The sequence below is a fragment of the Brevibacillus sp. HB1.1 genome (assembly GCF_013332445.1).
Taxonomy (GTDB): domain Bacteria; phylum Bacillota; class Bacilli; order Brevibacillales; family Brevibacillaceae; genus Brevibacillus; species Brevibacillus porteri.
The window spans coordinates 1-54,515 of sequence record NZ_JABMIV010000018.1; the positions used below are offsets into that span (position 1 = coordinate 1).

Below are 54,515 nucleotides of genomic sequence, written 5' to 3' on the forward strand. Positions count from 1 at the left end.
AGACTCATTAACGCTTTCGCTGTTCAGTTTTCAAGGAGCAATTTCCTGTCCTCAATGTTCATCGTTATTTGTGATGGCGTCTTAAGGACAAGAATTAATCTATCACGTTACCTATCTTTGAGTCAATATGTTTTTTAAAAAAGTTTTTAAGTATAATTCTCTTCCCCGAGTTTTCTGCGTCTGACATACTTAGATAACTCATTGGGAGAGGCGATTCTTGCATACATGCGAAACATGATGGAGTATCTCTCCTCCATAGCCCGCTTCACTAGATGATCAATTCGTTTATCACTAAAATCAAGGAGCATCTCTTCCAGCTCACGTTTTAACAAGTATTCTAGTTCCTGTACTTCTTTTGTATTAAACAAAAACCCTAGCAACGATATCGCCCTCCGCCTTACGAGTCTCTCCTCTATCCTTTCCATCAAAATTCAGCCCTATTCAAAATAAAAAGCCCTCCGTTTAGGAAGGCTTCAATTTGTTGGCAAATCTGAATTATTTCAGTAAGTTCAATTGCTGTAGTTGTTGGCCCACGATTTCCTTGAGAATGGTTGGCGTAATCGTACTCTCTACAATAGCAGCAACGAACAACAGAACGATCACAGTAAGAACCGCTACTGGAAATTGCTTGAGCGTATCATACCAATCATTTTTCAATTGTGCCATCTTGTGTGGTTGGATTAGAACCCCCACTGAGCGTAAACTTAGCACTCCTAGACGAATACCAACTCCCGCTGCAAACAGGATAGCTGGGAGCTCAAAAATTCCATGTGGCAAAATACCTGCACTAAAAATAACCCATGGACTTACTCCCACTGCACTGTATTTGAAAAGGATAAATCCAAGCAGTACTCCATTCGTGAGCAATCCAATTATGGGAAAGAATGCAAACAATATTCCCAGCGCCATCATCATCAAAGCACTGAAAACATTATTGGAAAAAATCATCCAGAACACCGCTAAAGGTCCGCCGCCGTTATCTTTTATCCGTTCAGCAATTTCCTTTAATTGGCCCATCATTTTATCGACCATATCTTCGACAACCGGTGCTTGAAAATAACCAATCAAGGCACCACCAAAAAATAATAAGCATGCGGCGAAGAAATATTTTCGGTTATCAAGCCATAAATGCCGCAATCGATTGCCCATGCACCACACCCCTTTACTGCCTCTTCATTCACTATATGCATTGTACCTCAACAATAGCCAACAGGCCAAAGAATATCCTTGTCTTCCCTGCATAAACTGTTATCGGACAAAGGAGGTGCTTATCCATGAAATTCATTTATGTGATCAGCGCGAAACGATTAAAGCAAATCTTAATTATCGTCACGGCCATCGTACTCACAGCTGGAATTGGTTATGCGGAACGCGATTCAATTGCTGCCTTTGCGGAAGGTGCCAGCACACAAGCCCCCCAAGCTATTTATAAGGTCGACACCAAAGAAAAGAAAATCGCCCTTACCTTTGACATTAGCTGGGGAGAGACACGAGCATTACCTATACTGGATCTGCTGAAAGAAAAAAAGGTAAACAAAGCGACTTTTTTCCTCTCCTCGCCTTGGAGTCAACGACATCCGGACATCTTGAAACGCATCAAGGAAGATGGCTTAGAGATTGGTTCGCACGGTCACAAGCACGATAACTACACCAAATACTCCGATGAAGAAATTCGCTCCCAAATGGCCAAAGCCGACTCCATCCTAACCGAAATGACTGGAAAGAAACCGACACTCATTCGGATGCCAAATGGTGATTTTGACAAACGAGTGCTGGAAATCGCGAATCGCATGGGTTATTCCGTCATTCAATGGGATACGGACTCAAAAGATTGGACAAATCCGGGAACTGATGTGATCATCAATAATGTATTATCGAAAGCTCATCCAGGAGACATCATCCTGATGCACGCGAGCGATTCTGCAAAAGATACACATCTTGCCCTCCCTGTGATCATTGATAAACTTCGCAAGGATGGTTATGAATTCGTTACGGTATCAGAACTCATTTCGGGTACAAGTGTAGACAGCAAAGAAATTCACTAAAACAAAAAAAGCTGACCTTCATTGGGTCAGCTTTCTCTTTTTACCAAACGGTGCAATTGCATGACTTGCCAGACGTTACAAAACAATAGTGGAACGAGCATGGACAGAGTGGCACGCACATTATCTTCCTTCAATGCTGGAATCCATTCCAGTGCCGTCACGACAAACATAAAGAACATCGTCGGTATCCATGCAGATTTATTGGTCAGACTCACTTTTCCATATGCGGTAACAATAGCGACAATCAATAATAGCGTTGGCTCAATAAAGTACGTACCAAATCCTTTTCCTTCACCGAAGGACGTATAGCGAAGATAAATCATATCGAAAAAGACAAACAAAATAAGAAATACTTGGACGCTTTTCCACAGGGAAGCCGTTTTAAATATCGTTTTAGCGAAATAATTAATCGTCATATACGCAAAAAAACCCATCTGAGCCACAATACTAATGGTCATTCCATACAGTAGATACATAAACAAGCCGACAAAAAAGTTACCGGTGCTTCCTACGAGCAGCTTGTCCAAATCAAAGATAAGGGCAACCAGGATGCCACCTAATCCCCCGAGCAAGAGCGTGGTAATAAAAAGCCAGCCATACTTACGCAAACTCACCAAGTATTCCCTCCCATCCACATCGAATATGATTGTACCAATGGATACAAGAAAATACTAGCGTAAGAACAAAACAAAATGCACACGTTACTTGTAGGCAGAGTAAAGAAGGAGGTGTCCACCCCATGAGAAAAAAGACGATGTCTTTTTGGTTAACCGCTCTTGTCTGTCTGGTGCTAACCAGTTGCGGGGGTGGCGGACAAGCGCAAAGTTCGTCTCAACCTGATTATAAAAGCGTCAAAGACATGGTGCTGGACATATTACAGACGGACGAAGCGAAGCAATCTGTTAGCAAGATGATGAAGGATGATAAGTTTAAGCAAAACCTGATGATCGACGAGTCAACAGTGCGGACAACCTTGATTCAAAGCATGACGAACCCAAATAGTACGCACATCAAAGAAGCATTTAAAGACCCGAAGTTCGCAAGCGCCATGGCGAAGTCCATGAAAAACGAGCAAAAAACGCTCATGAAAGACCTGATGAAGGACCCTGAATACCAAAAAGAGCTCATAAGCGTAATGAAAGACCCTGAGTTTGAGAAAAATTTGATGGACCTGATGAAAAGCTCTGCTTATCGACAACAAACCATGCAAGTGATGAAGGATTCCTTACAAAGTCCCTTGTTCCAGGCTGAACTCATGAAAATCATGACCAAAGTATCCGAGGACATGACAAAGCCTAAGGAACTAAAGTCAAAGAAAAAAGGAAAGGGAAAAGAAGGTGGCGGAGGCGGCAGCAAATCCGGTGGCGGAAACCCTTCTTCCTAAAACACAAAGGTGAGCTCTATTGCAGAGCCCACCTTTTTCATCTTCTTGGATATTATTGTTTGACAGCTTCCCCGCATTTTTCTATGACACGTTTGGCCATATCGATGTAAAGCTGACCAATTTCCGTCTTTTCTCCATAGATGGATGGGGAATAATCAGGTTCAGATGGATGATTATCCGGTTGGCCCAGCGGAATTTGAGCGAGCAGCTCACATGCCAATGTCTCGGCAAGCTTAGCTCCTCCACCACGCCCGAATACGTATTCTTTCGAACCATCTTTTGCTTCGTACCACGCCATGTTTTCCACAATACCGAGGATTTCATGACCAGTCCGCTTTGCCATAGCACCTGCGCGAGCCGCAACAAACGCTGCAGTAGCATGAGGAGTGGTTACCACAATCTCCATGCTTTGCGGAATCATGGTGTGTACGTCGAGGGCCATATCTCCCGTTCCTGGAGGCAAGTCCAGCAAGAGGTAGTCCAATTCTTCGCCCCAGTGTACTTCCGTGAAAAAGTTACGCAGCATTTTCCCCAACATCGGGCCACGCCAAATGATCGGAGAGTTGTCTTCCACAAAAAAGCCCATGGACATAACCTTTACGTTTTGCTTTTCAACAGGCAGAATGGTTTCACCAATCACGGTTGGACGTTGTTCAATATTCATCATATCGGGCACACTAAAGCCGTAAATGTCTGCGTCGATTATGCCCACTTTTTTTCCTAAACGCGCGAGTGCAACAGCCAGGTTCACTGTCACCGTCGATTTTCCGACGCCGCCTTTTCCGGAAGTGACCGCGATAAAGGTCGTATTCGAATCCTTTGCCAAGATCGGGTTCAAAAGAGGAGCTTGTCCCGGTGTCATGTTATGTGTTTGCCCACCTTGGTTATTGCGAAGCTGGGCAGACAGAGCCGCACGTTCCTCGTCTGTCATCGAACCGAATTGCAGACGTACTTCTTCGGCTCCTAGCGCTTTCACAGCTGCGATAACATCGTCCTCGATCTTGGCTTTGAGTGGACAGCCCGAAATCGTCAGAACGACCGTGAGGCTTACTGTCTTGCCTTCAATATGGATATCCCGAATCATGTTGAGCTCGACCAAGCTACGATTAATTTCAGGGTCTTTTACATCACGTAGTGCTTCGAGAACCTGTTCTCTGGTCAACATTCTGGTTCACCTCATCTATGATCTTTTCAAACATTTTCATGCTGGTATAACGACAGCGTATGCGCGTTCATTATAGCATATTCGGGCGGTTGGGACACGACCACCGCCCTCTCAAGGTGTAATTGGCGCTTTTTCTCCCGAATACTGACGCAATATCCCCTGATAAATAGCATTCGCCATTGCCTTTTGGTATTCAACGCTCTGAAGTCGCTTTGCCTCCTCCGTATTGCTGACAAAGCCTACTTCTACCAAAACGGACGGGCAGTTAACCTCCCGAATCAAGAATACATTGTTCGTCTTACTCGGAACCCGATCTGTATGACCGATCACCCGTTTGATTTCATCTTGTATCAGGTAAGAAACTTCTGCGCTCTTTTTGAAGGTGGGGGAATAGAAAGTCTGCGCTCCCGACCATTTCGGAGAAGGGATAGAATTCACATGAATGCTGACCAAAAAATCTGGTGTACTGTCATTGACCAGCTTCACCCGGTTTCGGATATCCTCAGATTTTCGTTTACGTGCCTGCGCTGCATCTGGACTAGCCAAATCCTTGTCTTCTTCCCTTGTCATAACCACAAATGCACCCGACTGCTGGAGGAAATCCCGCAAGTACATGCTAATGGCCAAGGTCACTTCCTTTTCAACCACATTACCGGCTTTGGAAACAGCGCCGCCGTCTAGTCCCCCATGCCCTGGGTCAATGGCTATAACCGTTCCCGTCAGTGGCAGCGACCATGCCTGCCAGGAAGAGCGATCAGGCGCTTCGTAGGTGAACAACAGCATGAGTACCGCAAAAGCCAATATCCAGCCTACTCCTTTTCGTGTCACAGTGTATCGTCCCCTTTGTCCCATTCTCGTTCCATCTTATGGACAAACATGGACAAATATACCCGTTTGTGAAAAGGAAAAACCCCCTGCCTGCGAACAGACAAGGGGTTTGTATCGAACAGCAATTAGCGCTTGGAGAATTGAGGTGCGCGACGAGCTGCTTTCAAGCCGTATTTCTTACGTTCTTTCATACGAGGATCGCGAGTCAGGAAGCCAGCGCGTTTCAGAGCGCCGCGCAGTTCCGGATCTGCTTTCAGCAGAGCGCGAGCAACGCCGTGACGGATTGCACCAGCTTGACCAGTGGTTCCGCCGCCGTTTACGTTAACCAATACATCGTAACGACCAAGAGTTTCAGTCAAAACGAGTGGTTGTTTTACGATCAATTTCAGTGTTTCCAAACCAAAGTAAGTATCCATTTCACGCTTGTTGATCACGATGCGACCTTCACCTGGAACCAGGCGAACGCGTGCTACGGAGTGCTTACGACGACCTGTACCGTAGTATTGTACTTGTGCCACGTATATTTCCTCCCTTTACCTTAACCGCGAATTTGCCAAACTTCTGGTTTTTGTGCTGCGTGTGGATGCTCAGTTCCAGCGTATACTTTCAGCTTGGTGAACATTTGACGTCCCAGGCTGTTTTTAGGCAGCATGCCTTTTACCGCCAGTTCGAACATACGATCTGGTCTCTTGTTCAGCATTGCGCCCGCAGTGGTCTTTTTCAAACCACCTGGATACAGGGAGTGAGTGTAGTAAATTTTGTCATTCAGTTTGTTACCAGTCAATTTCACTTTGTCAGCGTTGAGTACGATTACGAAATCGCCAGCGTCAACGTGAGGAGTGAATTCTGGTTTCAATTTTCCGCGCAGGATAGAAGCTACTTCGCTCGCCAGACGACCCAGCGTTTGGCCTTCAGCGTCTACGATGTACCATTTGCGCTCAACTTCGAGCGGTTTCGCCATATATGTGGTACGCATTTTTGTCCCTCCTAAATATCTTACCTAACACACTTATAACCAAAACAACCGAAACTTGCAATGGAAGATAATTGCTGTTACGGGTGAGCAACTCTTCCAGGTGTTCCATGTAATCACGATCTTGTCTTTCAATCCCGGGGCTAGAGTGGGGCTAGGCGGGGTTAAAATACCAAGGAATATCGTACTACATAGACGCCCCATAGTCAAGTGCTGCTCGTTCGTCTAATAGTTGGAAATCTGAGAACTAGTAGACAACTTCCCACATGATCAGACCCTTGGCTGGTGCTGTCTTACCTGCCTTTTCCCGATCACATGCGGCGAGGATTTCCCTCAGTTCAGCAGGGTTTCTTTTTCCTTGCCCTACTTCAACCAAAGTCCCCACAATAATTCGAACCATGTTGTACAAAAAACCGTTGCCTCGGCATGTCACCCATACCTCGTCTCCGCTTTTTTCTACGGTGACCCCGTACACAGTCCGAACCTTGTCCTCCACGTATGTCTTTGCTGAGCAAAAGGAAGTAAAATCATGTTCACCCACCAAGTAATGAGCAGCCTGCTGCATCGCGTCCACATCTAACGGAAACCGGACATGATCGGCGTATCGATGTCGAAATACATCTGCCACTGGAGTGTTGTCGATACAATATCGATATTCTTTTACTTGCACGTCAAAACGCGCATGAAAAGAGGCATCGACCTCTTCGACTGTCCGAATGACAATTGAATCAGGCAACTGATTGTTCAACACAAATCGCCATTTATCCATCGGAATGTTACTCGACGTGTCAAAGTGAATCACTTGACCACGCGCATGAACACCCGCATCTGTCCGGCCCGAACCGAAGATTTGGATATCCTCTCCGGTAACCCGATTCAAAGCGGCTTCAATTTCACCCTGGACCGTTACTTGATCTGGCTGTACCTGAAAACCGCTAAAGTCAGTTCCGTCATATGCCAATACACATCGCAGTCGCTTCATGTACGCCACCATCCAATCACGATTACCAAGATCACACTCGCAACAGCTACGATTCCATCACGCCAAGTGAACGTCAGCTTATTCAGCCGCGTTCTCCCCACTCCCCCGCGATAGCCACGTGCTTCCATCGCCAAAGCCAGCTCTTCCGCACGCCGAAACGCACTAACGAACAATGGGATCGCGATCGGAATCAGGTTCTTGGCTCTGCGTACGAGACTTCCACTGGTGAAATTGGCTCCTCTGGCGGTCTGCGCCTTGATGATTTTATCCGTTTCTTCCATCAGGGTCGGAATGAACCGGAGTGCAATTGACATCATCAGGGCTATATCATGAACCGGTATGCCGATCTTCCCTAGTGGTCCTAGTAAACGCTCCAAACCCTCCGTCAAATCGATTGGAGAAGTGGTCAGTGTTAGCAAGGAACTAATGAGAATCAAAAGTCCCAAGCGCAAAGAAATGAAGATCGCCTGGCGAACCCCTTCCTCCTCTACTGTAAACCATCCCCACTGAAAGTAGACCGTTCCGCCTTTTGTAATAAAAATATGCAAGACAACGGTAAACAAAATCAGGATCCAGACTGGCTTTAAGCTTTTTAATATATAGGACAACGAAAGCCTAGAAAGAAGTGCAGCATACAGGGTAAAACCAATCAGTATGGCGTACGTTACCGTATTGTTAGCCAGAAAAATCAAGGTAGCAAAAAGGATGATGAAGAGAAGCTTGCTTCGCGGATCTGCACGATGTAAAAAAGATTGCCCTGGTACGTATTGACCAATTGCGATATTCTGCAGCATGCCTAGCCCTCCTTTGGTACGGACAGTCGTTCCAGCAGATGGGCAATCAGCTCTTCTTCCCGATAAAGGGAGCTCGGCAGACTAGCCTTGTCCGGCAGCAATTGATTCATTTGCGATACGAGAGCCACCGTTTCCGGTACATCCAAAGACAGCTCTCGGAGACGATCCACATGCATGAATACTTCCTCCGGCTTCCCCTGCAAAGCTACTTGGCCTTGTGCCATCACAAGCAAATAGTCTGCATAACGGGCTGCCTCTTCCATGCTGTGCGTGACCAATAGTGTCGTGAGGTTTTGTTCCCGATGAATCCGGTAGATTCCTTCCAGAATCGTTACTCGTCCCGCAGGATCAAGACCCGCAGTTGGTTCATCCAATACCAGAACCTTCGGCTGCATGGCAAGAACACCAGCCAAAGCAACACGTCGCATTTGCCCGCCACTCAAATGAAACGGCGAGCGATCCTTGATCGTGGCATAATCCAGGCCGACAATTTCAAGGGACTCCTTTACGCGCGCTTCCACCATTTCCGTTGGCAAGTCAAAATTGAGCGGTCCAAAAGCAACATCCTTATCAACCGTTTCTTCAAACAACTGATGTTCAGGATATTGAAAGACGAGCCCAATATCGCGCCTTTGAGCATGGGGTAATCGCCGCTTTGGAGTAATGACCGCATCACCCAGGGTGATTTGCCCTGTACTAGGCATCAGTAACCCGTTCAAGTGCTGAATCAGCGTTGACTTACCCGAGCCTGTGTGGCCAATAATTCCGACAAACGAACCGGATGGAATCGTCAGCGAAATATTGTGTAAGGCAACTCGTTCGAACGGTGTTCCCTTTGCGTAGATATGGCTTACTTGGTCAAAAGTAATTTGCATACGTGCTCCACCAGCTCCTCTTGATGCAGGACAAACGGTAAATCAATCCCTTTGGAATGAAGTGCGTGTCGCAGTCGAACGGCAAATGGCACATCCAGTCCCACCTGTTTCAAACGATCTACCTCATTAAACACTTCACTCGGCTTACCTTCCATCAGGACTTCACCTGCATTCATGACGATGACCTTATCCGAATAAATGGCTTCTTCCGGAAAATGGGTAATGTTAATGATTGTGAGTCCCTCGTCACGGTTCAGTTGACGAGCCAGATTCAGCACTTCCATTCTCCCTTGTGGATCAAGCATCGCTGTCGCTTCATCCAAGATGATGACAGAAGGACGCATCGCCATAATTCCGGCGATCGCCACGCGTTGCTTTTGACCCCCAGACAGACGATGTGGTTGTGCCTGTAAATAAGACTCCATCCCTACCGAAACGAGCGCCTCATCAATACGATCGCGCATCTCTTTGGGGTCCACACCCATGTTTTCTAGGCCAAAGGCGACATCATCTTCCACAGTAGCCCCAACAATCTGATTGTCCGGGTTTTGAAAGACCATGCCAACATGTCGTCGGATCTCCCAAAGCAGCTCCCCATCTTTCGTATCCATTCCACTGATAAGTACTGTGCCGCCTTCTGGGAGCAGCAGAGCATTCATCAGCTTTGCCATTGTTGATTTGCCGGAACCGTTGTGACCCAATACGGATACAAAAGAACCTTTTTGAATGGTAAGGTCAACACCTTGTAATACCGGAACCCGTTGGCCATCCTCACCATCGTAGGTATAAGAAACATCACGCAATGCCAGCAGGTTATCTTCATTCATGAGGCATTCACAACCTCCCCAGCCTTCACAGGGAACTGACTAGCAGGATTTCGATGAGAAAGGAAAAAAGGGTTGAATCAGAGTCCAGCCTATGACCAGATCTGCCCCCACCCTTTTCGCGGTAATCTACCAGGCCGAAACCTGAGTAAACGACCAGTTTACATGTATTAAACGAATTCGATGTACGCCATTGGAGCAGCGTCGCCACGGCGAGGGCCGGTTTTCAGGATACGAGTGTATCCACCGTTGCGCTCTTTGAAGCGAGGAGCGATTTCATCGAACAGTTTTTGAACAGCATCGCGGCCTTCAGCATTCGCAACTTCTTTGCGAACGAAAGCAGCAACTTGACGGCGAGCATGCAGATCGCCACGTTTCGCGAGCGTGATCATTTTTTCAGCGATTGGGCGCAGTTCTTTCGCCTTCATCTCTGTAGTTTCGATGCGCTCGTTGATGATCAGGTCTGTTACCAAGTCGCGGAACAGCGCTTTACGAGCTGAGCTACGACGACCCAATTTACGTTGTGCCATGTGGTTTACCTCCCTCTTAATCGAGAGAACAAAAGTTTGCTTCTTGGTTTGCTATTCTAATCGTCGCTGCGCAGGGACAGGCCCAGTTCAGCTAACTTTTCTTGAACTTCTTCAAGAGATTTGCGCCCCAGATTGCGTACTTTCATCATGTCCTCTTCTGTCTTCTGCGTCAGCTCTTGCACGGTATTAATACCGGCACGCTTCAAGCAGTTGTAGGAACGAACGGAAAGATCGAGCTCTTCGATAGTCATCTCCAAGACTTTCTCTTTCTTGTCCTCTTCCTTCTCTACCATGATTTCTGCATCCTTCGCCTCGTCAGTCAGACCGACGAACAGGTTCAAGTGCTCCGTCATGATTTTTGCGCCGAGACTTACGGCTTCTTCCGGACTGATGCTACCGTTAGTCCAAACCTCAAGTGTTAACTTGTCATAGTTGGTCATTTGCCCTACACGGGTATTTTCCACTTGATAGTTAACGCGCTTGATCGGCGTGTAGATCGAATCAATCGGAATCACACCAATAGGCAGATCCTCAGATTTGTTTCCGTCAGATTGAACATAACCACGACCACGTCCAGCTGTCATGCGGATATGCAGACGACCGCCATTGGCCAACGTTGCAATATGAAGATCAGGGTTTAAGACCTCCACATCACTGTCAGCACGGATATCTCCCGCTTTGACAACGCCTTCGCCTTCTGCATCGATCTCGATTACTTTTTCTTCATCGGAATGGATCTTCAGCGCCAAGCCTTTGATGTTCAGGATGATCTCGGTTACATCTTCAACGACGCCTTCAATCGTGGAGAATTCGTGAAGAACCCCATCGATTTGAACAGTACGAACTGCCGCGCCTGGCAAGGACGAAAGAAGAATTCGTCTCAGCGAGTTGCCAAGGGTAGTTCCGTATCCGCGCTCTAGAGGTTCTACAACAAACTTTCCATACGAGTTGTCGTCGCTAACTTCCACAACCTCGATTTTTGGTTTTTCTATTTCTATCATTAAACAAACCCTCCTTCAAAACGTCGAAATCCTGGGGTGGGCCGCATACGTGCCCACTCAGGAATTTCCCCGGCGGTTTACCGTTTGCGTGCATGACAAGCTATAAATCAGAATTTACCATTCTAGTATGGACATGTTCTGAACGATATAAACCAGTTACACGCGGCGACGTTTTGGTGGACGGCAACCGTTATGCGGAATTGGCGTCACGTCTTTAATCATGTTCACTTCAAGACCAGTAGCTTGCAGGGAACGGATCGCAGCTTCACGACCAGCACCTGGGCCTTTTACTGATACTTCAAGGGAACGCATGCCGTGTTCCATTGCAACGCGTGCAGCCGCTTCAGCAGCCATTTGCGCAGCAAATGGAGTGCTTTTACGGGAGCCTTTGAAGCCGAGGGAACCAGCACTGGACCAAGAGATCGCGTTACCGTGTGGATCCGTGATAGTGACGATCGTATTGTTGAAAGTAGAACGGATGTGTGCTACGCCGACTTCAACATTCTTACGGTCACGACGACGGGTACGAGTTGCTGTAGCTTGTTTTCTTTTCGCCATGTCAGATTACCCTCCTTTACTTCTTCTTGTTTGCTACTGTACGGCGTGGACCTTTACGCGTACGAGCATTTGTTTTAGAACGTTGACCGCGAACTGGAAGTCCACGACGATGACGGATGCCACGGAAGCAACCGATTTCCATCAGACGCTTGATGTTGAGGGAGATCTCACGACGGAGGTCACCTTCCACCTTCACAGTTTTGTCGATGTACTCACGAAGTTTGTTTACTTCGTCTTCTGTCAGATCGCGAACACGAGTGTTAGCGTCTACTCCAGTAGAGGACAGAATTTTTTGAGACGTGGGGCGGCCAATACCAAAAATGTAGGTAAGAGCAACTTCAACGCGTTTTTCGCGCGGCAAGTCTACGCCTGCAATACGTGCCATGTGTCAAAAGCACCTCCTTGTTTACCCTTGTTTTTGCTTATGCTTCGGATTTTCACAAATAACCATTACGTTACCTTTGCGACGGATAACCTTGCATTTCTCGCAGATCGGTTTAACCGAAGGTCTCACTTTCATGGTTCTTGCCTCCCTTTTCTAGGGGTTTTGCTTACTATTTATAGCGGTACGTAATACGTCCGCGGGTTAAGTCGTACGGCGACAGTTCAACAGTTACTTTATCCCCCGGCAGGATACGGATAAAGTGCATGCGGATTTTTCCTGAGACGTGAGCGAGGACTTTATGTCCATTCTCTAATTCTACTCGAAACATAGCATTTGGCAAAGGTTCGATTACCGTACCTTCCACCTCAATTACATCATCTTTTGCCATGGTAAACTCTCCTTTCTTCTGCTCTTCAGTCGGACCATGAGTTTTGCGAAATGATCACACAACGAACTTATCGTCGACACGTTGGACGACAATCCCGAATCATTCGGAACTACCGTTTTTATGTCCGTGTAAAAATCTCATAGCCATCTTCCGTAATCGCGATGGTGTGTTCAAAATGAGCACAAGTTTTCCGATCCACTGTTACTACCGTCCAATTGTCCTCCAATGTGCGGACATAACGTTCGCCGGCATTTACCATTGGCTCAATTGCCAACACCATGCCTGGTTTTAACCGCGGTCCTCGATCAGGAGGGCCGTAGTTAGGAACCTGTGGATCTTCGTGCAAGTTTTGCCCGATCCCATGCCCCACATACTCGCGAACGAGTGTGAAGTCGGCAGCTTCTGCATGAACCTGAATCGCATGAGAGATATCGGATAAGCGTCCACCCGGAACAGCTTTTTCAAGCCCCTTGTACAACGACTCTTCCGTTACTCTGAGCAGCTTCTGGTTTTCTGTTGAAATCTTACCGACCGGATACGTCCAAGCGGAGTCGCCATGGTAACCCTGAAACTGGGCACCAATGTCGATACTGATAATGTCTCCTTCTTGCAACGCCCGTTTACCTGGGATCCCGTGTACGAGTTCTTCATTGACTGAAGCACAGATACTTCCTGGAAAGCCACCATAGCCTTTAAACGATGGAATTGCTCCCATGCTTCGAATAAAGGTCTCGGCAATTTCGTCTAGCTGCTTCGTCGTGACACCAGGCTTGATCGCCTTGGCCAGTTCTTGATGGGTGAGTGCGACGATACGACCAGCTTCGCGCATAACCTCAAGTTCTGCTTTCGACTTTAGGATAATCATTCGCAATTACCCTCGCAACAAAGACTTAATTTCCGCAAACACTACCTGGATATCTTGTTCTCCATCGATATCTCGCAGAAGTTCCTGTGCGGAGTAGTAGTCGATAAGTGGCTGTGTTTGAGCGATATTTACGTCAAGGCGTTGTGTTACCACTTCGATCTTGTCGTCTTCACGCTGATACAGCTTACCACCATCTTTATCACATACGCCAGCCTCTTTTGGAGGATTGAACATCGTGTGATAGCTAGCACCGCAAACAGGGCAGATCCAGCGACCGGTCAGACGTTCAATCAATTGCTCGCGTTGAACGTTGATGTTAATTACATGGTCAATTTCGCGTCCCAGCTCTTTTACTGTAGCTGTCAACGCTTCCGCCTGAGGAACTGTGCGCGGAAAACCATCTAAGAGGAATCCCTTTGCGCAGTCTTCCATCGAAAGGCGCTCCCGCACAATACCAATGACGACCTCGTCTGGGACGAGATGACCTTTATCCATGTAGGATTTAGCCTCTAGTCCGAGCGGCGTTTCGTTTTTGACCGCAGCTCGGAACATGTCGCCAGTCGAAATGTGCGGGATGTCAAACTCTTCTACGATACGTTCTGCCTGTGTCCCTTTACCGGCTCCAGGCAGTCCCATCAGAATTATATTCACGTCCATTCCCTCCGTCCCATCAAAAAAGCTACAGAAGCTTTTCTGTAAACATCTAAGTCATTACTTGATAAACCCTTGGTAGTGGCGTTTGATCATCTGGCTTTCAATCTGCTTCATTGTATCCAAGCATACCCCAACCACGATCAACAGCGATGTACCACCGATGTAAATGGATTGCGGCAAGTTTGCAATACTACCGAAGAAGAATGGCAAAATCGCAATAAGCATCAAGAACAAAGCGCCCGCCAATGTTAACCGGTTTAATGTACGAGTAATGAATACCTCAGTGTTTTTACCAGGTCGGATACCAGGAATGTAACCGCCATTTTTTCTCATGTTATCTGCCATTTGTACAGGGTTGATCTGTACGAATGTGTAGAAGTAGGTGAATCCGAGAATCAAGATAGCGTAGAGCGTCATTCCTAATGGTTTGTTGACTTGGAAGTTCTGATAAATCCAGTTAGCAAATCCTTGTCCAGATGCATCCACCCAGAACTGAGCAATCGTTGACGGGAACATTACCAGCGATACCGCAAAGATAACAGGAATAACACCAGCAGAGTTGATTTTCAGCGGAATGTGGGTAGATTGACCACCGTACATTTTGCGTCCAACCACTCGTTTCGCATATTGCACTGGAATCTTACGAAGACCTTGCTGCATAAAGATAACCCCGACAATAATGGCGAGGACCACCAATAGGATAAGCAGAACCTTGACGATGCTGAAAAAGATATTTACAGATGGATCACCAAACATCGTGGTGTAAATCGTCGTAGCTGCATTAGGCAATCCAGCAACGATCCCGGCAACGATCAGGATCGAAATCCCGTTACCGATACCCTTTTCCGTAATCTGTTCCCCCATCCACATCATGAATGCGGTCCCAGCTGTCAAAGTCAACGCAATGAGTGCATAGCTACTAACCGACGTGTCGTTTAGCAATCCAGGCGCCATATTGTTGAATCCAATTGTCATCCCTACAGACTGAATCAAACCAAGGATGATGGTAGCGTAACGGGTAACGGTGGCAATCTTGCGACGGCCAACTTCCCCTTCACGTGCCCATTGCGTAAGCTTAGGCACAACATCCATGGACATCAGCTGCATGATAATCGATGCCGTAATGTACGGCATGATACCCATGGCAAAAATCGAGAAGTTATGCAGTGCTCCACCTGAGAAGGTGTTCAACAAGCCCAGTAATTGGTTTGTATTCTGCTGAAACAACTCGACATTTACGTTAGGAACTGGCACATAGCTTCCGATCCGGAAAACAACCAGCATCATGAGCGTAAAAAGGATCTTGCGACGAAGGTCGCTAATTTTAAAAATGTTAGTTAAGGACGCTAACATTAGATCACCTCGGTTGTTCCACCGACTTGAGCGATCTTCTCAGCAGCTGCTCCGGAGAACTTGTGAGCTTTTACAGTCAGCTTCACAGTCAGTTCACCGTTAGCAAGAACCTTAACACCGTCGCGCAGCGCGCTGATAACACCTGTTTCTTTCAACAGCTCAGGTGTTACTACAGTGCCCTCTTCGAAACGGTTCAGCGCGTCCAAGCTAACAATCGCAAATTCTTTGCGGCTGATGTTAGTGAAACCACGCTTAGGCAGACGACGGTACAATGGGTTTTGACCACCCTCGAATCCTGGGCGAACACCTCCGCCGGAACGAGCGTTTTGACCTTTGTGACCTTTACCAGCAGTTTTGCCAGTACCGCTACCAATACCGCGACCGATGCGCTTACGAGTGTGACGGGATCCTTCTGCAGGTTGCAGTTCATGCAATTTCATACGTTGCACCTCCTAACTAATTGAGATGTTCAATTAAGCTTCTACTTCTTTCACTTCAACCAAGTGCTTCACTTTGAAAACCATTCCACGAATTGCAGCGTTATCTTCCTTCACTACAGTGGAGTTGATTTTGCGAAGACCCAGAGCTTTTACAGTATCTTGTTGGTCAACAGTGCGACCAATCAAGCTGCGTTTGAGGGTGATTTGCAATTTTGCCATTTTCATTCCCTCCTTATTAACCCAACAACTCGTCAACAGTCTTACCGCGCAATTTCGCGACATCTTCCGCTGTTTTCAGACGGCCGAGGCCTTCCAGCGTAGCGTTGACCATGTTGATAGGATTGTTGGAACCAAGAGACTTACTCAAAATATCGCCTACACCAGCCAGTTCGAGTACGGCACGAACAGGTCCACCAGCGATAACACCTGTACCAGGGGCAGCAGGCTTGATGAGAACCTTACCAGCGCCGAATTGGCACAGTACTTGGTGCGGAACAGTTGTTCCTCTCATCGGTACACGGATCAATTTTTTCTTAGCATCGTCAATCGCTTTGCGAATGGCGTCTGGAACTTCTTGAGCTTTACCCATACCAGCACCTACGTGGCCGTTACGGTCTCCCACAACAACCAAGGCGCTGAAGCTCATACGACGTCCACCTTTAACCGTTTTTGCTACACGGTTAACTGCGACTACTTTTTCTTCGAGCTCTAATTTGCTAGGGTCGATACGCATTCCTTACCCTCCTTGTTGTTAGAATTGCAGACCAGCTTCACGAGCTGCTTCTGCCAGTGCTTTAATACGTCCATGATAGATGTAACCACCGCGGTCAAAAATCACTTCAGTCGCACCTTTTTCTTGTGCACGCTTAGCGATCAGTGTGCCAACAGCTGTAGCAGCTTCCACGTTAGCGCCATTATTCAGGCCCAGCTCTTTATCCAAAGAAGATGCGGATACCAGTGTTACGCCAGTTGCATCGTCGATCAATTGAGCGTAGATGTGCTTAGAAGAACGGAATACGTTCAGACGCGGGCGAATGGTAGAACCAATCACGCGTTTGCGGATTCGCAGATGACGTTTTTTCCGAGCTTTGTTTTTATCAGCTTTCGTAAACATTAAGCGGCCTCCTTTCTCATGAAGCTAGAAGCTTATTTACCTTTTTTACCTTCTTTACGACGAACCACTTCATTGCTGTACTTGATACCTTTACCTTTGTATGGCTCAGGTTTGCGCAGGGAACGAATCTCAGCAGCAACTTGGCCTACACGCTCTTTATTGATACCTTTAACAATCAGAGTCGTTTGGTTAGGTACATCGATTTCGATACCCGCTTCTGGAGTAACTTCCACTGGGTGGGAGAAACCAAGAGAGAGAGTAACACCGTTGCCAGACTTGGCAGCACGGTAACCTACACCGACCAGTTCCAGGGTACGAGTGAAGCCTTCAGATACGCCAGTTACCATGTTGGATACCAGCGCACGAGTCGTACCATGCAGGGAACGGTGAAGTTTGTTATCGCTTGGACGCTCTACTACTACTTCGTTTTCAGCGATGTTGATTTTGATATCTTCATGGAAGCTACGAACGAGTTGACCCTTAGGGCCTTTTACCGTCAGCTCAGTACCGTTCAGAGTGAGGGTAACGCCTGCAGGGACCACGATCGGTTTTCTACCGACACGAGACATGTGGTGCACCTCCTGTGCTATTTACGATCTATTAATTACCAAATGTATGCGAGAACCTCTCCACCAACATGTGCTTGACGAGCTTGCTTGTCAGTCATTACACCAGTGGATGTAGAGATGATCGCGCAACCGAGACCACCCAAAACCTTAGGTACTTCATTGTTCTTTGCATAAACACGAAGTCCTGGCTTGGAGATACGTTTCAGACCTGTGATGACGCGCTCGTTGCTCGCACCATATTTCAGGAATACGCGGATGATTCCTTGTTTGTTGTCTTCAACAAATTCCGCATCGCGGATGAAGCCTTCTTCTTTCAGAATGCGCGCGATTTCCTTCTTGATGGTGGACGCCGGGATTTCCACTTTCTCGTGGCGAACCATGTTGGCGTTACGAATACGTGTCAACATATCTGCGATTGGATCAGTCATAACCATGAGAGAAAACCTCCTTCCCGTTTCAAATTACCAGCTTGCTTTTTTCACGCCTGGAATTTGACCTTTATAAGCAAGTTCACGGAAGCAAATACGGCAGAGTTTGAATTTGCGCAATACGGAGTGAGGACGTCCGCAACGCTCGCAACGAGTGTACGCGCGTACTGCAAACTTCGGCTGCCGCTGTTGCTTGATGATCATTGATTTCTTTGCCACATTCTTCCCTCCTTACGAGTGGGTTTATTTACGGAATGGCATACCCATTTGAGTCAGCAACTCACGAGCTTCCTCATCCGTTTTCGCGGAAGTAACAATAACGATGTCCATACCACGAACTTTATCAATTTTATCGTACTCGATCTCAGGGAAGATCAGTTGTTCCTTCAGACCGAGTGTGTAGTTACCGCGACCGTCAAAAGCCTTGGAAGAAATTCCACGGAAGTCACGAACACGCGGGAGAGATACGTTCATCAATTTGTCGAGGAAGTGGTACATACGCTCGCCGCGCAGAGTAACCTTTGCACCGATCGGCATACCTTCACGCAATTTGAAACCCGCGATGGATTTCTTAGCCTTTGTTACTACAGGCTTTTGACCAGCGATGATTTGCAGGTCTTCAATTGCAGTATCCAAGGACTTAGCGTTAGCTACCGCTTCGCCTACACCCATATTGATGATGATCTTTTCTACTTTCGGCACTTGCATGATGGAAGTGTAGTTGAACTTGCTCATCAAGCCAGGCACGATTTCGCTCGTATACTTTTCTTTCAATCTTGTTGCCATCTAGGATATCCTCCTTTCCAACCTGACTACTTGTCGAGTACTTCGCCAGACTTTTTCGCGTACCGAACTTTCTTGCCGCTATCCAATACTTTGTAACCGATGCGAGTAGCTTTTCCGGACTTCGGATCGATCAAAGATACGTTGGATACGTGAATAGCTGCTTCTTGAGTCACAATGCCACCTTGCGGGTTAGCTTGGGACGGACGGCTGTGTTTCTTCACGAGGTTGATACCTTCAACCAGAACGCGTTCTTTCTTCGGATAAGCAGCGAGAACGCGACCTTTTTTGCCTTTATCTTTGCCCGCATTTACGATAACAGTGTCGCCTTTTTTAACGTGCATCGCTTGGTGCACCTCCTATCGAACAAACTGCCTGAGTTTTGCCGTTCAATTAGATAACCTCTGGAGCCAGAGAGATGATCTTCATGAAATCCTTATCGCGGAGCTCACGAGCCACAGGTCCAAAGATACGAGTACCACGAGGGGATTGATCGTCTTTGATAACTACAGCTGCATTCTCATCGAACTTGATGTAAGAACCATCGTTACGACGAACGCCACTTGCTGTGCGTACTACAACCGCTTTAACTACTTGACCTTTCTTGACAACGCCGCCGGGTGTAGCGGATTTTACGGAGCACACGATAACATCCCCGATGTTCGCCGTTTTGCGACCGGAACCACCCAGAACCTTGATGCACATGAGTTCCTTAGCACCGGAGTTGTCAGCAACAGCCAATCTCGTTTGAGTTTGGATCATTTACTGTTCCTCCTTTCGGATTTATCTATCCGAAAATCTGACTTATACGATTACTGCCTCTTCAACGATACGTACCATACGGAAACGCTTGTCTTTAGACAATGGGCGAGTTTCCATGATTTCTACGATGTCGCCAACTTTTGCTGCGTTGTTCTCATCGTGAGCCTTGAACTTTTTGGAGAATTTCATGCGTTTACCGTACAATGGGTGTGTCTTGTAAGTTTCAACAAGAACAACAATGGTTTTATCCATCTTGTCGGAAACGACGCGACCTACAACGGTTCGACGCATATTGCGATCTGCGGTCATCGTTCAAACCTCCTTCCTATAATTAGCCGATTCCCAATTCTCTCTGGCGCAGGACGGTTTTCGCACGAGCAATATCCTTACGCACTTGTTTGATACGAGATGTGGTTTCGAGTTGACCGGTAGCCAACTGGAAACGAAGGTTGAACAACTCTTCTTTCAAAGAAGTAACGTTTTGTTCGAGCTCGGCAGTGGTCAAATTACGGTACTCATTAGCCTTCATGTGCGTCACCACCCACTTCTTCACGCTTCACGAACTTGCACTTGATAGGCAGTTTGTGCATAGCCAGACGCATAGCTTCGCGAGCGACTTCTTCAGGAACACCAGCAAGTTCAAACATGATCTTGCCTGGCTTCACTACCGCTACCCATTTCTCAGGAGAACCTTTACCGGAACCCATCCGTACTTCGAGCGGTTTTTGTGTAACTGGTTTGTCAGGGAAAATTTTAATCCAGACTTTACCACCACGTTTAATGTAACGGGTCATTGCAATACGGGCAGCCTCGATTTGACGGTTGGTTACCCAAGATGGTTCCATTGCTTGCAATCCGTATTCACCGAACGCAACAGTGGTACCGCCTTTTGCGTTACCTGCCATTTTCCCGCGGTGTTGTTTACGGTGTTTCACGCGTTTTGGCGTCAACATGATTACTTGCCTCCTTCCTCAGTAGCGACGTTCTTTCTCGCTGGAAGGACTTCTCCACGATAGATCCACACTTTAACACCGATGCGACCATAAGTGGTATGTGCTTCAGCAGTACCGTAGTCGATGTCAGCGCGCAATGTGTGAAGCGGAACAGTACCTTCGCTATAACCTTCAGAACGTGCGATGTCCGCGCCGCCAAGACGACCGCTTACCAAGGTTTTGATACCTTTAGCACCAGAGCGCAGCGAACGAGTGATCGATTGCTTTTGCGCACGGCGGAAAGAAATGCGGTTTTCCAATTGGCGTGCAATATTTTCAGCTACAAGAGTAGCATCCAGATCCGGACGTTTTACTTCGTTGATGTTGATATGAACGCGTTTGCCAGTCAGTTCGGTCAAAGTTTTGCGCAGAGTTTCAACCTCTGAACCACCTTTACCAATTACCATACCAGGCTTAGCGGTGTGAATCGTAACGTTCACGCGATTAGCTGCGCGTTCGATTTCGATCGTGGATACAGCAGCATCCTTCAGACGCCCTTTTACATACTTACGGATTTTCAAGTCTTCGTGCAACAGAGTTGCGAAGTCCTTGTCAGCGTACCATTTGGACTCCCAGTCACGAATGACACCGATCCGAAGACCTACCGGGCTTACCTTTTGACCCACACGTAATCCCTCCTTATTTCTCGTTTAGTACCACTGTGATGTGGCTCGTGCGTTTATGGATGCGGCTAGCGCGACCCATAGCGCGCGGACGGAAACGCTTCAACGTAGGACCTTGGTCTACGAAGATTTTGCCTACTACCAAGCTATTTGGATCCAGCTCATAGTTGTGCTCAGCGTTTGCAATAGCCGACTTCAGGAGCTTTTCAACAACTGGAGAAGCTGCCTTTGGCGTGTGTTTCAAGATCGCCAAAGCTTCACCTACTTGCTTGCCTCTGATCAAGTCAACCACCAGGCGGACTTTACGAGACGCGATGCGAATATTCCGTGCAACTGCTTTTGCTTCCATCTTTGTACCTCCTCTCTGTCAAGAGAAAATTAGCGCTTCTTGGACTTCTTGTCGTTGTCGACGTGACCCTTGAAGGTACGAGTTGGTGCGAATTCACCCAATTTATGACCAACCATGTCTTCCGATACGTATACAGGTACATGTTTGCGGCCATCGTAAACTGCAAACGTGTGTCCTACGAAATCAGGGAAGATGGTGGAACGGCGAGACCATGTTTTGATCACGCGTTTCTCGTTCTTTTCATTTTGCTCGTCAACTTTTTTCATCAAGTGGTCATCCACGAAAGGACCCTTTTTTAAGCTACGTCCCATTAGTGAACCTCCCTTCGCCATAGGCGTTCGGTTATAGTATCAGCCTACCTTACTTTTTACGGCGGCGGATGATGTACTGGTCGGACTTGTTCTTCTTCTTACGAGTCTTGAGACCCAGGGTTGGTTTACCCCAAGGAGTAACAGGAGCCTTACGACCGATTGGAGCGCGACCTTCACCACCACCGTGTGGGTGATCGTTAGGGTTCATTACGCTACCGCGAACTGTCGGGCGAATACCCAACCAGCGGGAACGTCCTGCTTTACCGATGTTCAGCAATTCGTGATCTTGGTTACCTACTTGACCGATGGTAGCGCGGCATACGTTATGAATGCGGCGAGTTTCACCGGAAGACAGGCGTACGATTACGAATTCACCATCACGACCAAGCAATTGAGCAGAAGTACCAGCAGCGCGAACCAATTGGCCACCCTTACCAGGTTTCAGCTCGATGTTGTGGATGGTAGTACCTACCGGGATTTTCTCCATTGGCAGTGCGTTACCGATTTTGATGTCGGCATCTGCTCCGGATACAATCTGGTCGCCCACTTTCAGGTTTTGTGGAGCGATAATGTAACGCTTTTCACCGTCAGCATAGTTGATCAGCGCGATGTTAGCGGAACGGTTTGGATCGTATTCAATGGTTGCTACGCGACCAATGATACCATCTTTGTTACGTTTGAAGTCGATAATACGGTATTTACGTTTGTGACCGCCACCTTGATGACGAACGGTAATTCTACCTTGGTTGTTGCGACCAGCTTTTTTGCTGAGAGGCGCCAACAAGGATTTTTCGGGAGTCGACGTGGTGATCTCCTCGAAAGTAGAAACCGTCATTTGGCGACGACCAGGAGAAGTCGGTTTAAACTTTTTGATACCCATGTTAATACCCTCCTTTTCGGTAGTCGTCGAGGTTATACTCCCTCGTAGAAGGCCAATTCTTTGCTGTCATCAGTCAGCTTAACGATTGCTTTCTTCCACTCGGATGTGTAACCGGAGTATTTTCCGTAGCGTTTTGGTTTCGCAGGTACACGAACTGTGTTAACTGCTTCTACTTTTACGCCAAATACTTTTTCAACAGCTTGTTTGATTTCTGTCTTGTTGGCTTTGAGAGGTACTTCGAATACGTACTTTTTCTCAGCCATCATGTCAGTGGTGCGCTCGGTAATGACAGGGCGTTTAAGGACATCATGAAGGCTCTTCATTAGGCGAGCACCTCCTCTACTTTCGCAATCGCTTCTTTCGTCACGATTACTTTGTCATGCGCTACCAGATCAAGAACGTTAATGCCTGCAGCATCTACGATTTTTGCACCTGGAATATTGCGGGAAGCAAGAGCTACGTTTTGGTCGTACTCGGAAGTAACGATCAGAACTTTGCGATCTGCTTTCAAGTTGTTCAGAACAACTGTCATTTCTTTAGTTTTAGGAGCTGCAATGTTCAGAGCATCCAAAACCAACATTTCATTGCTTTGTACTTTTGCGGAGAGTGCGGATTTCAGTGCCAAACGGCGAACTTTACGGTTCAGTTTGTAACCGTATTTGCGCGGAGTTGGACCGAATACAACACCGCCACCTTTCCATTGCGGAGAGCGAATGGAACCTTGGCGTGCACGTCCTGTACCTTTTTGGCGCCATGGCTTGCGGCCACCACCACGTACTTCAGAACGGTTCTTTACATCATGTGTACCTTGACGTTGGGATGCTTGTTGCATCACGATCGCATCGTACAGAACTGCGCTGTTAGGCTCAATCCCAAATACGCTGTCTGCCAGATCGATTTCGCCAACTTGAGAACCGCTTTGGTTATAAAGAGCTACTTTCGGCATGTCAGTTCCTCCTTTCCTTACTAGTTCTTCTTGACTGCCGTGGAAACCAGTACGCAGCCGTTTTTCGGACCAGGCACGGAGCCTTTTACGAGAATCAAGTTGCGTTCTGCGATAACTTTAACCACTTCCAGGTTTTGAATGGTAACGTTGTCTCCACCCATTTGACCTGGCAGGGTTTGGCCTTTAAATACACGACCTGGATCGACAGCACCCAAAGAACCTGGGCGGCGATGGTAGCGTGAACCGTGAGCCATAGGACCGCGGGATTGATTGTGACGTTTGATCGCACCTTGGAAACCTTTACCCTTGGTTACGCCGGCAACGTCAACGAATTCTCCCTCAGCAAAAATGTCAGCCTTCAACTCTTGACCAACCTCATAGTCAGCGAGGTTTACTCCGCGAATTTCGCGAATGAAGCGCTTAGGAGCAGTGTTAGCTTTTGCTGCATGGCCTTTTTCCGGCTTGTTAGCGCGCTGTTCTTTTTTGTCTTCGAAGCCGATTTGAATCGCTTCATAACCGTCGTTCGCAACGTCTTTCTTCTGAAGAACTACGTTAGAACCTGCTTCGATAACCGTTACAGCAATCGCTGTTCCGTTTGGACCAAAAACTTGACTCATTCCAAGTTTTTTCCCTAAGATTCCTTTGGTCATTTGTGCCACCTCCTGTGCTTATTTCAGTAAAACGCTTTATGTTGTATCAAGTCCCCATCGATGCGCAGGGGTGCCATTTAAGGGTTTGTTGCTTGGTATAACACGCTTATCAAGACAACGTCTGCGCGTGTATCGCTTTTTGGGACCTTACAGTTTAATCTCGATGTCCACACCAGATGGCAGATCTAGACGCATCAGAGCATCTACTGTTTGTGGTGTTGGATTCAAGATATCGATCAAACGTTTATGTGTACGCATCTCGAATTGCTCACGAGAATCTTTGTACTTATGAACCGCACGCAGGATCGTGTAAATTGCTTTCTCCGTAGGAAGTGGAATTGGACCGGATACGTTAGCACCGGAACGCTTCGCAGTGTCCACGATTTTCTCTGCGGACTGATCCAGGATTTTGTGATCATACGCCTTCAAACGAATACGAATCTTTTGCTTTGCCATTGAAGTCCCTCCTTTTTCGCCCATTTTTTAAACAGACATTTCTCCGTGGAAATATCCTGCACCCCAGTCATGGCAAAGGGCCCGGGTGTGTCAGCAACCTCCCACATCATCGCAAGTCCATGACCAACATTCAATATTGTACTAAAAAGATCTGGGCAACGCAAGTTTTTTCTTGGGTTTCCGTATATTTTTTTGTACATGGTGTGCCTACTGAATGACTCACCTTGATCATCTTACAGATTTCTGCGAAGAAAGGCAAGCGGGATTACCTGCCAACTCGCCGAGCAATCTATCTATAATAGAAGGAAGACGTTATACTTATGATTGTAATCGTTATGAAATGGAGGTTTTCCTCAATGTCTGATGTGAATCAAACCCCTTATGAAATCATTGGCGGTGCAGATACCTTGACCCGTCTTGTCGATACCTTTTATGATCTGGTAAAGCAGCATCCCGATATTACCGAACTCTTCCCTGAAGATTTAACGCAAGTGAAGGAGCGACAATATCTGTTTTTGACACAGTTTCTCGGTGGTCCAAGCCTGTATTCGGATGCCCATGGCCATCCAATGCTGAGAGCACGGCACATGCCGTTCCCTATTGGACCTATACAGGCAGAGGCTTGGCTCGCTTGTATGGATAAAGCCATGGATCTGACTGGACTCGAAGGCGAGATTCGGAAGCAAATCTTTGATCGCTTGCGTTTAACCGCCCACCATATGGTCAATAAGTGGGATCAATAAGAAAAAGCGTAGGACAATTACTGTCCTACGCTTTTGTTGTTATATCAGGCGTTGCTGCCGCCCGTGTGGCTTTCGCTCCCACCAGGCTACGCGATCCCAAATAAACACCGCCTACGATCATACACAGTGCTAGTAAGTGTACGAGTTGAAGGCTTTCTCCCAGGAATATCGCCGCAAATACCAAACTGGCCATTGGCATTCCATTTAGGAAAACAGCCGTTCGACTCGCTCCCAGCTGACGTATCCCATAATTCCAGCCGATCGAGCCGAGAGCTGTTGATAGCGCACCTGAAGCAAATATCACAAGCCACTGGAAGGAAGAAACATCCAAAGAAAGATAATAGGAAGCTGGTTGAACAGTCAATGCAACTCCCCACAAGAAAATGACCCCAAACATTTGCGATAAAGCCGTAATTAAAAGTACCGGTACCCCTCTTACTACCAATTTCCGTATGAGTAAACCACCCGTTACATACATGAGCATGGAGAAAAACATAATGGCATCTCCCCAGCCATTCATATGAAGGCCACCGTGCTGAGAGATAACGACAATCAATACTCCGGCAAAGCCCATTCCAATGCCAAGCCCTTTTTTCAACGACATACCTTCCCCTAAGAGAAGCATCGCCAAGAGCGCCGTTGCCAATGGATTTAATCCAAGAATAAGCGATGCATTTCCTGCTGTCGTATATTGAACACCCGCCGCAAGCGTTATTTGATGAAGCGCGATAGAACTAGCACCGACACCAGCCAACAAAAACCAATCTGTTTTGCTAAATCGCAAACTCTTTCTGTATAAGAAGATGAGTGGCGATAAACAGATTCCACCGACAGTCATACGTATAGCGGCGACATATAATGGAGGGAACGTTGCTAAATATTTGACCATGACCACGTTCAATCCCCACAGCGTGACAACACCTGCAAGCATAAGAAACAATAATCGCTCATTATTTTTCATCTCTAGTATCCCCCATCCAATCCTGATGGTATTGTAGCATATTGCTACGAGAGGCAAATTGAATGATTTTGATGGGAGTTATTTAAAAATTCGATAAAAGCACATAAAAAAACCCGACAACCAAAGTTGTCGGGTTTTGTGTATCAGTAAAACCTAAGCGTCGATAGAAGCTACAACGCCTGCGCCTACTGTACGGCCACCTTCGCGGATCGCGAAGCGAGTACCTTGTTCCATCGCTACTGGAGCGATCAGTTCTACAGTGAACTCAGTGTTGTCGCCAGGCATGATCATTTCAACGCCTTCTGGCAGTTGGATGATACCTGTTACGTCAGTTGTACGGAAGTAGAATTGTGGACGGTAGTTAGCAAAGAAAGGAGTGTGACGTCCGCCTTCTTCTTTGGACAGAACGTAAACTTCTGCTTTGAACTTCGTGTAAGGCTTAACGGAACCTGGTTTCGCCAAGCATTGTCCACGCTCGATGTCGTTACGGTCTACACCGCGCAGAAGAGCACCGATGTTGTCACCAGCTTGAGCGGAATCCAGCAATTTGCGGAACATCTCAACGCCAGTTACAGTAGTTGTTTTTGTTTCTTCAGCCAAACCGATGATCTCAACTTGGTCACCAACTTTTACTACACCGCGCTCTACGCGACCAGTAGCAACAGTACCACGACCAGTGATCGTGAACACGTCCTCTACAGGCATCAGGAACGGCTTGTCAGTTGCGCGCTCAGGAGTTGGGATGTAGGAATCTACAGCTTCCATCAGCTCAACAATTTTCTTAGCCCAGTCACCAGTTGGGTTATCCAAAGCTTCTTTAGCAGAACCTTTGATTACTGGAGTGTCGTCACCTGGGAACTCATATTGAGACAACAGGTCACGGATTTCCATTTCAACCAGTTCCAACAACTCTTCATCGTCTACCATGTCGCATTTGTTCATGAATACTACGATGTAAGGTACGCCTACTTGCTTGGAGAGCAGGATGTGCTCGCGAGTTTGTGGCATAGGGCCATCAGCTGCGGATACAACCAGGATAGCGCCGTCCATTTGAGCAGCACCAGTAATCATGTTTTTCACGTAGTCAGCGTGACCAGGGCAGTCAACGTGAGCATAGTGACGGTTGTCAGTTTCGTACTCAACGTGAGCAGTGTTGATTGTGATACCGCGCTCTTTTTCTTCTGGAGCAGCGTCAATTGCAGCATAGTTCATAGCTTGTGCTTTACCGCTCTGTGCCAATACAGTTGTAATAGCAGCAGTCAGGGTAGTTTTACCATGGTCAACGTGACCGATAGTACCAATGTTAACGTGTGGTTTATTACGCTCAAATTTCGCTTTTGCCATGAGAGGAAAGCCTCCTTATAGATAAGGGTTTTATGGTTTGAAGAAAGGTTTACCTTACGAATGGTTGTCCCTTCCATATTGTAAACCTTTCTGATTGCAAGATAAAGCTGTAACCTGTAATTATTCGCCTTTAGATTTCTTGATGATCTCTTCAGCGATAAATTTAGGTACTTCTTCGTAGTGGTCGATCACCATGGAGTAAACGCCACGGCCTTGGGTACGGGAACGAAGAATTGTGGAGTAACCGAACATCTCGGACAGTGGTACCATCGCACGGATTACTTGTGCATTTGCACGAGCTTCCATACCTTCGATACGACCGCGGCGGGAGTTCAGGTCGCCCATTACGTCGCCCATGTACTCTTCTGGCATTGTAACTTCTACTTTCATGATTGGCTCGAGCAGTACTGCGCCACATTTTTTCGCAGCTTCCTTCAATGCGAGGGAACCTGCTACTTTAAATGCCATCTCGTTAGAGTCAACATCATGGTAGCTACCGTCTACGATAGTAGCTTTGATATCAACCAGCGGGAAGCCGGCGATAACACCATTTTTCATGGACTCCTCGATACCCGCTTGAACAGCAGGGATGTATTCGCGTGGTACTACACCACCAACGATTTTGTTTTCGAATTGGAAGCCTTGACCAGCTTCGAGTGGAGCAAATTCCACCCAAACGTGACCGTATTGACCACGACCGCCGGACTGACGAACGAATTTACCTTCCACTTTCGCTGCGTTACGGAATGTTTCACGGTAAGCAACCTGTGGAGCACCTACGTTCGACTCAACTTTAAATTCGCGTTTCAGACGGTCTACGATGATCTCCAAGTGAAGTTCACCCATACCGGAGATGATAGTTTGACCAGTCTCTTCGTCTGTACGAGTTCTGAACGTTGGATCCTCTTCAGCAAGTTTGGACAGGCCGATACCCATCTTGTCTTGGTCTGCTTTGGATTTTGGTTCGATCGCAACAGAGATAACTGGCTCTGGGAAGTCCATAGACTCGAGGATTACAGGAGCCTTTTCATCACACAGAGTATCACCAGTTGTTGTATCTTTCAAACCTACAGCTGCTGCAATGTCACCGGAGTAAACCGTTTGGATCTCTTCACGGTGGTTTGCGTGCATTTGCAGGATACGGCCTACACGCTCACGTTTACCCTTAGTAGAGTTGAGAACGTAAGAACCGGAATTCAGTACACCGGAGTATACACGGAAGAATGTCAAACGACCAACATACGGGTCAGTCATGATCTTGAACGCAAGAGCAGAGAACGGACCGTTGTCGTCAGCTGGACGATCAACTTCATCTTCAGTATCTGGCAATGTACCTTTAATTGCAGGGATATCTACCGGAGACGGCAGGTAAGATACTACGTTGTCCAGCATAGGCTGAACACCTTTGTTCTTGTAAGAAGAACCGCACATTACCGGCGTCAGTTTGCACTCGATAGTACCCTTACGCAGAGCAGCACGGATTTCGTCGTTGGTCAGCTCTTCGCCTTCCAAGTACTTCATCATGAGCTCTTCGTCTTGTTCTGCAGCTGCCTCAACCATCGCCATACGAAGTTCTTCGCAACGAGCGAGCAGGTCAGCAGGGATTTCAGCGGAGTCAGAAGTTTTACCCAAATCATCGGTATATACGATTGCCTTCATTTCGATCAGGTCAACCATACCTTTGAATTGATCTTCTGCACCGATTGGATATTGGATTGCTACAGGATTTGCACCCAGGCGAGATTTGATCTGACCCAAGCACATATCGAAGTTAGCACCCATGATATCCATTTTGTTGATGTAGCACATGCGTGGTACGCCATAGCGGTCAGCTTGGCGCCATACGGTTTCGGTTTGTGGCTCAACGCCACCTTTTGCGTCAAAAACGGTTACAGCACCGTCAAGAACGCGCAGGGAGCGCTCAACTTCTACAGTGAAGTCTACGTGGCCTGGTGTATCGATGATGTTGATACGATGACCAGCCCATTGAGCAGTAGTAGCAGCCGAAGTGATCGTGATACCACGCTCTTGCTCTTGTTCCATCCAGTCCATGGTTGCTGCACCTTCGTGCACCTCACCAATTTTATGAACGCGACCAGTGTAGAACAGAATACGCTCAGTAGTCGTCGTCTTACCAGCATCGATGTGAGCCATGATACCGATATTACGCGTATTCGGCAAAGAGAACTCGCGAGCCATTAGGTATGCTCCTTCCATACTCGAGTTTGAGAATAAACGGGTATCCAATACGGACACCCGATTCAATTCCTACCAGCGATAGTGAGCAAACGCTTTGTTCGCTTCAGCCATCTTGTGCGTGTCTTCACGCTTTTTAACTGCTGCACCGGTGTTGTTAGCAGCGTCCATGATCTCGTTAGCAAGACGTTGTTCCATGGTTTTCTCTCCACGGTTACGGGAGTAGTTAACCATCCAACGCAGACCAAGAGTGGTACGGCGCTCCGGTTTTACTTCGATTGGTACTTGGTAGTTAGCACCACCTACACGGCGAGCTTTAACTTCCAGTACTGGCATTACGTTTTTCAGTGCTTCTTCAAACACTTCCATCGGGTTGCGACCTGTGCGCTCCTGGATGATGTCAAATGCGTTGTAGAGAATGTTCTGAGCTACACCACGCTTACCATCCAACATCAGGCGGTTAATCAAGCGAGTAACCAACTTGCTGTTGTGAATAGGATCTGGCAGCACGTCACGACGGGTTACAGGACCTTTACGAGGCATCGTATTCCCTCCTTCTTTTCGATATAAAGTCACGCCACTTCACAGGCGTTTGTCTTATTTCTTTTTCGCTGCAGCTGCTGCTTGACCTGGCTTCGGACGCTTAGTACCGTACTTGGAACGACCTTGTTTACGGTTGTTCACACCAGCAGTGTCAAGTGCACCACGAACGATATGGTAGCGTACCCCTGGCAAGTCTTTTACACGACCGCCGCGCACCAGCACGACGCTATGTTCTTGCAGGTTGTGGCCAATACCACCGATGTAAGCTGTTACCTCGATTCCGTTTGTCAAACGCACACGAGCGTATTTACGCAACGCGGAGTTCGGTTTTTTCGGAGTCATGGTACCTACACGAGTGCAAACACCACGTTTTTGAGGAGAGCTTTGGTTGGTTTGGCTTTTCTTGAAGCTGTTGTACCCCTTTTGAAGAGCTGGGGACTTCGACTTCACAACCTTATCCTCGCGACCTTTACGCACCAATTGGTTAATTGTAGGCATGATGTTACCTCCCTTCTTAATACCCAATCTTCAAGACCACAGATCCAGGTGAGTCATTTTTAGGTCAAATAGAAAGTCCTTGTCCAGTATTACGCAACGTGTAACCACAGACAAAAACATCGTCAACCACTTTTTTTAATCGCAGCAGTAGCTGCTCCCACTTCAATTCCGCACGCTTTGCCTAGACGACGCATGGAATCTACATGGATGACTGGAACACCCTTCTCTTTGCAAAGGAGCTCGACTTTTTGGGTCAAACGCTTATCTGCATCGACAGCGATATACACTGCTTCTACCTGTTGGCTTTCAACAGCTTTAATCGTCTGCTTAATGCCGATTGTCAAGTCCTTGGCCCGCTCGACTTTTTCATAAGACATGATTCTCATATCCTCCAAAGTACAGATGTCAGGCACACTTGAATATAATATCAGGTGGGCTAGTTGTTGTCAACGCCCATTTGATATTTTTTATTTAGGAAAGCGCCCACCAATTGGTGATGGGCGCCTTTCCCGCAATTACTCTACAGAAACTGCTTCTTGCTCAGCCTTCGCTGCTTCCAGCTCTGCTTCGTAATCTACTTGGCTAGCAACTTTTACATTGCGGTAACGTGACATACCGGTACCTGCTGGAACCAGCTTACCGATAATAACGTTCTCTTTCAAACCTAGCAAGCGGTCCACTTTTCCTTTGATCGCTGCATCGGTAAGAACACGAGTCGTCTCCTGGAAGGATGCTGCCGACAGGAAGGAGTCGGTTTCGAGGGATGCTTTGGTGATCCCGAGAAGAACCGGACGACCTACTGCTGGACTTCTGCCTTCCATGAGCGCTTTTGTGTTCGCTACTTCAAATTCTGGTACCTCTACATAGGAGCCTGGCAAGAGGTCAGTATCTCCGCTGTCGATGACGCGCAGTTTGCGCAGCATCTGGCGAATCATAACCTCAACGTGCTTGTCGTTAATTTCTACCCCTTGCATACGGTAAACTTTTTGTACCTCTTGCAAGATGTAGTTGGAAACGCCGCGCATGCCACGAACTTTGAGCATTTCTTTCGGGTCTACGGAACCTTCCGTGAGCTCATCACCAGCATTCAGCTTGACACCAACAGAAACCTTGATGCGAGAGCCATACGGTGCTGCATACACTTTGTTTTCCGCTTCTCCACGTACTTCGATTTCGCGACGATCTTTCCCTTCGCGAATGTCGACGACTTCACCATCGATCTCGGAGATGACTGCTTGCCCTTTTGGATTACGCGCTTCGAACAACTCCTGAATACGCGGCAAACCTTGGGTAATATCGTCTCCCGCAACCCCACCGGTATGGAAGGTACGCATGGTCAGCTGGGTACCCGGCTCACCAATGGACTGAGCAGCGATAATACCAACCGCTTCTCCCACTTCCACCTCGGCACCTGTCGCCAGGTTGCGTCCGTAGCACAGTTTGCAAACACCATGGCTGGTGCGGCAAGCAAGTACGTTACGGATATATACGGAAGTAATACCTTCTTTTTCGATATACTCGGCAACCTCTTCAGAGATCTCCTCATTGCGGTGCACGATAATTTCTTTCGTCTCAGGGTGGCGCAAAGTCTCGAAGCAAGTACGTCCTGTCAGACGGTCAGACAGCTTCTCGATTTCTTCTTTACCATCCTTGATTGCTGTTACTCGGATACCTTTATCTGTTCCACAATCGGTTTCGCGTACGATCACGTCTTGAGCAACGTCTACCAGACGACGAGTCAGGTAGCCCGAGTCCGCTGTACGCAACGCTGTATCGGCGAGACCTTTACGCGCACCATGCGTGGAGATAAAGTATTCCAATACCGTCAGACCCTCACGGAAGTTGGATTTAATCGGCAACTCGATGATTCGACCGGATGGGTTTGCCATCAGACCGCGCATACCAGCCAGCTGAGTGATCTGGGATACGTTACCACGGGCACCGGAGTTCGCCATCATGAAGATCGCATTGAACTTATCCATGGACTTCATCAATACTTCTGTTACCTCATCCTTGGCCTTGGACCAGATAGAGATAACGCGGTCGTAACGCTCGTCTTCGGTAATTAAACCACGACGGAATTGCGTCATGACAGTTGCAACTCTCTCATCTGCCGCATCAAGGATGTCTTTTTTCTTTCCTGGTACCGCGATGTCCGCTACGGCAATCGTAATACCTGCTTTCGTCGAATACGTGAAGCCCAGTTCCTTAATTCTGTCGAGGATCATGGATGTTTTCATCGTACCGAAGCGACGGAAGCACTCGGAAATAATGGTTCCCAAGAATCCTTTTTTAACAGCACCCGGATCTGGGAGGTTTTTAATGAACTCCGAAACATTTGTACCTTTATCAAATACAAAGCACTCATCTGGAACCATCGTTTGCAGGTTAGCCCTAGTCGGTGCATTGATGAACGGCAAATCAGCAGGGAAAATTTCGTTGAAGATTACTTTACCTACTGTCGTTACGATCAGCGAGTTCTCTTGACGCTCAGTAAAGCTGGTTTTGTTCAGGCGTTTCGCTGGCAGAGCGATGCGCGTATGCAGGCTGATAAAGCCTTGCTGATAAGCGGCAATCGCATCGTGAGGATCGCGATAAATCGTACCCTCGCCTTTGTCGCCTTCGCGTTCCAGCGTCAGGTAGTAGGAACCAAGCACCATATCCTGGGATGGTGTTACTACCGGCTTACCGTCTTTCGGGTTCAAGATGTTTTGCGCTGCCAGCATGAGGATACGGGCTTCCGCCTGTGCCTCAGCAGACAACGGAACGTGAACCGCCATTTGGTCACCGTCGAAGTCCGCGTTGTACGCTGTACAAACGAGCGGATGCAGACGGATCGCACGACCTTCAACCAGAACTGGTTCGAAAGCCTGGATACCCAGACGGTGCAAGGTGGGGGCACGGTTCAACAGTACCGGGTGCTCGCGAATAACGTCTTCGAGAACGTCCCAAACTTCTGGCTGAACGCGCTCAACCTTGCGCTTTGCGCTCTTGATGTTGTGAGCGAGGCCTTTGGAAACCAGCTCTTTCATCACGAACGGCTTGAAGAGCTCCAGCGCCATTTCTTTTGGCAAACCGCACTGATACATCTTCAGGTTAGGTCCTACAACGATAACGGAACGACCGGAGTAGTCAACACGCTTACCGAGCAGGTTTTGACGGAAACGACCTTGTTTACCTTTCAGCATGTGGCTGAGAGATTTCAAAGGACGGTTACCTGGTCCTGTTACCGGACGTCCACGACGACCGTTGTCGATGAGCGCGTCTACTGCTTCCTGCAGCATGCGTTTCTCGTTTTGTACGATAATGTCAGGAGCACCCAGTTCGAGCAGGCGCTTCAGACGGTTATTACGGTTGATTACACGGCGATACAGGTCATTCAAGTCGGAAGTGGCAAAACGTCCACCATCCAACTGAACCATTGGACGAAGCTCCGGCGGGATAACCGGCAGTACGTCGAGAACCATCCAATCCGGGTGGTTACCGGAGTTGCGGAACGCCTCGAGCACTTCCAGGCGCTTGATCGCACGGTTGCGACGCTGTCCTTGTGCCGTTTTCAAATCTTCTTTTAACGTTTCCACATCTTTATCCAGATCGATTTCAGCAAGCAGGCGCTTAATCGCTTCTGCTCCCATCATCGCTTGGAAGGAGTGGCCGTATTTCTCACGATAGTTGCGATACTCTTTTTCGGAGAGCAATTGCTTTTTATCGAGAGGAGTGTCACCCGGATCGGTTACTACGTAAGAAGCAAAGTAGATAACTTCCTCCAAGGAACGAGGGGACATGTCGAGCACCAAGCCCATACGGCTTGGAATCCCTTTGAAGTACCAGATGTGAGAAACTGGGGCAGCCAGCTCAATGTGCCCCATACGCTCACGCCGTACTTTGGCGCGGGTCACTTCCACGCCACAACGGTCGCACACTACACCTTTATAACGAACACGCTTGTATTTACCGCAATGGCATTCCCAGTCCTTGGTTGGTCCAAAGATGCGTTCGCAGAACAAGCCGTCTTTTTCCGGTTTCAGTGTGCGGTAGTTGATCGTCTCTGGCTTCTTTACTTCCCCGAAAGACCACGAACGGATCTTATCGGGGGAAGCCAAGCCGATCTTCATATATTCGAAGTTGTTCACGTCAATCACAGGGCGTTACCTCCCTTGGTACCGGAATCTTACTCTTCGTTCAAGCTTCCGCCTTCGAGAACGAGGTTCAGTTTTTCACCGTTACCTTCATCCTCGTCTTCCATTTCACGCATTTCAATCTCCTGCTCATCACCGGACAGAATCTTCACGTCCATACCCAAGCTCTGGAGTTCCTTGATCAATACCTTGAAGGACTCTGGAACACCTGGTTCTGGAACGTTTTCGCCCTTAACGATCGCTTCGTACGTTTTCACGCGGCCCACGACGTCATCCGACTTGACAGTGAGGATTTCTTGCAAGGTGTAGGCAGCACCGTATGCCTCCAATGCCCAAACCTCCATCTCCCCGAAACGCTGACCACCAAATTGAGCTTTACCACCCAATGGCTGTTGCGTAACAAGAGAGTAAGGACCTGTAGAACGAGCATGGATTTTATCATCGACCAAGTGAGCCAGTTTCAGCATGTATACACAACCAACTGTTACACGGCGGTCAAATGGTTCACCTGTACGACCATCAAACAAGATCGTTTTTCCGTCACGATCCAGACCTGCTTCTTCCAACGTTTCGAATACTTCTGCCTGACGTGCACCGTCGAATACCGGCGTTGCTACGTGGATACCCAGAAGCTTCGCTGCCATACCTAAGTGAGTCTCCAATACCTGACCGATGTTCATACGCGAAGGTACGCCCAACGGGTTGAGTACGATCTCTACTGGAGAGCCATCTGGCAGGAACGGCATATCTTCTTCCGCCATGATGCGGGCGATAACCCCTTTGTTACCATGTCGACCGGCCATTTTGTCACCCACGGAGATTTTCCGTTTTTGGGCGATGTAAACGCGAACGAGTTGGTTTACGCCTGGTGGCAATTCGTCGCCATTCTCACGCGTAAATACTTTTACGTCTACGATGATACCGGACCCACCATGCGGTACGCGCAGGGATGTATCACGAACTTCACGAGCCTTTTCACCGAAGATGGCATGCAAGAGGCGTTCTTCTGCTGTCAGCTCAGTAACCCCTTTAGGAGTAACCTTGCCAACGAGAATGTCGCCGTCCTGAATCTCCGCACCAACACGGATGATACCGCGTTCGTCCAGGTTTTTCAGAGCATCTTCCCCGACGTTTGGAATATCGCGAGTGATTTCCTCTGGACCCAGCTTGGTGTCGCGAGCTTCGGACTCGTATTCTTCAATATGGATAGACGTATACACGTCATCTTTTACAAGTTTTTCACTCAGAAGAATCGCGTCTTCGTAGTTGTATCCTTCCCACGTCATAAACGCAACGATTACGTTACGACCGAGAGCCAATTCACCTTTTTCAGTGGATGGGCCGTCCCCAATGATATCGCCTTTTTCAATCCAGTCTCCAGTGCTTACAATTGGACGCTGGTTGATGCAGGTACCTTGGTTGGAACGGATAAACTTGTGCATTTTGTATTTATCGAGATCGCCGGCAACTTTTCTACCGTCGATTTCTTGGTAACGACGAATCCAGATTTCGCGAGCCGTTACGCGCTCTACTTGACCCGGATTCTTGGCAACGATCGCCACGCCGGAGTCTTGCGCTGCTTTATGCTCCATACCAGTACCGACAAACGGTGCTTGTGGAATCAAAAGCGGAACGGCCTGCCGCTGCATGTTTGAACCCATCAGTGCGCGGTTGGCGTCATCGTTCTCGAGGAACGGAATCAGCGCAGTCGCTACGGATACAACCTGCTTTGGCGAAACGTCCATGAAGTCTACCTTGTCGCGCGGTACGCTCAAGATCTCACCTTTACGACGGCAGATAACCATGTCGTTTACGAAACGGCCATCGTGATCAAGCGGCTGATTTGCCTGTGCCACGTTAAACACGTCTTCTTCATCAGCCGTCAAATAGCTGATATCAGTCAACACGAAGCCTGTTTCCGGATCTACTTTCCGACGAGGCGTTTCGATGAATCCGTAATCGTTAATGCGTGCAAAGGAAGACAGGGAGTTGATCAAACCAATGTTTGGTCCCTCCGGCGTCTCAATTGGACACATACGACCGTAGTGGGAATGGTGAACGTCACGCACTTCGAAGCCCGCGCGCTCACGCGTCAAACCACCAGGTCCGAGTGCGGACAGACGGCGTTTGTGTGTCAGCTCAGCCAATGGGTTTGTTTGATCCATGAACTGAGACAACTGCGAGCTACCAAAGAACTCCTTCAGTGATGCAATCACTGGACGGATGTTAATGAGAGCTTGCGGTGTAATTTGGTTCTGATCCTGGATGGACATACGCTCACGAACCACACGCTCCATACGGGACAAACCGATACGGAACTGGTTCTGCAGAAGCTCACCCACGGATCGCAGACGACGGTTACCCAAGTGGTCGATATCGTCTGTGGAACCAACACTGTGCAGCAGATTCATGAAATAGTTGATCGCCGATACGATATCCGCCGGCGTAATATGCTTGAAGGACTTATCTACATTTCCGTTTCCGATTACTTTAATGATCTTGCCATCTTCGATCGGAGAGAAAATATTGATAGATTGTAAATGGATTGCTTCATCTTCTAGAACGCCGCCATGCGTGCGAACGTCAATAAATCCGATGCTGCCTTCCAGAGCTGGCACAATGCGTTCCAATACACGACGGTCAATCATTTGACCGGCTTCGGCGAAAATTTCACCTGTAGTGGTATCGATCAATGTTTCAGCCAAACGTTGGTTGTACAGACGGTTTTTCAGATGAAGCTTCTTGTTCATTTTGTAACGACCAACAGAAGCCAGGTCATAGCGCTTAGGGTCGAAGAAACGAGAGATCAAGAGGCTCTTCGCATTTTCGACTGTTGGCGGCTCGCCCGGACGAAGACGCTCGTAGATTTCGATGAGCGCTTTTTCCGTAGAATCGGTATTGTCTTTTTCCAGCGTGTTCTTGATGTATTCATCTTCACCCAGCAAGTTGAGAATCTCGATGTCAGAACCAAAGCCCAACGCACGCAAAAGAACCGTTACCGGGATTTTTCGCGTACGGTCGATGCGGACATAAATTACGTCTTTCGCATCGGTCTCCAGCTCCAGCCAAGCACCCCGGTTCGGGATTACTGTAGCTGTAAACGTCTGCTTGCCGTTTTTGTCCACTTTGGTGTTGTAATATACACTGGGGGAACGAACAAGCTGGCTGACAATAACGCGCTCAGCACCATTAATAATGAAGGTTCCCGTTTCGGTCATGAGCGGGAAATCCCCCATGAAGACTTCTTGTTCCTTCACTTCTCCCGTCTCTTTGTTCAACAAACGTACCTTCACACGCAGAGGCGCCGCATAGGTGACGTCACGTTCTTTCGACTCGTCAACATCGTACTTCGGCTCTCCCAAACTGTAGTCGATAAACTCCAGCACGAGATTACCTGTGAAGTCCTGGATTGGCGAAATGTCTTGGAACATCTCACGGAGCCCCTCATCAAGGAACCATTGGTAGGACTTTTGTTGAATCTCGATGAGATTTGGAAGGCCCAGCACTTCGTTAATACGTGAATACGTACGACGCTGGCGGTGTCGGCCACTTTGAATCACTTTACCTGCCAACTTATTCACCCCTCAGGTTGTGTTTTCACACATAGAAACTCGGCATTCGGCAACTTCTTTCAGTCGCATTCGAATGCCTAAAAATAAAAATGGGTTAAAGTAGTTTCAACCATTTTTAACCCAGAGAAACTCTATTTTAAAAGAATTCCCATGTTTTCACGCAAACATTCCTATCTCAGGAAAAAAGTAGAAACGCTTGACAGACAGGGAATTGCTGAAAAATAGACATTTATCCCATATTGACATTTTATAATGCTATCACATTCAATTATTCACGTCAAGAAAACTTTTCTAATGATTTCTTCTTGCTTATTTGATTGCCCTGAATATGTGATAGCCTTTTTCCCGATCAATTTCTATTACTTCGCGGTACGTTTCCTGTAGCTTCTTCAATGCGGATGGGGCTCCTTGCTTCTTCTGAATGACAACCCACATTTCTCCACCTTCTACCAACAGGTCGTATCCCTCTACAAAAATGCGATGAACGATTTCCTTACCCGCACGAATCGGCGGATTGGTCAGAATGACATCAAACTGCTCGCCTTGCACGCCGCTGTAGACATCACTCACTCGAAGCTCAACATTTTTTATTCCATTTGCTTCTGCATTACGACGAGCCAGGTTAACCGCACGCTCGTTCACGTCGATCATCGTCACCCGACCATGATCAGCAAGCTTGGCAGCCGTCAACCCCATCGGACCATACCCGCATCCCACATCCAGCACACGCGCATGACTGGGGATTTCCATGTTCTCGATGAGCAATACACTTCCAAAGTCAATCCGGTCTCGGGAAAAAACGCCAGCATCCGTTATGAAGCGAAGTTCATTACCACGGAGATTGAACGTAAATTGCTGTTCATCATGTGCAGCACCCGGTTGATTGGTATAGTAATGGTCTGCCACGTGTGATTCACCCTTCCTCATCGTTTACGAAAACCTCTATCATCAAAAGCTTATAGAAAATCCCCCTGCCGCAGGCAAGGGGATATCCTAAAGGAAGCTAACTTACTTTACTTCTACTTGTGCGCCAGCTTCTTCGAGTTTTGCTTTGAGAGCTTCTGCTTCGTCTTTGGAAACGCCCTCTTTGAGTGTTTTTGGAGCGTTGTCTACCAGGTCTTTTGCTTCTTTCAGACCCAAGCCAGTCAGCTCGCGAACAACTTTGATTACGTTGATTTTGGAAGCGCCGCCGCTTACCAGGTTAACAGTGAATTCAGTTTGCTCAGCAGCAGCTTCTGCTCCGCCACCAGCAACTACAGCTACAGGAGCAGCAGCAGTTACGCCGAATTCTTCTTCGATTGCTTTTACCAGATCGTTCAGTTCGAGAACGGACATGCCTTTAATGGCTTCCAAGATTTGGTCTTTAGACATTTGTAAATCCTCCATTCAAGGAATAGTATTTTTTTGAAATTAGCCGATCAGGCGATTACGCGCCTTGACCTTCTTTTTGTTCTGCCACTGCTTTGACTGCCAATGCAACGTTGCGCATAGGAGCTTGCAGGACGGAGAGAAGCATGGACAAGAGACCTTCGCGGTTTGGTAGGGAAGCCAAAGCTTTAATTTGCTCAGCATCAACTACTTTACCTTCGATAACGCCACCCTTGATTTCCAGCTTGTCGTTTTTCTTAGCGAATTCAGCGATAACTTTCGCTGGAGCGATGATATCGTCTTTGGAGAACGCCAGAGCGTTTGGTCCAGTCAGATATTGATCCAGTTCAGTCAGGCTTTCCTTCTCAGTAGCCAAACGAGTCAGGGAGTTTTTCAACACCTGGAACTCAACACCAGCTTCACGCAATTGCTTACGGAGCTCAGTTACTTGTGCTACTGTCAGACCGCGGTAGTCAGCTACCACTGTAGTTTGGCTTTCGCGAAGCTTAGCTGCGATTTCGTTGATCGCTTGTACCTTTTCTTCACGAATAACGGTTGGACGAATTTCTGCCATTGATTACACCTCCCGTGCTCTAATCCTAGAAAATGAAGAATGCCCTCGCAGACTCACGAGGGCATAATGCTATATCGTCAAAGGAAAACAGCGTTTCCTCATTCGTACATTACACGCCTCGGAGGGATATTAAGCGTTACTCTCACAAGCACCGCGCCTTCTGTCTACGGCATATTCTTTTCATCAACAGGGACTATCTTAACAACTCCCATAAAGGAAGTCAAGTGTCATTATTTTACAGCTACGCGTACACCAGGGCCCATAGTGGAGCTCAGGGTTACATTTCTCATGTAAACACCTTTTGCTGCAGCTGGTTTCGCACGGTTCAGTGCGTCAGTCAGAGCAGCCAGGTTGTCAGCCAGCTTGTCAGCATCGAAGGATGCTTTACCGATCGGAGCGTGGATGTTACCTGCTTTGTCTACGCGGTACTCAATTTTACCTGCTTTGATTTCGTTAACCGCTTTTGTTACATCGAAAGTAACCGTACCGGTCTTAGGGTTTGGCATCAGGCCTTTTGGACCGAGTACACGACCCAATTTACCTACTTCACCCATCATGTCAGGAGTAGCTACTACAACGTCAAAGTCGAACCAGCCACCTTGAATTTTCGCGATCATGTCTGCATCGCCTACGAAGTCTGCGCCAGCTGCTTCTGCATCTTTTGCTTTTTCGCCTTTAGCGAATACGAGAACACGTTGTACTTTACCAGTACCATGTGGCAATACAACAGCGCCACGGATTTGTTGGTCAGCACGCTTAGGGTCTACACCCAAACGGAAAGCTGCTTCAACAGTTTCATCGAACTTAGCAGTAGCTGCTTTTTTAACCAGCTCAATACCTTCTGCTACTTCGTATACTTTGTTTTTATCAACGAGCTTTACAGCCTCTTGATATTTCTTACCTTTTTTCGCCATGATTAAATCTCCCTTCAATGTGGTCGTAGCGGTTGATCCTCCCACAGACAGGGGGGCACAACGTCTGTGCCCCCTTGCACTCAAGACAATTAGTCTTCGATTACGATACCCATAGAACGAGCTGTACCTTCTACCATGCGCATAGCCGCTTCTACCGATGCAGCATTCAGGTCAGGACGCTTCAGTTCTGCGATTTCACGAACTTTATCACGCTTCAGCGTAGCAACCTTTGTTTTGTTTGGTACGCCAGAACCAGACTCGATACCAGCAGCTTTCTTCAACAGAACTGCAGCTGGAGGAGTTTTTGTGATAAAAGTGAAAGAACGGTCTTCAAACACGGTGATTTCCACCGGGATGATCATACCTACTTCGCTTTCAGTGCGAGCATTGAATTCTTTACAGAATCCCATGATGTTTACACCAGCTTGACCGAGAGCCGGACCTACTGGAGGTGCAGGATTCGCTTTACCTGCTGGGATTTGTAATTTAATTACGCGGATAACCTTCTTAGCCACGTAACACACCTCCTTACTTCACATGTGGTTATTACGGGGGAATGCCCCCTCCCACCGTTTTTTGAAAGTCTCTATGTAAAAGACTTTCGATCTATAGTGAGAGTGCAAGAAACCCCAATTAATGTTGTGGGATTGTTAAAACAAAATGAAATGTACCACATAGCGCGATACTTTTCAAGTTGAATCCTAATCCAATTTTTGAACTTGTGTAAAGTCTAGCTCTACCGGTGTTTCGCGACCGAAGATGTCCACCAATACGCGAACCTTCTGCCTGTCCGGGTGAATCTCGATAATCTCCCCGGTGCGATTGGAAAATGGACCATCTATGACGCGCACCATATCGCGGAGAGCATAATCGACTCTGATCTTGGGAATTTCGATTCCCATTTGCTTGAGAATCGTATCGGCCTCTTCAGGACGCAGCGCTGTCGGCTTAGAGCCGGCGCCCGTGGATCCGACAAAGCCGGTAACCCCAGGAGTGTTGCGCACGACATACCAAGAGTCGTCCGTCATCACCATTTCAACAAGGACGTATCCAGGAAACACTTTTTTCGTGACGGTGCGCTTCTTACCATCCTTGGTTTCCACCTCTTCTTCAGTGGGAACAAGAACGCGAAAGATCTTGTCTTCCATGCCCATCGACTCGAGCCGCTTCTCCAGATTTGTTTTAACCTTGTTTTCGTAACCTGAGTACGTATGAAGTACATACCATGCTTTTTCCATATCCAACAGGACGATAACCGTCCGTCCCTCCTAAGACTTGCATAATTACGTTCCTAGAATCAAATCGATCAAGCGCGAGATACCCAAATCAACGACGAAGAAGAATATTGCCAGGAGCACAACCGTAACGAGTACAACAAGCGTATAGGTTGTCAACTCTTTACGGTTAGGCCAACGGACTTTCTTTAGTTCGGACATTACGTCACTAAAAAAACCACCGGTACGGCGAAAACTGGCTCCGATTCGTGATAAAAAACCCACTTTGCCACCCCCTGACTTCGTCGCATCAACCATTACTTCGTCTCGCGATGAAGGGTTTGCTTCTTGTCACGGGAGCAATACTTTTTCAGTTCAACACGTTCAGTAGTGGTGCGCTTGTTCTTCGTGGAGATATAGTTACGCTCGCCACACTCGGTGCACGCCAACGTGATGTTTACTCGCATTTATTGCCACCTCCATCTCATTTCAAACCTGCTATTAGTTAAAAGTACCCCGATGATAAATAGTACGGGAAAACCGCTACTTTTTCCAGACCATTTCATTCACCTAAGTAACCATAGAACAGAGAGATAAGAGTCTATGGCTACCTAAATAAATTTATCATACCGAAATACCCATGTCAAACAAAATGACTTGACAAGAAGAAGTCCTTTTGCTTCCAAAATAAAAAGAGAGATTCTCTACAGATGAATCTCTCTTCCTTCCAAATAGCGCTCTAGCTTGCGCTTTACTCGCTGCAATGCATTATCAATAGACTTGACGTGACGCTTCAGCTCGACGGCAATCTGCTGATAGGATCGTCCATCCAAATAGAGCATGAGAACCTGGCGCTCCAAATCACTCAAGATTTCACTCATTTTGCCCTCGATATCATCGAACTCTTCCCGATTGATAAACAATTCCTCTGGATCGGTCACTTTTGTTCCCGAGATCACATCGAGTAACGTGCGGTCAGAATCTTCATCGTAGATAGGCTTGTCCAGTGACACGTAAGAATTGAGCGGGATGTGCTTTTGGCGTGTCGCCGTCTTGATCGCGGTAATGATCTGACGGGTAATACACAACTCGGCAAATGCTTTGAACGACGTGAGCTTGTCTCCTCGGAAGTCGCGAATAGACTTGTACAGTCCGATCATCCCTTCCTGCACGATGTCTTCGCGGTCAGCCCCAATAAGAAAATAGGATCTCGCTTTGGCACGGACGAAGTTTTTGTATTTGTTGATCAAATACTCCAAAGCTTCGGCGTCATTATCGCGAACCAGGTCGACTACTTCTTCGTCGGTCATTAGTTCATATTGGGCATGTTTTAACTCCTTGAGGTCAACACTCACAAATGATCCCTCCGCCAACCGGTTTCTCCAATAGATAGCGCTATTATACATGATGCCGTAAAAAAGCGTCAACCGAATCCAAGTTATTCCCTTCTCCATTTTTCGAATATTTTCGCTATTTCATCATTCAGCGTAATCCGCCTGGAGAAGCCGTCTTCTTGCGTTTTTTCGACTTGTTTCTTGATTTCTTTCCCCACATTTTCCATATCGAGCAACAACTCCCGGGCAGATTTGCGCAAAGCTCCCTGCCCAAATATGACACGTTGTGACGTATAGTCAGAAGTTGCCACATAAATTTGTCGATTTTTATTGTGAAATTCGGAGACTAACTGCTCTATTTTTTCGTCAGCCGTCTCCTTTTTCTTCGTGAAATAGACTTCAACCTGGAAGTCTTCCATTTGACGGCCAATGCCAGGAACGTTGTACGCATCGAAAACGATGATAACCTTCGTCCCTGTGTAGCTCTGGTATTCTGCCATTTTTGCGATCAACTGATCACGCGCCTCGTCCATCCGCTCTTGATCCTTCAGCAGGCGCAGATCGGGCCAGGCGCCGATGATATTGTATCCATCTACGATCAACAGCTGCTTGGCTTTTCGTTTTGACATGTCATTTCACCCGCGTTGGAATTGGACTCCTGGAGCGATAGACTTCATACATCAACAAGGCAGCTGCTACAGAAGCGTTGAGTGAGGTAACATTGCCCGCCATCGGAAGGCTGTACAGAAAATCACAGTTTTCCCGAACGAGGCGACTCATGCCTTTTCCTTCGCTGCCAATGACAATCGCGAGCGGCATCGTATAATCACCCTGGCGGAAATCTTGTTTGGCACTCGCGTCTGTTCCTGCGATCCAAACACCGCGTTCTTTGAGCTCTTCCATGGTACGAACCAAATTCGTCACTCGCGCTACCGGCACGTAGTTGATCGCCCCTGCCGAAGCTTTTGCCACTGTTGCCGTAAGACTGACAGAACGTCGTTTTGGAATGATGACACCATGAGCACCGACTGCATCGGCTGTACGCATGATCGAACCGAGGTTATGCGGATCTTCCAGCTCGTCCAACAGCAAAATGAACGGCGCCTCGTTTTTTTCCTCTGCCCGCTTCAAAATATCGTCTACTTCTACGTAATCGTAAGCAGCAACAGAAGCCACTACACCCTGATGGTTGTCCGTCGACACGAGCTGATCCAGCTTTTTGCGGTTCGCTGTCGTCACAATGACACCCTGTTCTTTTGCCAAAGCAAAGACAGGTCCCATCAAATTTTTATTCGTTCCCTCTGCAACCCAAATCTTATTGATCGTACGCCCCGATCGCAAAGCCTCGATGACGGGGTTTTTCCCCAGAATCCACTCTTCACTCATTTCACGATTCTCCTTCCACTATGGCAAAAGCCTGCTGCACAATTTCAGCGATCCGCTCTTCTTTTCCACACAAGTACAGGTACCCGATCAATGCTTCAAAAGCCGTTGCATGACGGTAGTCGATAATATCGGCGTTTTTGGCACTGGAACCGGATTTGGCATTCCGCCCCCGCTTCACTACATTCAGTTCTTCCTCCGGCAATGTGGGCATTAACGTCAACAACACATTGGCCTGTGCTTTCGCTGAAACATAGCGGTTGGCCGCCTTGTGGAGCTGGTTTGGTTTAACCAGCCCCTTGGCGATCAAATGATACCTAACACAATGTGAATAGGTAGCATCCCCGAGGAAGGCAAGCACGAGTGGATTTGTCAGATTAGGATCTCGGGTTAGTTCTTCTTTTTGCATCTATTTTCTTCGGCCCCTTATTTTCGACGCCAGCGAACACCTTGTGGCGTGTCCTCCAGCACGATTCCTTTTGCTGCGAGCAGATCGCGGATTTCGTCAGAACGGGCAAAGTTTCTTGCTTTGCGAGCTTCTGTGCGCTCTTCGATCAACGCATCAATCTCACTATCCAACAGTTCCTGCTCTTCTGCAATTTCAAGACCAAGAACCTCCGTCAACTCCACCAACAAATCCATGTACGCACGAACTTCAGTTTCGCCTACATTTTGATGACGCAAATACAGGTTGGCTTCCTTCACAACGTCAAAAATAACGGTAATGGCATTCGCTGTATTGATATCATCATCCATCTCAGCAATAAAACGCTCACGAAGCTCTCCAATGATTCGTGCCTGCTCCTGTGCCTGATCATTCGGCTCTTCTGCGCGCACGGTATCCAGACGATGAGACAGATTCGTATGCGCGGTCTTAATTCTATCTAGACCATTAGCCGCCTGTTCAATCAACTCTTCGCTAAAATTGATCGGGTTGCGATAGTGCCCCTGAAGCATAAAGAAGCGAATTAATTGACCGCCGAATTTCTCCGAAAGATCGCGTGCAAGCAAGAAATTCCCGAGGGATTTGGACATTTTTTCGTTATCGATATTGAGCATGCCGTTGTGTAGCCAGTAGCGAGCAAAGACTTTACCCGTAAAGCATTCCGACTGGGCAATTTCGTTCTCGTGGTGCGGGAACACAAGGTCTGTTCCGCCCGCATGGATATCGATTTCCTCACCCAAAAACTTCAGGGCCATCGCCGAGCACTCAATATGCCATCCCGGTCTTCCTTCGCCCCACGGACTGCCCCAGGTAACTTCTCCGGTCTTAGCCGCTTTCCAAAGGACAAAGTCCAGGGGATGTTCCTTTTTCTCGTTGATTTCTACACGAGCTCCTGCCTGCAAATCATCCAACGGTTGATGCGAAAGTTTTCCGTATTCCTGAAAACGTCCAGTGCGGAAATAGACGTCACCTTCACTCTCGTAGGCAAAGCCCTTTTCAATCAGCCCTTGCACGAATTCAATGATCTCCGGAATGGTCTGCATCACTCGCGGTTGAATATCAGGTGGCAGTACGTTTAGTGATTTCAGATCAGCGTTGTACGCATCCGTGTATCGATCCGCCACTTCTTTGACAGTGACACCTTCCTGATTCGCCACACGAATCAGTTTGTCATCTACGTCCGTAATATTTTGCACGAATGTCACTTCGTAGCCACGATATTTCAAGTAACGGCGAAGTGTATCAAATACAATGGCAGGGCGCGCATTTCCAATGTGGATGTAGTTGTACACGGTCGGACCGCACACGTACATTTTTACCTTCCCTGGCTCCAATGTGTGAAACGGTTCCTTTCGCCGCGTCATCGTGTTAGTCAGCTGAATGCCCATCGTTCTTTTTATCCTCCCTCAAAAGCTCCAATTCTTTACGTAACTGATCAATTTCCTTTTGCATCATACGAATCGTATCCGCTACCGGGTCTGGCATATTTACATGGTCCAGATCATTTTTGACCCGCTTGCCATCCTGGATGACGATGCGTCCCTTGATTCCTACTACGGTCGAGTTAGGCGGTACCTCCTGCAAGACAACGGCACCAGCCCCTATCTTTGAATTATCGCCAATTTTGAAGGAGCCCAACACCTTTGCTCCCGTAGCAATAATGACATCATTGCCGATTGTAGGGTGACGCTTTCCTTTTTCCTTACCTGTTCCCCCGAGTGTAACCCCTTGGTAAATCGTTACATTGTCTCCGATTTCGCACGTCTCTCCGATCACAACACCCATGCCATGGTCAATGAACAGGCCGCGGCCAATTGTTGCGCCCGGGTGAATCTCAATTCCCGTGAAAAAACGGGATAGTTGAGAGACAATTCGGGCGAGTGTACACAGCTCAGCCTTCCAGAGCCTGTGGGCAATCCGGTGCCCCCATATCGCGTGCAAACCGGAATAGGTCATAACGACTTCCAGCGTACTTCGCGCAGCCGGGTCTCGTTCAAAAACAGCATGAATGTCATCTCTCATCTGTGCTAACATTTTTGGGTGGCACCTCCTGCCTGATTTACCTGCTCACGTTCAACCTCAATGTCAGGGTTCAAAAAGTTGTCTTTTCAGCATTGAGAAAATAGCGAGAACCACTTTTTGAACTACCTTTTCAAAAAAATAAAAAACGTCCCTATCCCCTCAAAAAACACGAAGGGACAGAGACGGGTTTACCGTGGTTCCACTCTGCTTAGATCGTCATCACTGTCACAAAAAACTCACAACAGTCATGAGCAAATCTCGCTCATATCCCGATAACGGCGGGAAGCCGATGGCGCCTACTGATATCTTTTCAAAAAGATAGGTTCAGCTCATTGCTCACAGGGGCATTTCCATACAGGGCACACCAGATGGCTCTCACCTATCCATCCTCTCTGTAGATGTGCAGACTGTTGTACTTCTCCTGATCGTCGCATTCATTATTTATAAAAGAAAACCAGCCAATACTTACTGACCGTTTGCAATTACTTGCTCTGCACGTGCAATCACCTTGTCGCGTCCAAGCAGATACAACGTCTCCGCCAGGTCACGACCATGCGCCTGACCAGTTGCTCCTACACGGACCGGCATGAACAATGCCTTGCCTTTGTGACCCGTTTCCTTTTGCACGTCTTTGAGTACCGCTTTAATAACATCCACATTATATGCATCTTGGGCAGAAAGGTGTTTCACAAAGGAAGCAAGCACTTCCGGCAATTGCGGTTCTTTTAGCACCAGAGTTGCTTCTTCATCGTACACCACTTCGTCGAGGAAGAAAAGAGCTGCCAACGGAACGATTTGCGCACAGTAGGACATTTGCTCTTGGTACAGGCCTACGATACTGCGAACCCATTCGCGCTTCTCAGCAGACAAATTCTCTTCGATAAAGCCTGCTTTTTGCAGATGCGGGATACACATGTCTGTAATCATATCCAGCGGTTGACGCTTCAAATAGAAGTTGTTCATCCAGTTCATCTTCGTTGCATCAAACACAGCTGGCGACTTGTTCACGCGGTCCATTGAGAACAGCTTAATCAGATCTTCCATTAAGAAAATCTCTTCTTCGCCACCTGGAGACCATCCCAAAAGAACAAGGAAGTTCACGATTGCTTCTGGCAAGAAGCCGAGGTCACGGTACTGTTCAATGAACTGAAGAATGCTCTCGTCGCGCTTGGACATCTTTTTGCCATCTTGGTTGAGGATCAGTGCCAAGTGAGCAAAGTCAGGCGCTTCCCACCCAAACGCTTCATAAATCATCAATTGACGAGGCGAGTTGGACAGATGCTCTTCTCCACGAATGACGTGGCTAATTTTCATCAAATAGTCATCCACTACAACGGCGAAGTTGTATGTAGGAATTCCATCCGGACGGCAAATAACGAAATCGCCCATCTCGTTGGAGTCGAATGTTACCTGGCCACGAATCAGGTCGTTCACGACATACTCGCGATTATCCTGAACGAGGAAGTGAATGGATGGCACTCGCCCTTCTGCTTCGTACTGAGCACGCTGCTCGTCCGTTACATGGCGGTGCTTTTCCAGAATGCGCGGTGTTTCTCCACGCGCGAGCTGTTCTTCACGTTCTGCATCCAGCTCTTCTTTTGTCGCGTAGCAGTAGTACGCTTTGCCTTCTGCCAGCAGTTGATCGATATATTTCCGATAAATGTCCAGGCGTTCTGTTTGACGGTACGGTCCATATGGTCCACCAACGTCTGTACCTTCTTCCCATGTTACGCCGAGCCATTTCAGGTTTTTCATTTGCTCTTCGTCCGCATTTTCCTTATTGCGCGTTTGGTCCGTATCTTCAATCCGAACGATGAACGAACCACCGTGATGTTTCGCAAAAAGATAATTAAAGAGCGCTGTTCGCGCACCGCCGATGTGTAAATGCCCCGTAGGACTCGGCGCATAACGAGTGCGAATTTCTTTCGCCATTGGTAGCACCATCCTTATGAATGTAAAAGGCTATAAACCTTGACCTAAGTAAAAACGTATCTAAGGCTTTATGTTACACCTTGCCCTTCTACTTGACAAGCAAGCATACTGCCTGTGCAGCGATTCCTTCCCCTCTGCCTGTAAAACCGAGTTTCTCGGAGGTAGTCGCTTTCACATTCACTTGCGAGAGATCTTCTGCCTCCAGCACGCGTGCAATGACTTCACACATTTGCGGGATGTATGGCGCCATCTTCGGCGCTTGGGCAATGATCGTTGCATCCACGTTTCCTAAACGGTAGCCACGCTCCCGAACCAACTTCCATACATGCTCCAACAGCTTCACGCTATCCGCATCCTTGAAAGCCGGGTCTGTATCTGGGAAATGACGGCCAATATCCCCCTCACCAATCGCTCCAAGAATCGCGTCACTAATCGCATGGAGGAGAACATCCGCGTCAGAATGCCCTAGCAAGCCTTTTTCATACGGGATGGTGACGCCACCGATAATGCATGGACGCCCCTCTACTAGTTGATGCACGTCAAAACCTTGTCCAATACGCATGAGCTACTCTCCCTTTCGTTTCCGCAATATCTCTTCACCAAACCACAGATCGTCTGGCGTAGTAATCTTAATGTTCTCATAGCTTCCGTTCATAATCGATACCGGATGACCCAGCCACTCAACCAGCATCGCATCATCCGTACCCAGCTTCCCCGCTGCCTCTGCTGCCTGATGTGCCTCTCGCAATAAAGACATACGAAAAGCTTGTGGGGTTTGAACCGCCCACAAGCTTTCCCGTGCTGGGGTTGACTCTACAAGTCCTGTTGCCCCCACCACTTTAATCGTATCTTTGACAGGTACTGCCATGATCGTTGCCTGATCTTGTTGCACTTGTTTGATCATGTGACTGATCTGTTTGCGAGTGACGAAAGGACGGGCAGCATCGTGAACTAGTACATAATCGCAATTTGCGGATAGTGATGCCAAGCCATTTCTCACACTGTCTTGTCGCTCTGCTCCACCCAGAGTAACCACAACCGTCAGCTTTTCAGCCGAGATCAAGGTCGTTACTTCTGCGTGGTCTGCTTCACTCACCACTAGCACGACTTCATCAATGTCGGGATGAGTGGCAAAAAGACGTACCGTATGAGCCAAGATCGGCTCGCCCGCAAGCGGTAACCACAACTTGTTTCGTTGTCCACCCATTCGTTTACCCGAACCGGCTGCAACGATCACGACACCCGTACTCACTGATTCATCCCTCTCCTGTTGTCTTTTCTATAACGCTCGTTCCAGCAACTTTGGTTTGGCGAAGATCATGCGTCCCGCAGAAGTTTGCAGCACACTCGTTACGAGAACATCGACGTCATTTCCGATGTATTCTCGTCCACCCTCTACAACAATCATCGTGCCATCGTCCAGATAAGCGACACCCTGACCATGCTCTTTCCCATCCTTGATGACTTGAACGTTCATCTCTTCTCCAGGTAAAACTACAGGCTTAACTGCATTCGCCAAATCATTGATGTTCAATACCGCAACACCTTGCAGCTCACATACCTTGTTCAGGTTAAAATCGTTTGTTACGACCTTTCCGTTAATGAGCTTAGCGAGCTTGATCAGCTTGCTGTCCACCTCGGATACTTCTTCAAAATCGCCTTCCCAAATCTGGACCTTTACCTTCATTTCTTTTTGAATCTTGTTCAAGATATCCAGACCACGACGACCGCGGTTTCTCTTCAGTACATCGGAGGAATCTGCGATATGCTGCAGTTCCTCTAGCACAAATCCCGGAATGACCAGTACCCCTTCCAGAAAGCCAGTACGGCAAATATCTGCGATGCGTCCGTCAATGATGACACTGGTATCGAGAATTTTATTTTCCAAGTTAGCGGCAGTTGTTGCACTATCCTTTTTCTTATCCTTACGTCCAATCGAAAATACCGACATAATCTCGTCCCGCTTGCGAAATCCTACCTGGAAGCCCAAATAACCGAGCAACCCGGAAACAATTAACGGCAAAAGATCTCCTACAAATGGAATCGGAATTTTACTGATGGGCAGGAATAATAAGAATGCAATAATAAGACCACTAATCAACCCCATCGCTCCGAACATCACATCGACAACCGGCATTTTGACGAGTGTCTCTTCACCCCATCGAACGATGCGCAGAACATAATCCACAACCCAATTCGCTAAAAAGAAAAACAAGATGGCACCTAGTACAGCTCCAATATATTGCGATCCGGCTACTACACCAAAGTTTAACAGTGGATCGAGCAACGAAAACAGTTCGTCACCAAAGCGATACCCTAATCCGCCACCAATCAAAACAAAAATGAATTTTCCTACTCGGCGTAACATGCCTTCACCTCCTTTTACTAATATAGACAGAAGCCTAAGAGTAAAACCCTATTTTTTTCCAAATCATTATAATGCTTCATTTTACTTTCCCTCACTATAGCAAAAAAGATTTTGCCATGTCAAATAGCCAAAAATTTTAACATAGTTGTCATTTTCTCGTCAACCCGGGAACACTCGTTTCCTTCGATGTTAAATTGACAGGGAGCTGACTCCCTTCTTATAATGTCAGTATCGTAATGAGAGAAAATTATGACGATACCAACAGCCTAAAGCAGAGGTGAACCAGATGGACAATCGAAACATAGACGACTTTCAAACGCAAGTATCCGAGCTTTTGATCAGACATCGTAGCGTACTGGACGTCATGTCCAAAGTTCAGGAAACGGCATCCCGCATTAACCGTTCACTGACCAAAGCCATCACCGAATGCGGCTGTGTCGAAGTGGTTGCCAAAAAACAGACGTACGATTCGAACAAGAATCTGGAGGACAACAAGTCCCATTTGGACACCCACTTTAACGGACCGCTGTGCGAGCATTGTCGCGATGTAGTTACTGCTGAGCTTGGCAAAAATCTCTTTTACCTCACTGCCCTGTGCAATATTACTGACATTAAGCTAGAAGATGTGCTTCAGAAAGAATCCAACCGACTGAATACTTTGGGTGTCTTCAATCTGTCTTAAAAGTCCGTTACTCGTATTACGAATGAACCCTAAAAAAAGTTGCATACAAAAAAGAAAAACCCGCACATTGAAGTGTGGGTTTTTTTATGCCGTAACTATTCAAACGGAACGGATTCTTCCTCTTTGTTTTTACGCTTGCGTAATTTTTTGACGAGAAAGTCAACGTTTTTTTTTATTCCGTACAGTGCATAAAAAGCAAGTGGCAGGAAGACGATTTTTGGAAATTGCTGCGGATACTTAATCGCTACAACAACCACAATCGCGATGATAATGGGTGTGATCCAGTAAGCAGACTTTGGAATCCCCACTTTTTTAAAGTTAGGATACTTGACCTTTGATACCATCAAAAAGGCAAGCAGCAACATACTTACGGCAAGCAATACCGGAGTGAATACTTGGTGATAGAGTGCGAGCGTAGCCAGTACGCCCCCCGCTGCCGTAATCGGCAAACCGATGAAATACCCCGGAACCCCGGCCTGTACGTTAAAACGCGCCAAACGCAGCGCACCACAGATCGGAAAAATGGCTGTAATGAGAATCCCAAGCAAATCAAAGTGTTGCAAGACGACAACATACATGATGAACGCTGGCGCAATCCCAAACGTAATGACGTCCGAAAGTGAATCCAATTCCTTTCCGAACTCGCTTTGGGCATTCAACATACGAGCTACACGTCCATCCAGCCCGTCTGCCAGCATACCAATGATCACTGTGATCGCTGCATATTCGACGTATTGATCGCCTCGAAACGCAAGAATAATTGCTAAAACTCCCAGAAACAAGTTGCTTACGGTTAGTATGTTCGGTAACGATTTCACGAACATAGACTACCTCCTGATTTCTTTTGCGTAAGGAGCAGGTTATCCTGTCGACCTTGTTTTCATCCAAGTCCCCTAGGCAAATGTTGAATACAAATAATGCCTTTATCCTATTCTACTTTAAATGTGTCTGTCAATGAACACTTGTTCTTGAATCCGTTTCAGCCCCTCTTTAATCGCTCTCGCTCGTACCTCGCCAATGCCTTCCACTTCGTCTAATTCCTGAATCGTTGCCATCATGATTCGCGGCAGATGATGAAAATGCTCTACCAGATTTGAGATGATCGTAACGGGCAAACGCCGGATCTTGTACAGGATCCGATAACCTCTAGGGGAAACGGATTCATCCAGCATACTGGCATTGGAGGAATACCCCAGCGTTCGCAAAAAAGAAGTAAGTTCCAGCATTTCCTCCGAGTTTAATTTTTTCATGTCCCGCAACACGAGATCAGGTGAATAGGATGGATCTCGGGAATAATCCCGAATAAGCATGTGTGCCTCTTCCTCAATGTTTGAAACCAATTCCTCCAACTGCATACTGACGAGCCTTCCTTCTAC

At 47.5% G+C, this 54,515-nt stretch carries 73 protein-coding genes and 2 other annotated features (1 of these 75 running past the window's edge); of the genes, 4 read left to right on the forward strand and 69 right to left on the reverse strand.

Annotated elements, in window-relative coordinates:
• Positions 1–146 precede the first annotated feature (146 nt).
• Together HPY27_RS28180 and HPY27_RS28185 are read right to left on the reverse strand one after the other, a co-directional pair.
• On the reverse strand, positions 147–380 hold the full coding sequence (locus HPY27_RS28180; RefSeq protein WP_026042929.1) for a hypothetical protein: 234 nt from the start codon (positions 378–380) through the stop codon (positions 147–149).
• Positions 381–495: 115 nt separating this feature from the next.
• Positions 496–1,149 (reverse strand): stage II sporulation protein M, encoded by a 654-nt coding sequence (locus tag HPY27_RS28185; protein ID WP_017247067.1) that lies wholly within the window; start codon positions 1,147–1,149, stop codon positions 496–498.
• Positions 1,150–1,274: 125 nt separating this feature from the next.
• Between HPY27_RS28185 and pdaB the strand changes: the two genes are divergently transcribed.
• The gene (gene pdaB, locus HPY27_RS28190; protein WP_017247066.1) at positions 1,275–2,045 is read left to right on the forward strand and encodes a polysaccharide deacetylase family sporulation protein PdaB; all 771 of its coding nucleotides are present in this window, start codon (positions 1,275–1,277) and stop codon (positions 2,043–2,045) included.
• Positions 2,046–2,071: 26 nt separating this feature from the next.
• Here the strand turns inward: pdaB and HPY27_RS28195 are convergent, their stop codons facing one another.
• Entirely contained in the window at positions 2,072–2,659 is a 588-nt protein-coding gene (locus HPY27_RS28195; RefSeq protein ID WP_017247065.1) for a KinB-signaling pathway activation protein, read from the reverse strand.
• A gap of 125 nt (positions 2,660–2,784) precedes the next feature.
• Here HPY27_RS28195 and gerD point away from each other — a divergent pair, with 125 nt between their 5' ends.
• Positions 2,785–3,429, forward strand: a complete 645-nt coding sequence (gerD, locus tag HPY27_RS28200; protein ID WP_017247064.1) for a spore germination lipoprotein GerD — start codon at positions 2,785–2,787, stop codon at positions 3,427–3,429.
• A 52-nt stretch (positions 3,430–3,481) separates the two neighbouring features.
• Here gerD and HPY27_RS28205 read toward each other — a convergent pair whose 3' ends face one another.
• From HPY27_RS28205 to rpsJ, 38 genes are all read right to left on the reverse strand, one after another.
• Complete coding sequence (locus HPY27_RS28205) at positions 3,482–4,594, reverse strand: P-loop NTPase (RefSeq protein ID WP_174226493.1); 1,113 nt, start codon at positions 4,592–4,594, stop codon at positions 3,482–3,484.
• Positions 4,595–4,705: 111 nt separating this feature from the next.
• The gene (gene cwlD, locus HPY27_RS28210; RefSeq protein ID WP_026042928.1) at positions 4,706–5,422 is read right to left on the reverse strand and encodes an N-acetylmuramoyl-L-alanine amidase CwlD; all 717 of its coding nucleotides are present in this window, start codon (positions 5,420–5,422) and stop codon (positions 4,706–4,708) included.
• A 125-nt stretch (positions 5,423–5,547) separates the two neighbouring features.
• A complete protein-coding gene (gene rpsI / locus HPY27_RS28215; RefSeq protein WP_005828788.1) occupies positions 5,548–5,940 on the reverse strand; it encodes a 30S ribosomal protein S9 in 393 nt (130 codons plus the stop codon).
• 20 nt (positions 5,941–5,960) lie between these two features.
• Positions 5,961–6,398 carry a 50S ribosomal protein L13 gene (gene rplM / locus HPY27_RS28220; protein WP_007716295.1) on the reverse strand — a complete coding sequence of 146 codons (438 nt, stop codon included), beginning with the start codon at positions 6,396–6,398 and terminating at the stop codon, positions 5,961–5,963.
• 244 nt (positions 6,399–6,642) lie between these two features.
• Positions 6,643–7,377 (reverse strand): tRNA pseudouridine(38-40) synthase TruA, encoded by a 735-nt coding sequence (gene truA, locus HPY27_RS28225; RefSeq protein WP_174226494.1) that lies wholly within the window; start codon positions 7,375–7,377, stop codon positions 6,643–6,645.
• Positions 7,374–8,171, reverse strand: coding sequence for an energy-coupling factor transporter transmembrane component T family protein (locus tag HPY27_RS28230; protein WP_069852847.1), 798 nt, complete (start codon positions 8,169–8,171; stop codon positions 7,374–7,376). Before HPY27_RS28230 ends, truA begins: the two co-directional genes overlap by 4 nt.
• 2 nt (positions 8,172–8,173) lie before the next feature.
• Positions 8,174–9,046: an energy-coupling factor transporter ATPase gene (locus HPY27_RS28235; RefSeq protein ID WP_174226495.1), complete on the reverse strand. Its 873-nt coding sequence runs from the start codon at positions 9,044–9,046 to the stop codon at positions 8,174–8,176.
• Entirely contained in the window at positions 9,022–9,873 is an 852-nt protein-coding gene (locus HPY27_RS28240; RefSeq protein ID WP_017247059.1) for an energy-coupling factor transporter ATPase, read from the reverse strand. Before HPY27_RS28240 ends, HPY27_RS28235 begins: the two co-directional genes overlap by 25 nt.
• A gap of 167 nt (positions 9,874–10,040) precedes the next feature.
• Positions 10,041–10,400 (reverse strand): 50S ribosomal protein L17, encoded by a 360-nt coding sequence (gene rplQ, locus HPY27_RS28245; protein ID WP_017247058.1) that lies wholly within the window; start codon positions 10,398–10,400, stop codon positions 10,041–10,043.
• Between the two features lie 56 nt (positions 10,401–10,456).
• Entirely contained in the window at positions 10,457–11,401 is a 945-nt protein-coding gene (locus HPY27_RS28250; RefSeq protein ID WP_017247057.1) for a DNA-directed RNA polymerase subunit alpha, read from the reverse strand.
• 156 nt (positions 11,402–11,557) lie between these two features.
• Positions 11,558–11,959 (reverse strand): 30S ribosomal protein S11, encoded by a 402-nt coding sequence (gene rpsK / locus HPY27_RS28255; RefSeq protein ID WP_005828803.1) that lies wholly within the window; start codon positions 11,957–11,959, stop codon positions 11,558–11,560.
• A gap of 16 nt (positions 11,960–11,975) precedes the next feature.
• Entirely contained in the window at positions 11,976–12,344 is a 369-nt protein-coding gene (gene rpsM, locus HPY27_RS28260) for a 30S ribosomal protein S13 (protein WP_017247056.1), read from the reverse strand.
• A gap of 21 nt (positions 12,345–12,365) precedes the next feature.
• Positions 12,366–12,479: a 50S ribosomal protein L36 gene (gene rpmJ / locus HPY27_RS28265; RefSeq protein WP_003333770.1), complete on the reverse strand. Its 114-nt coding sequence runs from the start codon at positions 12,477–12,479 to the stop codon at positions 12,366–12,368.
• 34 nt (positions 12,480–12,513) lie between these two features.
• Positions 12,514–12,732: a translation initiation factor IF-1 gene (infA, locus tag HPY27_RS28270; RefSeq protein ID WP_003333772.1), complete on the reverse strand. Its 219-nt coding sequence runs from the start codon at positions 12,730–12,732 to the stop codon at positions 12,514–12,516.
• Between the two features lie 118 nt (positions 12,733–12,850).
• Positions 12,851–13,597: a type I methionyl aminopeptidase gene (map, locus tag HPY27_RS28275; RefSeq protein ID WP_012683998.1), complete on the reverse strand. Its 747-nt coding sequence runs from the start codon at positions 13,595–13,597 to the stop codon at positions 12,851–12,853.
• 6 nt (positions 13,598–13,603) lie between these two features.
• A complete protein-coding gene (locus HPY27_RS28280; RefSeq protein ID WP_017247055.1) occupies positions 13,604–14,248 on the reverse strand; it encodes an adenylate kinase in 645 nt (214 codons plus the stop codon).
• Positions 14,249–14,308: 60 nt separating this feature from the next.
• A complete protein-coding gene (gene secY / locus HPY27_RS28285) occupies positions 14,309–15,604 on the reverse strand; it encodes a preprotein translocase subunit SecY (protein WP_017247054.1) in 1,296 nt (431 codons plus the stop codon).
• A complete protein-coding gene (rplO, locus tag HPY27_RS28290; protein WP_007716272.1) occupies positions 15,604–16,044 on the reverse strand; it encodes a 50S ribosomal protein L15 in 441 nt (146 codons plus the stop codon). The genes secY and rplO overlap by 1 nt, the downstream gene beginning before the upstream one ends.
• Before the next feature lie 33 nt (positions 16,045–16,077).
• The gene (gene rpmD / locus HPY27_RS28295; RefSeq protein WP_007716270.1) at positions 16,078–16,263 is read right to left on the reverse strand and encodes a 50S ribosomal protein L30; all 186 of its coding nucleotides are present in this window, start codon (positions 16,261–16,263) and stop codon (positions 16,078–16,080) included.
• Between the two features lie 16 nt (positions 16,264–16,279).
• Positions 16,280–16,777 (reverse strand): 30S ribosomal protein S5, encoded by a 498-nt coding sequence (rpsE, locus tag HPY27_RS28300; RefSeq protein WP_007716268.1) that lies wholly within the window; start codon positions 16,775–16,777, stop codon positions 16,280–16,282.
• Between the two features lie 18 nt (positions 16,778–16,795).
• Entirely contained in the window at positions 16,796–17,158 is a 363-nt protein-coding gene (rplR, locus tag HPY27_RS28305) for a 50S ribosomal protein L18 (RefSeq protein WP_017247053.1), read from the reverse strand.
• Positions 17,159–17,190: 32 nt separating this feature from the next.
• On the reverse strand, positions 17,191–17,727 hold the full coding sequence (gene rplF / locus HPY27_RS28310; RefSeq protein WP_017247052.1) for a 50S ribosomal protein L6: 537 nt from the start codon (positions 17,725–17,727) through the stop codon (positions 17,191–17,193).
• Positions 17,728–17,762: 35 nt separating this feature from the next.
• Complete coding sequence (rpsH, locus tag HPY27_RS28315; protein WP_007716262.1) at positions 17,763–18,161, reverse strand: 30S ribosomal protein S8; 399 nt, start codon at positions 18,159–18,161, stop codon at positions 17,763–17,765.
• Between the two features lie 27 nt (positions 18,162–18,188).
• Positions 18,189–18,374 carry a type Z 30S ribosomal protein S14 gene (locus HPY27_RS28320; protein WP_005828830.1) on the reverse strand — a complete coding sequence of 62 codons (186 nt, stop codon included), beginning with the start codon at positions 18,372–18,374 and terminating at the stop codon, positions 18,189–18,191.
• A 24-nt stretch (positions 18,375–18,398) separates the two neighbouring features.
• On the reverse strand, positions 18,399–18,941 hold the full coding sequence (gene rplE, locus HPY27_RS28325; protein ID WP_007716254.1) for a 50S ribosomal protein L5: 543 nt from the start codon (positions 18,939–18,941) through the stop codon (positions 18,399–18,401).
• A 26-nt stretch (positions 18,942–18,967) separates the two neighbouring features.
• Positions 18,968–19,282 (reverse strand): 50S ribosomal protein L24, encoded by a 315-nt coding sequence (gene rplX / locus HPY27_RS28330; RefSeq protein WP_017247051.1) that lies wholly within the window; start codon positions 19,280–19,282, stop codon positions 18,968–18,970.
• Between the two features lie 49 nt (positions 19,283–19,331).
• Positions 19,332–19,700: a 50S ribosomal protein L14 gene (gene rplN, locus HPY27_RS28335; protein ID WP_017247050.1), complete on the reverse strand. Its 369-nt coding sequence runs from the start codon at positions 19,698–19,700 to the stop codon at positions 19,332–19,334.
• Positions 19,701–19,742: 42 nt separating this feature from the next.
• Positions 19,743–20,009 (reverse strand): 30S ribosomal protein S17, encoded by a 267-nt coding sequence (rpsQ, locus tag HPY27_RS28340; RefSeq protein ID WP_007716251.1) that lies wholly within the window; start codon positions 20,007–20,009, stop codon positions 19,743–19,745.
• Positions 20,010–20,031: 22 nt separating this feature from the next.
• Complete coding sequence (gene rpmC / locus HPY27_RS28345; RefSeq protein ID WP_007716250.1) at positions 20,032–20,229, reverse strand: 50S ribosomal protein L29; 198 nt, start codon at positions 20,227–20,229, stop codon at positions 20,032–20,034.
• Complete coding sequence (gene rplP / locus HPY27_RS28350; protein ID WP_007716249.1) at positions 20,219–20,653, reverse strand: 50S ribosomal protein L16; 435 nt, start codon at positions 20,651–20,653, stop codon at positions 20,219–20,221. Before rplP ends, rpmC begins: the two co-directional genes overlap by 11 nt.
• 2 nt (positions 20,654–20,655) lie before the next feature.
• Entirely contained in the window at positions 20,656–21,318 is a 663-nt protein-coding gene (rpsC, locus tag HPY27_RS28355) for a 30S ribosomal protein S3 (protein WP_007716248.1), read from the reverse strand.
• A gap of 13 nt (positions 21,319–21,331) precedes the next feature.
• Positions 21,332–21,664: a 50S ribosomal protein L22 gene (rplV, locus tag HPY27_RS28360; RefSeq protein WP_017247049.1), complete on the reverse strand. Its 333-nt coding sequence runs from the start codon at positions 21,662–21,664 to the stop codon at positions 21,332–21,334.
• Positions 21,665–21,693: 29 nt separating this feature from the next.
• The gene (gene rpsS, locus HPY27_RS28365) at positions 21,694–21,975 is read right to left on the reverse strand and encodes a 30S ribosomal protein S19 (RefSeq protein WP_007716246.1); all 282 of its coding nucleotides are present in this window, start codon (positions 21,973–21,975) and stop codon (positions 21,694–21,696) included.
• Between the two features lie 49 nt (positions 21,976–22,024).
• On the reverse strand, positions 22,025–22,855 hold the full coding sequence (gene rplB, locus HPY27_RS28370; RefSeq protein ID WP_007716245.1) for a 50S ribosomal protein L2: 831 nt from the start codon (positions 22,853–22,855) through the stop codon (positions 22,025–22,027).
• 32 nt (positions 22,856–22,887) lie between these two features.
• The gene (gene rplW, locus HPY27_RS28375) at positions 22,888–23,178 is read right to left on the reverse strand and encodes a 50S ribosomal protein L23 (RefSeq protein WP_007716243.1); all 291 of its coding nucleotides are present in this window, start codon (positions 23,176–23,178) and stop codon (positions 22,888–22,890) included.
• Complete coding sequence (rplD, locus tag HPY27_RS28380) at positions 23,178–23,801, reverse strand: 50S ribosomal protein L4 (RefSeq protein WP_017247048.1); 624 nt, start codon at positions 23,799–23,801, stop codon at positions 23,178–23,180. The genes rplW and rplD overlap by 1 nt, the downstream gene beginning before the upstream one ends.
• 20 nt (positions 23,802–23,821) lie before the next feature.
• A complete protein-coding gene (rplC, locus tag HPY27_RS28385; RefSeq protein ID WP_017247047.1) occupies positions 23,822–24,451 on the reverse strand; it encodes a 50S ribosomal protein L3 in 630 nt (209 codons plus the stop codon).
• Positions 24,452–24,598: 147 nt separating this feature from the next.
• A complete protein-coding gene (gene rpsJ, locus HPY27_RS28390; protein ID WP_007716236.1) occupies positions 24,599–24,907 on the reverse strand; it encodes a 30S ribosomal protein S10 in 309 nt (102 codons plus the stop codon).
• 356 nt (positions 24,908–25,263) lie between these two features.
• Here rpsJ and HPY27_RS28395 point away from each other — a divergent pair, with 356 nt between their 5' ends.
• A complete protein-coding gene (locus HPY27_RS28395; protein WP_174226496.1) occupies positions 25,264–25,650 on the forward strand; it encodes a globin domain-containing protein in 387 nt (128 codons plus the stop codon).
• 25 nt (positions 25,651–25,675) lie between these two features.
• On the opposite strand, the gene HPY27_RS28400 is transcribed toward HPY27_RS28395, so the two are convergent.
• The 26 genes from HPY27_RS28400 to HPY27_RS28525 all read right to left on the reverse strand — a co-directional run bounded on the left by HPY27_RS28400 (position 25,676) and on the right by HPY27_RS28525 (position 52,457).
• Positions 25,676–26,611 (reverse strand): DMT family transporter, encoded by a 936-nt coding sequence (locus HPY27_RS28400; RefSeq protein ID WP_017247044.1) that lies wholly within the window; start codon positions 26,609–26,611, stop codon positions 25,676–25,678.
• 153 nt (positions 26,612–26,764) lie between these two features.
• Positions 26,765–27,955, reverse strand: a complete 1,191-nt coding sequence (tuf, locus tag HPY27_RS28405; protein ID WP_017247043.1) for an elongation factor Tu — start codon at positions 27,953–27,955, stop codon at positions 26,765–26,767.
• 120 nt (positions 27,956–28,075) lie between these two features.
• Positions 28,076–30,154 carry an elongation factor G gene (fusA, locus tag HPY27_RS28410; protein WP_017247042.1) on the reverse strand — a complete coding sequence of 693 codons (2,079 nt, stop codon included), beginning with the start codon at positions 30,152–30,154 and terminating at the stop codon, positions 28,076–28,078.
• A 69-nt stretch (positions 30,155–30,223) separates the two neighbouring features.
• Entirely contained in the window at positions 30,224–30,694 is a 471-nt protein-coding gene (gene rpsG / locus HPY27_RS28415; RefSeq protein WP_007716226.1) for a 30S ribosomal protein S7, read from the reverse strand.
• A gap of 54 nt (positions 30,695–30,748) precedes the next feature.
• Entirely contained in the window at positions 30,749–31,192 is a 444-nt protein-coding gene (gene rpsL / locus HPY27_RS28420; RefSeq protein ID WP_005828873.1) for a 30S ribosomal protein S12, read from the reverse strand.
• A gap of 122 nt (positions 31,193–31,314) precedes the next feature.
• A complete protein-coding gene (locus HPY27_RS28425; RefSeq protein ID WP_017247041.1) occupies positions 31,315–31,569 on the reverse strand; it encodes a 50S ribosomal protein L7ae-like protein in 255 nt (84 codons plus the stop codon).
• A gap of 138 nt (positions 31,570–31,707) precedes the next feature.
• A complete protein-coding gene (rpoC, locus tag HPY27_RS28430) occupies positions 31,708–35,334 on the reverse strand; it encodes a DNA-directed RNA polymerase subunit beta' (protein ID WP_017247040.1) in 3,627 nt (1,208 codons plus the stop codon).
• A gap of 29 nt (positions 35,335–35,363) precedes the next feature.
• Entirely contained in the window at positions 35,364–38,903 is a 3,540-nt protein-coding gene (gene rpoB / locus HPY27_RS28435; protein ID WP_017247039.1) for a DNA-directed RNA polymerase subunit beta, read from the reverse strand.
• A gap of 309 nt (positions 38,904–39,212) precedes the next feature.
• Positions 39,213–39,809, reverse strand: coding sequence for a class I SAM-dependent methyltransferase (locus tag HPY27_RS28440; protein ID WP_017247038.1), 597 nt, complete (start codon positions 39,807–39,809; stop codon positions 39,213–39,215).
• A gap of 102 nt (positions 39,810–39,911) precedes the next feature.
• Positions 39,912–40,274 (reverse strand): 50S ribosomal protein L7/L12, encoded by a 363-nt coding sequence (gene rplL / locus HPY27_RS28445; protein ID WP_007716218.1) that lies wholly within the window; start codon positions 40,272–40,274, stop codon positions 39,912–39,914.
• 55 nt (positions 40,275–40,329) lie between these two features.
• Positions 40,330–40,845: a 50S ribosomal protein L10 gene (gene rplJ, locus HPY27_RS28450; protein WP_012683973.1), complete on the reverse strand. Its 516-nt coding sequence runs from the start codon at positions 40,843–40,845 to the stop codon at positions 40,330–40,332.
• Between the two features lie 24 nt (positions 40,846–40,869).
• Positions 40,870–41,033 (reverse strand) — a sequence feature (ribosomal protein L10 leader region).
• Positions 41,034–41,075: 42 nt separating this feature from the next.
• Entirely contained in the window at positions 41,076–41,759 is a 684-nt protein-coding gene (rplA, locus tag HPY27_RS28455; RefSeq protein WP_017247037.1) for a 50S ribosomal protein L1, read from the reverse strand.
• 89 nt (positions 41,760–41,848) lie between these two features.
• Positions 41,849–42,274: a 50S ribosomal protein L11 gene (gene rplK, locus HPY27_RS28460; protein WP_005828886.1), complete on the reverse strand. Its 426-nt coding sequence runs from the start codon at positions 42,272–42,274 to the stop codon at positions 41,849–41,851.
• Positions 42,275–42,460: 186 nt separating this feature from the next.
• Complete coding sequence (nusG, locus tag HPY27_RS28465; protein WP_017247036.1) at positions 42,461–42,997, reverse strand: transcription termination/antitermination protein NusG; 537 nt, start codon at positions 42,995–42,997, stop codon at positions 42,461–42,463.
• A 45-nt stretch (positions 42,998–43,042) separates the two neighbouring features.
• A complete protein-coding gene (secE, locus tag HPY27_RS28470; RefSeq protein WP_012683970.1) occupies positions 43,043–43,291 on the reverse strand; it encodes a preprotein translocase subunit SecE in 249 nt (82 codons plus the stop codon).
• Entirely contained in the window at positions 43,291–43,440 is a 150-nt protein-coding gene (gene rpmG, locus HPY27_RS28475; RefSeq protein ID WP_003392018.1) for a 50S ribosomal protein L33, read from the reverse strand. Before rpmG ends, secE begins: the two co-directional genes overlap by 1 nt.
• A gap of 237 nt (positions 43,441–43,677) precedes the next feature.
• Positions 43,678–44,328, reverse strand: coding sequence for an RNA polymerase sporulation sigma factor SigH (gene sigH / locus HPY27_RS28480; RefSeq protein ID WP_005828894.1), 651 nt, complete (start codon positions 44,326–44,328; stop codon positions 43,678–43,680).
• A gap of 83 nt (positions 44,329–44,411) precedes the next feature.
• Positions 44,412–44,936, reverse strand: a complete 525-nt coding sequence (locus HPY27_RS28485) for an NYN domain-containing protein (protein WP_174226497.1) — start codon at positions 44,934–44,936, stop codon at positions 44,412–44,414.
• A gap of 1 nt (position 44,937) precedes the next feature.
• Positions 44,938–45,693 carry a 23S rRNA (guanosine(2251)-2'-O)-methyltransferase RlmB gene (gene rlmB / locus HPY27_RS28490; protein WP_012683967.1) on the reverse strand — a complete coding sequence of 252 codons (756 nt, stop codon included), beginning with the start codon at positions 45,691–45,693 and terminating at the stop codon, positions 44,938–44,940.
• A 1-nt stretch (position 45,694) separates the two neighbouring features.
• Positions 45,695–46,099, reverse strand: a complete 405-nt coding sequence (locus HPY27_RS28495; RefSeq protein WP_017247034.1) for a Mini-ribonuclease 3 — start codon at positions 46,097–46,099, stop codon at positions 45,695–45,697.
• Between the two features lie 17 nt (positions 46,100–46,116).
• Positions 46,117–47,523, reverse strand: a complete 1,407-nt coding sequence (cysS, locus tag HPY27_RS28500) for a cysteine--tRNA ligase (RefSeq protein WP_017247033.1) — start codon at positions 47,521–47,523, stop codon at positions 46,117–46,119.
• Positions 47,504–48,169 carry a serine O-acetyltransferase gene (cysE, locus tag HPY27_RS28505; protein WP_012683965.1) on the reverse strand — a complete coding sequence of 222 codons (666 nt, stop codon included), beginning with the start codon at positions 48,167–48,169 and terminating at the stop codon, positions 47,504–47,506. Before cysE ends, cysS begins: the two co-directional genes overlap by 20 nt.
• Before the next feature lie 163 nt (positions 48,170–48,332).
• Positions 48,333–48,595 (reverse strand) — a binding site (T-box leader).
• Between the two features lie 27 nt (positions 48,596–48,622).
• The gene (gene gltX, locus HPY27_RS28510; protein WP_173624362.1) at positions 48,623–50,089 is read right to left on the reverse strand and encodes a glutamate--tRNA ligase; all 1,467 of its coding nucleotides are present in this window, start codon (positions 50,087–50,089) and stop codon (positions 48,623–48,625) included.
• An 88-nt stretch (positions 50,090–50,177) separates the two neighbouring features.
• Positions 50,178–50,651 carry a 2-C-methyl-D-erythritol 2,4-cyclodiphosphate synthase gene (gene ispF / locus HPY27_RS28515; RefSeq protein WP_017247030.1) on the reverse strand — a complete coding sequence of 158 codons (474 nt, stop codon included), beginning with the start codon at positions 50,649–50,651 and terminating at the stop codon, positions 50,178–50,180.
• 3 nt (positions 50,652–50,654) lie between these two features.
• Complete coding sequence (gene ispD, locus HPY27_RS28520; RefSeq protein ID WP_017247029.1) at positions 50,655–51,341, reverse strand: 2-C-methyl-D-erythritol 4-phosphate cytidylyltransferase; 687 nt, start codon at positions 51,339–51,341, stop codon at positions 50,655–50,657.
• A gap of 27 nt (positions 51,342–51,368) precedes the next feature.
• Entirely contained in the window at positions 51,369–52,457 is a 1,089-nt protein-coding gene (locus HPY27_RS28525; protein WP_017247028.1) for a PIN/TRAM domain-containing protein, read from the reverse strand.
• Positions 52,458–52,743: 286 nt separating this feature from the next.
• On the opposite strand from HPY27_RS28525, the gene HPY27_RS28530 reads away from it, so the two are divergent.
• Positions 52,744–53,139 carry a nucleoside triphosphate pyrophosphohydrolase family protein gene (locus HPY27_RS28530; RefSeq protein WP_007716195.1) on the forward strand — a complete coding sequence of 132 codons (396 nt, stop codon included), beginning with the start codon at positions 52,744–52,746 and terminating at the stop codon, positions 53,137–53,139.
• A gap of 95 nt (positions 53,140–53,234) precedes the next feature.
• Here the strand turns inward: HPY27_RS28530 and pssA are convergent, their stop codons facing one another.
• A complete protein-coding gene (gene pssA, locus HPY27_RS28535; protein ID WP_017247027.1) occupies positions 53,235–53,963 on the reverse strand; it encodes a CDP-diacylglycerol--serine O-phosphatidyltransferase in 729 nt (242 codons plus the stop codon).
• A 114-nt stretch (positions 53,964–54,077) separates the two neighbouring features.
• A protein-coding gene (disA, locus tag HPY27_RS28540) for a DNA integrity scanning diadenylate cyclase DisA (protein WP_017247026.1) crosses the window boundary here: on the reverse strand, positions 54,078–54,515 show its end. 639 nt of this gene lie beyond the right edge of the window; 438 of the gene's 1,077 nt are visible here — the last part of the coding sequence; the start codon falls outside the window, past its right edge — the gene reads right to left on this strand; it ends in the stop codon at positions 54,078–54,080.

What these genes read in the sequence shown, in the direction of transcription:
- HPY27_RS28230 (WP_069852847.1), bottom strand. Translation starts at nt 8,171, where the DNA reads ATGCTGCAGAATATCGCAATTGGTCAATACGTACCAGGGCAATCTTTT.
- rplF (WP_017247052.1), bottom strand. Translation starts at nt 17,727, where the DNA reads ATGTCTCGTGTCGGTAGAAAACCGATCGTGGTCCCTGCAGGCGTTACC.
- HPY27_RS28495 (WP_017247034.1), bottom strand. Translation starts at nt 46,099, where the DNA reads ATGCAAAAAGAAGAACTAACCCGAGATCCTAATCTGACAAATCCACTC.
- rplO (WP_007716272.1), bottom strand. Translation starts at nt 16,044, where the DNA reads ATGAAATTGCATGAACTGCAACCTGCAGAAGGATCCCGTCACACTCGT.
- nusG (WP_017247036.1), bottom strand. Translation starts at nt 42,997, where the DNA reads ATGGAAAAAGCATGGTATGTACTTCATACGTACTCAGGTTACGAAAAC.
- rplJ (WP_012683973.1), bottom strand. Translation starts at nt 40,845, where the DNA reads ATGGCAGAAATTCGTCCAACCGTTATTCGTGAAGAAAAGGTACAAGCG.
- HPY27_RS28395 (WP_174226496.1), top strand. Translation starts at nt 25,264, where the DNA reads ATGTCTGATGTGAATCAAACCCCTTATGAAATCATTGGCGGTGCAGAT.
- rpmC (WP_007716250.1), bottom strand. Translation starts at nt 20,229, where the DNA reads ATGAAGGCTAATGAGTACCGTAATTTGACCACTGCCGAGCTCGAACAA.
- rplB (WP_007716245.1), bottom strand. Translation starts at nt 22,855, where the DNA reads ATGGGTATCAAAAAGTTTAAACCGACTTCTCCTGGTCGTCGCCAAATG.
- HPY27_RS28485 (WP_174226497.1), bottom strand. Translation starts at nt 44,936, where the DNA reads ATGTCAAAACGAAAAGCCAAGCAGCTGTTGATCGTAGATGGATACAAT.
- rplP (WP_007716249.1), bottom strand. Translation starts at nt 20,653, where the DNA reads ATGTTGACGCCAAAACGCGTGAAACACCGTAAACAACACCGCGGGAAA.
- HPY27_RS28240 (WP_017247059.1), bottom strand. Translation starts at nt 9,873, where the DNA reads ATGAATGAAGATAACCTGCTGGCATTGCGTGATGTTTCTTATACCTAC.
- rplQ (WP_017247058.1), bottom strand. Translation starts at nt 10,400, where the DNA reads ATGGCACAACGTAAATTGGGTCGTCGTAGCTCAGCTCGTAAAGCGCTG.
- rpsL (WP_005828873.1), bottom strand. Translation starts at nt 31,192, where the DNA reads ATGCCTACAATTAACCAATTGGTGCGTAAAGGTCGCGAGGATAAGGTT.
- cysS (WP_017247033.1), bottom strand. Translation starts at nt 47,523, where the DNA reads ATGGGCATTCAGCTGACTAACACGATGACGCGGCGAAAGGAACCGTTT.
- rpsH (WP_007716262.1), bottom strand. Translation starts at nt 18,161, where the DNA reads ATGGTTATGACTGATCCAATCGCAGATATGTTGACACGTATTCGTAAC.
- rplW (WP_007716243.1), bottom strand. Translation starts at nt 23,178, where the DNA reads ATGAAGAGCCTTCATGATGTCCTTAAACGCCCTGTCATTACCGAGCGC.
- rplM (WP_007716295.1), bottom strand. Translation starts at nt 6,398, where the DNA reads ATGCGTACCACATATATGGCGAAACCGCTCGAAGTTGAGCGCAAATGG.
- rpsG (WP_007716226.1), bottom strand. Translation starts at nt 30,694, where the DNA reads ATGCCTCGTAAAGGTCCTGTAACCCGTCGTGACGTGCTGCCAGATCCT.
- map (WP_012683998.1), bottom strand. Translation starts at nt 13,597, where the DNA reads ATGATTATCCTAAAGTCGAAAGCAGAACTTGAGGTTATGCGCGAAGCT.
- HPY27_RS28425 (WP_017247041.1), bottom strand. Translation starts at nt 31,569, where the DNA reads ATGTCTTATGAAAAAGTCGAGCGGGCCAAGGACTTGACAATCGGCATT.
- rpmJ (WP_003333770.1), bottom strand. Translation starts at nt 12,479, where the DNA reads ATGAAAGTGAGACCTTCGGTTAAACCGATCTGCGAGAAATGCAAGGTT.
- rpsS (WP_007716246.1), bottom strand. Translation starts at nt 21,975, where the DNA reads ATGGGACGTAGCTTAAAAAAGGGTCCTTTCGTGGATGACCACTTGATG.
- rplX (WP_017247051.1), bottom strand. Translation starts at nt 19,282, where the DNA reads ATGCACGTTAAAAAAGGCGACACTGTTATCGTAAATGCGGGCAAAGAT.
- cysE (WP_012683965.1), bottom strand. Translation starts at nt 48,169, where the DNA reads ATGTTAGCACAGATGAGAGATGACATTCATGCTGTTTTTGAACGAGAC.
- gerD (WP_017247064.1), top strand. Translation starts at nt 2,785, where the DNA reads ATGAGAAAAAAGACGATGTCTTTTTGGTTAACCGCTCTTGTCTGTCTG.
- rplA (WP_017247037.1), bottom strand. Translation starts at nt 41,759, where the DNA reads ATGGCGAAAAAAGGTAAGAAATATCAAGAGGCTGTAAAGCTCGTTGAT.
- rpsQ (WP_007716251.1), bottom strand. Translation starts at nt 20,009, where the DNA reads ATGACCGCAGATCGCAATATGCGTCGAACCGTTGTAGGTCGCGTCGTT.
- rplC (WP_017247047.1), bottom strand. Translation starts at nt 24,451, where the DNA reads ATGACCAAAGGAATCTTAGGGAAAAAACTTGGAATGAGTCAAGTTTTT.
- rpsK (WP_005828803.1), bottom strand. Translation starts at nt 11,959, where the DNA reads ATGGCGAAAAGAAAACAAGCTACAGCAACTCGTACCCGTCGTCGTGAC.
- HPY27_RS28250 (WP_017247057.1), bottom strand. Translation starts at nt 11,401, where the DNA reads ATGATAGAAATAGAAAAACCAAAAATCGAGGTTGTGGAAGTTAGCGAC.
- rplV (WP_017247049.1), bottom strand. Translation starts at nt 21,664, where the DNA reads ATGGAAGCAAAAGCAGTTGCACGGAATATTCGCATCGCGTCTCGTAAA.
- HPY27_RS28185 (WP_017247067.1), bottom strand. Translation starts at nt 1,149, where the DNA reads ATGGGCAATCGATTGCGGCATTTATGGCTTGATAACCGAAAATATTTC.
- rpmD (WP_007716270.1), bottom strand. Translation starts at nt 16,263, where the DNA reads ATGGCAAAATTGCAAATCACCCTCAAACGCAGCTTGATTGGTCGCACT.
- HPY27_RS28400 (WP_017247044.1), bottom strand. Translation starts at nt 26,611, where the DNA reads ATGAAAAATAATGAGCGATTATTGTTTCTTATGCTTGCAGGTGTTGTC.
- rplN (WP_017247050.1), bottom strand. Translation starts at nt 19,700, where the DNA reads ATGATCCAAACTCAAACGAGATTGGCTGTTGCTGACAACTCCGGTGCT.
- rplE (WP_007716254.1), bottom strand. Translation starts at nt 18,941, where the DNA reads ATGGCAACAAGATTGAAAGAAAAGTATACGAGCGAAATCGTGCCTGGC.
- rplR (WP_017247053.1), bottom strand. Translation starts at nt 17,158, where the DNA reads ATGTTTACGAAAGCTGATAAAAACAAAGCTCGGAAAAAACGTCATCTG.
- rpmG (WP_003392018.1), bottom strand. Translation starts at nt 43,440, where the DNA reads ATGCGAGTAAACATCACGTTGGCGTGCACCGAGTGTGGCGAGCGTAAC.
- HPY27_RS28205 (WP_174226493.1), bottom strand. Translation starts at nt 4,594, where the DNA reads ATGTTGACCAGAGAACAGGTTCTCGAAGCACTACGTGATGTAAAAGAC.
- rlmB (WP_012683967.1), bottom strand. Translation starts at nt 45,693, where the DNA reads ATGAGTGAAGAGTGGATTCTGGGGAAAAACCCCGTCATCGAGGCTTTG.
- rpsJ (WP_007716236.1), bottom strand. Translation starts at nt 24,907, where the DNA reads ATGGCAAAGCAAAAGATTCGTATTCGTTTGAAGGCGTATGATCACAAA.
- rpsE (WP_007716268.1), bottom strand. Translation starts at nt 16,777, where the DNA reads ATGCGTATCGACCCTAGCAAATTAGAGCTCGAAGAAAAAGTAGTCGCA.
- rplD (WP_017247048.1), bottom strand. Translation starts at nt 23,801, where the DNA reads ATGCCGAAAGTAGCTCTTTATAACCAAAGCGGTTCTCAAGTTGGCGAA.
- HPY27_RS28235 (WP_174226495.1), bottom strand. Translation starts at nt 9,046, where the DNA reads ATGCAAATTACTTTTGACCAAGTAAGCCATATCTACGCAAAGGGAACA.
- pdaB (WP_017247066.1), top strand. Translation starts at nt 1,275, where the DNA reads ATGAAATTCATTTATGTGATCAGCGCGAAACGATTAAAGCAAATCTTA.
- fusA (WP_017247042.1), bottom strand. Translation starts at nt 30,154, where the DNA reads ATGGCTCGCGAGTTCTCTTTGCCGAATACGCGTAATATCGGTATCATG.
- secE (WP_012683970.1), bottom strand. Translation starts at nt 43,291, where the DNA reads ATGGTTGATGCGACGAAGTCAGGGGGTGGCAAAGTGGGTTTTTTATCA.
- pssA (WP_017247027.1), bottom strand. Translation starts at nt 53,963, where the DNA reads ATGTTCGTGAAATCGTTACCGAACATACTAACCGTAAGCAACTTGTTT.
- rplL (WP_007716218.1), bottom strand. Translation starts at nt 40,274, where the DNA reads ATGTCTAAAGACCAAATCTTGGAAGCCATTAAAGGCATGTCCGTTCTC.
- secY (WP_017247054.1), bottom strand. Translation starts at nt 15,604, where the DNA reads ATGTTAGCGTCCTTAACTAACATTTTTAAAATTAGCGACCTTCGTCGC.
- HPY27_RS28525 (WP_017247028.1), bottom strand. Translation starts at nt 52,457, where the DNA reads ATGTTACGCCGAGTAGGAAAATTCATTTTTGTTTTGATTGGTGGCGGA.
- truA (WP_174226494.1), bottom strand. Translation starts at nt 7,377, where the DNA reads ATGAAGCGACTGCGATGTGTATTGGCATATGACGGAACTGACTTTAGC.
- gltX (WP_173624362.1), bottom strand. Translation starts at nt 50,089, where the DNA reads ATGGCGAAAGAAATTCGCACTCGTTATGCGCCGAGTCCTACGGGGCAT.
- ispF (WP_017247030.1), bottom strand. Translation starts at nt 50,651, where the DNA reads ATGCGTATTGGACAAGGTTTTGACGTGCATCAACTAGTAGAGGGGCGT.
- HPY27_RS28530 (WP_007716195.1), top strand. Translation starts at nt 52,744, where the DNA reads ATGGACAATCGAAACATAGACGACTTTCAAACGCAAGTATCCGAGCTT.
- infA (WP_003333772.1), bottom strand. Translation starts at nt 12,732, where the DNA reads ATGGCAAAAGATGATGTAATTGAGGTGGAAGGTACGGTAATCGAACCT.
- tuf (WP_017247043.1), bottom strand. Translation starts at nt 27,955, where the DNA reads ATGGCAAAAGCGAAATTTGAGCGTAATAAACCACACGTTAACATTGGT.
- rpsM (WP_017247056.1), bottom strand. Translation starts at nt 12,344, where the DNA reads ATGGCACGTATTGCAGGCGTAGACTTGCCGCGCGAAAAACGCGTTGAA.